The sequence below is a fragment of the Legionella feeleii genome (assembly GCF_001467625.1).
Classification (GTDB): Bacteria; Pseudomonadota; Gammaproteobacteria; order Legionellales; family Legionellaceae; genus Tatlockia; species Tatlockia feeleii.
Genome location: NZ_LNYB01000085.1, coordinates 331 through 54,424 on the forward strand (window position 1 = coordinate 331; position 54,094 = coordinate 54,424).

Below are 54,094 nucleotides of genomic sequence, written 5' to 3' on the forward strand. Positions count from 1 at the left end.
CCAAAGAAGTAGCTCGTGTGAATTGCGCACGAGAAATTGGATGAAACCGTGCTGTTTCATCCGGCTGGCTGGAGTCTCAGTTGGCTTGACTAAAGCACATGGCGTAAATAGTATGCTGGCGTAGCTCAGTTGGTAGAGCAACTGACTTGTAATCAGTAGGTCCCGGGTTCGATTCCTGGTGCCAGCACCATCTAGATGCTAGCCCTCGTGTACTACAAGGCTATTGACTTTAATCATATCATGAAAGAAAATGGCGTTCTTTTTGGAGGGGTTCCCGAGCGGCCAAAGGGATCAGACTGTAAATCTGACGGCTCTGCCTTCGAAGGTTCGAATCCTTCCCCCTCCACCAATATGAACAAAAGATGTGGTTGACAAGCGGGTGTAGTTCAATGGTAGAACTTCAGCCTTCCAAGCTGATAGCGTGGGTTCGATTCCCATCACCCGCTCCAAGTTTGTTAAGCGGCAGACTGCGAAGTCTGTAATTTAATGCCCACATAGCTCAGGCGGTAGAGCACTTCCTTGGTAAGGAAGAGGTCGTTGGTTCGAGTCCAGTTGTGGGCACCATACAGTTATAAACTTTTGAATGGGGAGATTTTCCGATGGCGAAGGAAAAATTTGAGCGTAAGAAGCCACACGTTAACGTTGGCACGATTGGTCACGTAGATCATGGTAAGACGACATTAACGGCGGCAATTACCACGATTATGGCAAAGAAATATGGTGGTACAGCGAAAGCGTACGATCAGATTGATGCGGCGCCAGAAGAGCGGGAGCGCGGAATTACGATATCAACAGCACACGTTGAGTACGAATCAGCAAACCGCCATTACGCTCACGTAGATTGCCCAGGTCATGCTGACTATGTTAAGAACATGATTACCGGAGCGGCTCAGATGGACGGAGCGATTCTGGTGGTATCAGCAGCAGATGGCCCAATGCCTCAGACAAGGGAACACATTCTGTTGTCACGTCAGGTTGGCGTGCCGTACATTGTAGTGTTTTTGAACAAGGCGGACATGGTTGATGATGCGGAGCTTCTCGAGCTGGTAGAGATGGAAGTACGCGATCTGTTGAGCAGCTATGAATTCCCTGGTGATGATATTCCAATTGTAGTTGGTTCTGCATTGAAAGCGTTGGAAGGCGACACGAGTGATATCGGTGTTCCAGCGATTGAGAAGCTTGTAGAGACAATGGATTCTTATATTCCAGAACCAGTACGAAACATTGACAAGAGCTTCTTGTTACCAATCGAAGACGTATTCTCAATATCTGGGCGTGGAACAGTAGTCACAGGCCGTATCGAGAGTGGTATCGTTAAAGTTGGTGAAGAAGTTGAGATTGTAGGAATACGAGATACCCAGAAGACGACCTGCACAGGGGTTGAGATGTTCCGCAAACTTCTTGATGAAGGGCGCGCTGGGGATAACGTTGGTGTACTGTTACGCGGCACGAAGCGTGATGAAGTTGAGCGAGGTCAAGTATTGGCGAAGCCAGGAACAATCAAGCCACATACAAAATTTGAAGCAGAAGTCTATGTGTTATCAAAAGATGAAGGTGGTCGTCATACACCATTCTTCAACGGCTACCGTCCACAGTTCTATTTCAGAACGACAGACGTGACCGGATCTTGCGATTTACCAGCAGGTGTAGAAATGGTAATGCCAGGTGACAACGTACAAATGATTGTTAACCTGCATTCGCCAATTGCTATGGACGAAGGGTTGCGTTTCGCAATTCGTGAAGGTGGCCGCACAGTTGGTGCCGGTGTAGTCGCTAAAATCATTGAGTAAGAATAATGAGTAACAATCAAAATATTAAAATACGTCTAAAATCTTTTGATCATCGGCTGATTGATTTATCAACTCGCGAAATCGTCGAGACAGCAAAACGTACAGGGGCACAAATTCGTGGCCCTATACCTCTGCCGATTAAGAAAGAGAAATTTACGGTATTGATCTCTCCGCACGTTAATAAAGACGCGCGCGATCAATATGAATTACGCACTCATAAACGCCTGGTTGTCATCGTACATCCTACTGAAAAAACAGTAGATGCACTGATGAAGTTGGATTTGGCTGCAGGGGTTGATGTGCAGATTAGCCTTGATGACGAATAGTCCTAACAGGCAAGGTTATTAATGAGGTGTTAGAATGACGATTGGGTTATTAGGCCGTAAAATCGGTATGACACGGGTCTTCACAGAGGAAGGCGTTTCAATTCCTGTCTCTGTTGTTGAGGTTGTACCTAACCGTGTGTCACAGATTAAAACCATCGAAAAAGATGGTTATACAGCTGTTCAGATAGCAGGTGGCGAGAAAAAGGCAAGCCATGTCAATAAGCCTTTAACAGGCCATTTTGCCAAGGCTGGAATTGATGCTGGCGATATGCTTTGTGAATTTCGTGTAGATGCAATTGATACTTTTACTGCGGGTCAAGTGATATCAGTAAACGAGATTTTCAATGCAGGACAACTGGTTGATGTATCAGCTCTTTCTAAAGGGAAAGGCTTTGCTGGTACTGTCAAGCGCTACAACTTTCGTACTCAGGATGCAACGCATGGTAACTCAAGATCACACCGTGTAGTTGGATCTATTGGTCAAAACCAAACTCCAGGCCGTGTATTTAAAGGCAAGAAAATGGCTGGCCATATGGGTAATGCAAGATGTACAACGCAAAGCCTTGAAGTGGTTCGCGTTGATCAAGAGCGTAATTTACTTTTAATTAAAGGCGCTATACCAGGCTGTCCGGGTGCAAGAGTTGAAGTAAGGCCCGCTGTTAAGAAGAATGTAAGGGGCAAATAATGGAACTGAAAACAAAAGATACCAACAGCCAATTAAAGGTGAATGAAGAAGTATTTGGATACAACTACAACGAAGGTCTAATACACCAAGCTGTTGTTACGTTCATGAATAACGCTCGTAGTGGTAATAGTGCACAAAAGACTCGCTCCGAAGTGAGTGGTGGTGGCAAGAAACCTTGGCGCCAAAAGGGCACTGGCAGAGCACGGGCTGGGACTATTCGTAGCCCAATCTGGCGCTCTGGTGGGGTAACCTTTGCCTCTAAAAAGAGAGATTATAGTCAAAAACTTAATAAAAAAATGTACAAACGCGCATTGCGTAGTATAATCTCCGAGCTTCATCGTGCTGGAAATCTGGTGGTGGTAAGTGATTTTCAATGTCAATCACATAAAACCAAAGATTTCATTAGTAAAATGAATGAATTAGAGTTGCCAAATGCGTTGATCGTTATGAATGAAGTAGGTGAGAATGAATACCTGGCTTCTCGTAATTTGATTCAATATGACATTTGTGATGTGAGTTCTTTAGATCCTGTCAGTCTGTTGCGCTTTGAAAAAGTGTTAATGACCAAAGATGCCATTAAAAGTTTAGAGGAGCAGTTACAATGAATGCTGAACGTTTGTTAATGATTCTTCGAGAACCGCATACCTCTGAAAAAACGACAGTGATGGCTGACAAGTTTAAGCAATTCACTTTTAAAGTGTTGAAAACAGCTACGAAGCAAGAGATTAAGCAAGCTGTTGAGCACATGTTTAATGTCAAGGTCAAGAATGTGTCAATTATAAATGTGAAGGGTAAGACAAAACGTTTTAAACAATTGAATGGTAAGCGTAGCGATTGGAAAAAAGCGTTTGTTTCTTTACACGATAATTATGACATCGACTTTAGCGTGACAGAATAAGGCAGATTAAGATGGCATTATTAAAATCTAAACCCACATCACCAGGTAAGCGTGGTGAAATTCGAGTTGTCCATCAGAATATTCACAAAGGACAGCCACACGCTGCCTTGGTTGAAAAATTAAATAAGACAGGTGGACGTAATAACCAGGGGCGAATAACAGTACGTCACATTGGTGGCGGCGTTCGCGCTAAGTATCGTTTGATTGACTTCAAAAGAGACAAAGACGGTATAGAAGCTAAAGTTGAGCGAATTGAATACGATCCCAATCGTTCTGCACTTATCGCTTTAGTCGTTTACAAAGATGGTGAACGACGATACATTATTGCACCTTCTAGTTTGAAAGCTGGTGACACTATTATAAGTGGTGAAGATTCAGCAATTAGCAATGGCAATTGTTTGCCATTGAGAAATATTCCAGTTGGTACAACAATTCACTGCGTAGAGCTCAAGCCTGGCAAAGGTGCGCAGATGTTACGAAGTGCTGGTTGCAGTGGGCAAATCGTTGCTAAAGAGGGTGTTTATGCCACACTGAAACTGCGATCTGGTGAAATGCGTAAAGTATTAGCTACTTGCCGTGCTGTTATTGGTGAAGTTAGTAATAGTGAGCATAGCTTGCGTGCACTAGGTAAAGCTGGTGCGAAACGCTGGCGTGGAATTCGGCCAACTGTGCGTGGTGTTGCAATGAACCCTGTCGACCATCCACATGGTGGTGGTGAGGGACGTACTTCAGGTGGTCGTCATCCTGTCACACCATGGGGTGTACCAACAAAAGGGTACAAAACTAGAAGTAATAAGCGTACTGACCGGTTTATCGTCAGAAGACGTAAGAAGAAATAATTAGCTAAGAGGATATCAAGGTGGCACGTTCTATTAGAAAGGGTCCTTTTATCGATCATCACTTGATGAGTAAAGTTGAAGCGGCGATCGAATCGAAGTCCAAAAAACCAATTAAAACTTGGTCCAGACGCTCAACAATTGTACCTGAGATGATTGATCTCACAATTGCAGTACACAATGGCAAAGATCATGTGCCGGTATATATTACTGATAACATGGTAGGCCATAAATTAGGTGAGTTTGCCATGACTCGTACATTCAAAGGCCATTCTGGTGACAGAAAAGCCAAAGGTAAGTAAGAGGCAATGATGGAAGTAACAGCAAAGTTAAGAAATGCACCGCTTTCTGCCCAAAAAGGCAGATTGATTGCAGATATGATTCGTAAGATGGACGTTTCTCGCGCAATTGATGTCCTGAAGTTTACCCCTAAAAAAGGTGCACAATTGATGTTGAAATTGTTGGAGTCTGCCATTGCTAATGCAGAAAACAACAACGGCGCAGATATTGACGAATTAAAAGTAGGTGTGGTTTTTGTAGATGAGGCAGCAACTTTAAAGAGAATTAGTCCTCGAGCTAAAGGTCGTGCTAATCGTATTTGCAAACGAACCTGCCACATCACAATTAAAGTGTCTGACGAGGAATAGCAATGGGACAGAAAGTAAACCCTATAGGTATACGCTTAGGTATAATTCGAGATTGGAATTCCAAATGGTTTGCAAGTAAAAACTATGCACAACTGCTGAATCAAGATATCAATCTACGCAAAGACCTGAAGAAAGAACTTATGGCGGCTGCGGTAAGTAGTATCCGTATTGAGCGTCCGGCGAATAATGCAGTGGTTACAATTCATACTGCCCGACCTGGCGTTATTATCGGTAAGAAAGGTGGCGGAATCGAAGCTTTGAGGGCTAAAATTGCGACGAAGCTTGGTGTTCCAGTTCATCTGAATATAGAGGAAGTACGTAAGCCTGAGTTAGATTCAACTCTTGTTGCTGAAGGTATTGCCCAGCAATTAGAGCAGCGAGTCATGTTTAGACGCGCGATGAAGAGAGCTGTAACTTCCGCAATGAAAGCTGGTGCCAAAGGAATCAAGATTTGTGTTAGTGGACGACTTGGTGGCGCTGAGATTGCACGTAGCGAATGGTACCGCGAAGGACGAGTTCCTCTACATACATTCCGTGCTGATGTTGATTATGGTACTGCTGAAGCAAAGACAACCTATGGAATCATAGGCGTAAAGGTCTGGATCTTCAAAGGAGAAATACTTCCACAGAAGAAGCGCAACGCTGAAAGCGGTAAGTGAGTGAGGAATAACAATCATGTTACAGCCAAAACGTACGAAATATCGTAAACAAATGAAAGGGCGAAACAGAGGTTTGGCCCAAAGAGGTAGCACAGTCAGCTTTGGTGAGTTTGGTCTTAAAGCGCTGGAGAGAGGTCGTTTGACTGCACGTCAAATCGAGGCCGCTCGACGGGCAATGACAAGGCACATTAAGCGTGGTGGAAAGATCTGGATCAGAGTATTTCCTGATAAGCCAATTACCCAAAAGCCTCTTGAAGTTCGACAAGGTAAGGGTAAAGGTAGCGTTGAATATTGGGTGGCACAAATCCAGCCTGGTAAAGTGCTATTTGAAATGGAAGGTGTAAGCAAAGAATTAGCAATGGAAGCTTTTGATCTTGCTAAAGCAAAACTACCTTTCAAGGTTATATTTGAAGAGCGCAAGGTGATGTAATGAAAGATATTAAAGAGTTAAGAAATTTAACCCCTGATGAATTGCAAGCCGAGCTCCTCTCATTACGTAAAGAGCAGTTTAATTTACGCATGAAAAAAGCTAGCGGCTCTCTAGATAAGACTCATCATATCACGAAGGTCCGAAAAGCTGTTGCTAGAGTTAAAACAATTATGACTGAAAAGGCGGGAAAGAGTCATGTCGACGAATAGTGAAACAAATGGCAGAACAATTGTAGGAAAGGTTGTTAGCGACAAGATGCAAAAAACCATCGTTGTAATGGTTGAGCGTACAGTTAAACATCCTAAATACGGTAAAATCATGAAGCGTAGAACTAAACTCCATGCGCATGATGAAGGCCAGATTGGTAAAATTGGGAATACTGTTAGAATACGCGAATCTCGACCACTCTCTAAGATGAAAAGTTGGGTGCTTGTTGAAGTAATTTCCTGATCTTCATGATTTACTTTTAAAATACCAAGAGGGCTGATATAATCAGCAGCCTTTTTCTGGTTGGATTTGAGCTGGAGAATAGAATGATACAAATGCAGACAGTGCTCGATGTTGCAGATAACAGCGGCGCACGCAAAGTGATGTGTATCAAAGTGCTTGGCGGATCACACAGACGTTATGCACGTGTTGGTGATGTCATTAAAGTAAGCATTAAAGATGCAATTCCACGTAGCAAGGTAAAAAAAGGCGCGGTAATGAAGGCTGTTGTTGTTAGAACCAGCCAGGGTGTGCGTCGTGATGATGGTTCACTTATACGTTTTGATGGTAATGCAGCAGTGCTTTTGAATAACCAAAATGAGCCTATAGGTACACGTATATTTGGTCCTGTAACTCGTGAGCTTAGAGAGCGGTTTATGAAAATCATTTCTCTAGCAGCTGAAGTATTGTGAGAAGGATTAGTTTATGAAGCGCATAAAATCAGGTGACACTGTTATTGTCATCGCAGGTAAGAGTAAAGGTCACATTGGCAAGGTGACCCGTGTGGTGGCTGACGGTGTTGTTGTTGAAGGTGCTAACCTTATTAAGAAGCATGTAAAGCCAAATCCACAATTGGAACAACGTGGCGGAATAATTACTCGAGAAGCCCCCTTAGATGTTTCCAATGTTGCTATTTATAATCCGGTATCGAAGAAAGCGGATAAAGTCGGCTTCAAATTTCTTGAAAAAGACGGTAACAAGAAAAAAGTTAGATATTTTAAATCTAACAATGAAGTTATTGACGCTGTCTAATTAGGTGACAAAAATGGCTAGATTGAAAGATTTGTATGAAAAAGAAATAGTCGAAATGATGATGAAGAAGTTCGGCTATAAAAGTGTTATGGAAGTGCCAAAGATTCTCAAGATTACTCTTAATATGGGTGTTGGCGAAGCTGTAGGCGATAAAAAAGTTATGAATCATGCTGTTGAAGATATGACTTTGATATCTGGTCAGAAACCTGTTGTGACCAAAGCAAAAAAATCTATCGCAGGTTTTAAGATCCGTGAAGAGTGGCCTATTGGCTGTAAAGTAACTTTACGCCGTAGTCGCATGTATGAGTTTTTGGATAGATTGATTACAATCACATTGCCGCGCGTAAGAGATTTCCGTGGTTTGAATCCAAAATCTTTTGATGGTACTGGAAACTACAGCATGGGTATCCATGAGCAAATCGTATTTCCTGAAATTGATTTCGATAAGATCGATACTATTCGTGGTATGGATATCTGCATCACCACGAGTGCAAAAACTAATGAAGAAGCGAAGGCTTTGTTGGAAGCATTCAACCTGCCTTTGAAAGACAGAGATAAACACTTAAAAGGGTAATGCCGTGGCTAAAAGATCAATGCTTGAACGCGAAAAGAAGAAAGCAAAACTTGTCGCGAAACACAGAGCGAAAAGAACTGAGTTAAAGATTTTAATTAAATCGTCTCAGGATTTTGACGAAATTATGGAAGCGCAAGCTAAACTTGCAAAACTTCCTTTAAATTCGAATCCTGTGCGACATAGTACGCGTTGCCAGCAGTGTGGTCGTCCACATGCCGTTTATCGCAAGTTTGGACTTTGCAGGATTTGCTTAAGACAACAACTGATGGCAGGTAATGTCACTGGTGGTCGCAAGTCCAGCTGGTAAATTTTATTCTATGGAGAACAACTGTGAGTATGCATGATCCTGTAGCTGACATGTTGACTAGAATTCGTAATGGTCAACAAGCTAAACATCAGAGCGTTACCCTGAATTCATCTAAATTGAAAGAAGAAATAGCTAGGGTGTTAAAAGAAGAAGGTTATATATTAGACTATAGTGTACAACCTCTTGAAAACAATCTTAAATCAATCACGTTGCAATTAAAGTACTATCACGGTAGGCCAGTAATTGTGCGTATTTTGCGTATTAGCCGCCCCGGTTTAAGAGTGTATAAATCTTCTAAAGATTTACCTTCAATCCCAGGTTTTGGTGTAGCAATTCTTTCCACCTCTCATGGTGTAATGACTCATGTTACAGCTAAAAAGAAAGGTGTTGGTGGTGAAGTTCTTTGTGAAGTGGCTTAATACTTGGGAGTAATAATATGTCAAGAGTCGCAAAAGCCCCCATTCAATTACCTGCTAATGTTGAACTCACAGTAGGGAAAGACACTTTAACAATTAAAGGTCCTAAGGGTTCGCTGGTTCAACACTATAACAAGCATGTAGATGTTAGTAAGTGTAAAGAAGACAATAATAAAATATTGTTTAAACCTGCTTCAAATGATCCTAATGCGTGGGCTCATGCTGGAACAGTCCGTGCATTAGTTAAAAATATGGTTGATGGTGTTACTAAAGGTTACGAGATGACCTTGGAACTGGTTGGTGTAGGCTATCGTGCACAAGCGAGCAGCAAAGCTTTAACTCTTTCTTTAGGGTTTTCTCATCCAGTTGAGTATGAGTTACCACAAGGAGTGACTGTAGAAACACCAAACAATACTACGATAATCATTCGTGGTATTGATAAGCAATTGTTAGGTCAAGTTGCTTCTGAAATTCGTGCTTTCAGACCGCCTGAGCCCTATAAAGGTAAGGGAGTCAAGTACGCTGGCGAAGTTATTGTTCGTAAAGAAGCCAAGAAGAAATAAGGTATAAATCATGAATAAACAGAAAGCCCGTACTCGACGTGGGTTAAAAGCGAAAGCAATCCTTCGCCATTCAAGCAGACCTCGATTGGTGGTGTATAGAAGTGGTGTTCATATCTACTCACAAATTGTTACACGTGGTGAGAAAGGTGATGTTGTTCTTGTTTCTTCATCCACACTTGACAAAGAGTTGAAGGCCGCTCTTAAAGGCACAAAAGTTGAGCGAGCTCAACAAGTTGGTAAGTTGCTTGGCCAACGCGCAAAAGCCAAGAAAATAATTGATGTTTCATTTGACCGTGCAGGTTATAAATATCATGGCCGAGTGAAAGCTCTGGCTGAAGGTGCGCGTGAAGCTGGGTTGAATTTTTAAGGAACAGTTATGGCACTTGATGAATCTCAAAAAACCGATGGATACCAAGAAAAATTAGTATCTGTAACACGTACAGCCAAGGTAGTCAAAGGTGGTCGTGTTTTTGGCTTTGCAGTATTGGTAGTTATTGGTGATGGAAAAGGCAAAGTAGGCTTTGGCCGTGGTAAGGCTAGAGAAGTACCTATCGCAATACAAAAGGCGATGGAACAAGCTAGAAAGAATATGACTTATATTCCTTTGGCTGGAAAAACTATCCATCACGAAATTACTTGGAACTATGGTGCTTCTAAAGTATTCATGAAGCCGGCAAGTGAAGGTACCGGGATTATTGCAGGTGGCGCAATGCGTGCGGTATTGGAAGTGCTTGGTGTACAAAATATTCTGGCAAAAAGTATAGGTTCAACTAATCCAAGTAACATTGTGCGGGCTACTATTGGCGCTCTTACTAATATTGGAACACCTGATTATGTTGCTGCTAAACGCGGAAAAACAGTAGCAGAAATAATGGCGGAACAAGCATGAGTAAAAAGAAATTAAAAATTACTTTGGTAAAAAGTACTATTGGTCGAAAACCAAAGCATGTTCAAATTGCGAAGCAACTGGGTTTAGGTAAGTTGAATAGTTCAGTAATTCAAAGTGATAACCCCTGTATCCGTGGTTTGATTAATTCAATTTATTACCTGGTACAAGTCGAGGAGTGTGCGTAATGAATTTAAATACACTATCTCCAGATCCTGGTTCAAAACCAAGTAAAAAACGCCTTGGTCGAGGTATAGGTTCTGGCTTGGGTAAAACAAGTGGTAAGGGTCACAAGGGACAAAAAGCCAGAGCTGGTGGTTTTCATAAAATCAACTTTGAAGGCGGGCAAATGCCTATTCAACGTCGTTTACCAAAAATGGGATTCAAATCCCGTGTTGGCAGAACGATTGACCAGGTGACTTTGACTGAGTTGGCTGCTGTGAGTGCAGAGCTTATTGATTTGGAAGCTTTAAAATCAGCCGGTTTGGTTAACAAAGCAATTCGAGAGGTGAAAGTTATTCTCTCTGGTGAAGTGAACATCCCCCTGAAGCTTAAAGGCTTACGTGTTACCAAAGGTGCACGTGCAGCAATAGAGCAGGCGGGTGGCAGCATTGAAGAGTAATTATGAATAACCAAAGGCAAACTGCTAGCCAATCCCGTGGTGGATTGGCAGAACTTAAATCACGATTGCTGTTTGTTGTAATTGGCATCTTGGTCTATAGACTGGGTGCTCATATACCTGTCCCTGGACTAGACCCCCAGAAGTTGGCAAATTTCTTCGGGGAGCAGCAAAATACGATATTTGGTTTGTTCAACATGTTTTCCGGTGGTGCATTATCCCGGGTAACTGTATTTGCTATTGGTATAATGCCTTATATCTCTGCCTCAATTATAATCCAGTTATTTTCAGTTGTTTCGCCTAAATTGGAACAATTGAAGAAGGAAGGCGAGACAGGCAAGAGAAAGATTAATCAGTACACACGTTACCTAACTTTGATTCTAGCCGTGTTTCAATCGCTGGGTATGGCTAGATGGTTAGCAGGTCAGCAAATTGCGTTACAGGCTGATTTACTCTTCTATTTTACCGCAGTCGTTACTTTAGTAACGGGAACAATGTTTTTGATGTGGTTAGGAGAGCAGATCACTGAAAAAGGTGTTGGTAACGGAATATCACTGATTATTTTTTCCGGTATTGTTTCAAGCATGCCGAACGCGATTGCTTCGGTATTACAACAAGTTAAAGAAGGGCAGATGCAAGCACTTACTTTAATCTTGGTTGCGGTTATTGTGGTTGCGGTAACTGGCTTTGTTGTTTTTGTGGAAAGGGCACAACGTCGTATTAGGGTTAATTATGCACAAAGGACTCATGGACGTAAGGTGTATGCTGCTCAAACAAGCCATTTACCATTGAAAATTAATATGTCAGGGGTTATTCCTCCCATATTTGCATCCAGTATTATTCTTTTACCTGCTACACTTGCGCAGTTTTTTGCGAAGGGAAAGGGAATGGATTGGCTGGCAGATATAGGTATGGCACTTTCACCTGGCCAACCGTTATATTTGATTGTTTATGCTGCAGCTATTTTGTTCTTTGCTTTCTTTTATGCTGCATTAGTATTCAATCCCAAGGATACAGCTGACAATTTGAAAAAATCGGGTGCCTACATCCCTGGAATTCGTCCAGGTGAACAGACAACCAGATATATTGATTCAGTGATGACGCGTTTGACTTTTGTTGGCGCACTATACTTGGTACTGGTTTGCTTATTGCCACAAATTTTAATGTATACCTGGCATGTGCCTTTTTATTTTGGTGGAACCTCACTGTTGATTATTGTTGTTGTAATTATGGATTTTGTTGCTCAAGTGCAAGCCCATCTTATGACTCAACAATATGATTCTTTGATGAAGAAAGCCAATTTTAAAGGGACCAAGTTGCCCGGTCTTTTATGATTATTATCGGAGTTATTAATGAAAGTTAGAGCATCAGTAAAGCGCCTCTGCCGCAACTGCAAAATCATTAAGCGTGAAGGTACAATCCGCGTTATATGTAAAGATGCAAGGCATAAGCAAAAGCAAGGTTAAAATCCTTGCTTGATTTTGGTTCATTATAATAGTATTCTTCTGTCCCTTCCTGACAGAGCAAAAAATAACGTTCGGAGAGATTAATGGCTCGTATTGCAGGTGTAAACATACCCGATCACAAACACATCGTGATTGCGCTTACGTCGATTTACGGAATTGGCAAAACTACATCAATGAATTTATGTAATGCAGTTGGCATTGAACCGTCAACAAAAGTATCTCAGTTAAGTGAAGAAAAACTCGAAGCTTTACGTACTGAAATTGCAAAGATGACGGTTGAAGGTGACCTACGTCGTGTTGTTACGATGAATATAAAGCGACTTATGGATCTGGGTTGTTACCGTGGACTTAGACACCGTCGTGGTTTGCCACTGCGTGGTCAGCGCACTAAAACAAATGCGCGTACTCGAAAAGGCCGACGTAAAGGTAGCAGTAACTAATTTATATGTAGGAAATGAAGATGGCTATAACTAAGGCAAAGCAACAAAAAGTAAGAAAGAAGGTAAAACGCGTCGTAAATGATGGTATAGTCCACGTCCATGCCTCTTTTAACAATACCATTGTGACTTTCACAGATCGTCAAGGTAATGCTTTATGCTGGGCAACTGCTGGTGGTTCAGGTTTCCGTGGATCCAGGAAAAGTACTCCTTATGCTGCTCAAATTGCTACTGAGAGAGCTTCACAGGTAGCAAAAGAATACGGCATGAAGTCTGTGGCTGTATTTGTGCATGGTCCTGGCCCTGGTCGCGAATCAACTATTCGTGAGTTGATATCCCAGGATTTTAAAATAGTAGAGATAACTGATGTGACTGGCATACCTCATAACGGATGTAAGCCACCTAAGAAACGTCGCGTATAAGATTCAGGAGTTTTTAATGGCTAGATACCTTGGTCCAAAATGTAGGTTGTCCCGTAGAGAGGGTACTGATTTATTTTTGAAAAGCGGTGTTCGTGATTTCAAAGCGAAGTGCAAATCAGAAAAGCAACCTGGTCAACATGCTGATAAACGTCCACGTTTAAGCGATTACGGTGTACAATTACGTGAAAAGCAAAAAATCAGACGCTTTTACGGTGTTTTGGAAAAGCAATTCCGTAATTACTACAAAAAAGCAGCCGGCCAGAAAGGTTCCACCGGTGAGAATTTGGTAGTATTACTGGAAAGACGCCTCGATAATGTTGTTTATCGCATGGGGTTTGCAAGTACACGTGCTGAAGCGAGACAATTAGTCGCGCATAAAGCAATTTTGGTTAATGAGAAAGCGGTGAATATACCTTCTTACTTGGTTAACCCTGGTGATGTAATTGCCGTTCGTCAGAAGGCAAAAGCGCAAGGGCGTATTCAGGCTGCTATCGCATTGTCTGAACAACGTGCTCCTTGTGATTGGTTAACTGTTGATTCAAGTGCTTGCAAAGGCACCTTTGCGACAGTGCCTACGCTAAATGACGTATCATCTCTTTATAACGTGAATTTAGTTGTAGAACTTTACTCTAAGTAAGCTCGGAGACCTAGCCGAATGATAAACGAAATGCTGACGCCATCTGTACTTAAAGTACTTGCTAATACGCCCTACCATGCTCGGATTGTGCTCGAGCCTTTGGAGCGTGGATATGGTCATACGCTTGGAAACGCTTTACGGCGCATCCTGCTGTCGTCAATGCCAGGTGCTGCCATTACTGAAGCTTCCATTGATGGTGTATTACACGAATACAGTACCATTGAAGGGGTGCAAGAGGACGTAGTTGATATTCTACTGAATCTGAAGCAAGTTGCTATTAAACTGACTACTGGTACCGAGGCCTACCTCACTCTAAGTAAGCAAGGCCCATGTCAAGTTACCGCCGGTGATATTCAGTTGACTCATGGCCAGGAAATCATTAATCCTGACTTGGTTATTGCCACTTTAAATGAGAATGGCAAGCTGAATATGACCTTGAAAGTTGAGCAAGGTGTTGGTTTTCATTCTACTGATTCATTTGTCAGAGCGTTTGACGAGGAAATGGAACAAAAATCAGTTGGCAAATTAAAGATTGATAATACCTTCTCACCGGTCAAAAAAGTGGCTTATTTTGTTGACAGTGCTCGTGTAGAGAATCGTACGGATCTTGATAAACTCACTATTGATTTGCAAACTAATGGCACTTTAGATCCTGAAGAAGCCATTCGTATCTCTGCTTCTATTTTGCAACGTCAACTGCATGCTTTTGTTGATATGAAGTTTGAAGAGTCACGTGCTGATAGTAAAGAGCGAAACGATTTTGATCCAGTATTATTGCGCCCAGTTGACGATCTGGAGCTGACAGTTCGTTCAGCAAATTGTCTGAAAGCCGAAAATATTTACTATATCGGTGATCTGGTGCAGAAAACTGAGAATGAATTATTAAAGACACCCAATTTAGGTAAGAAGTCCCTCACTGAGATTAAGGACGTATTAGCGTCACGTTCTTTGTCGTTGGGGATGAAACTAGAGAATTGGCCGCCAGCTAATCTTGGCGAGTAATATTAGGAGTTTTAGTCATGCGTCACCGTAATTCAGGCCGTGGATTTAGCCGCACAAGCAGTCATAGAAAAGCAATGTTTTCTAACATGTGTACTTCTCTAATTGAGCATGAGTTGATTAAAACAACTCTGCCAAAGGCTAAAGAGCTGCGTCGTTATATTGAACCTTTGATCACAGTTAGTAAGTCTGATTCTGTTGCATCACGTCGTTATGTCTTTGACAGACTGCGTTCTAAGAGTGCGGTAGGAAAGCTATTTACAACCTTAGGCCCACGTTATGTTGAGCGTCCTGGTGGATATGTACGCGTTTTAAAATGTGGTTTCCGCCCAGGTGATAATGCGCCAATGGCCATTGTTGAGCTTGTAGATCGTCCAGTAGCAGCTGAAGCCTCTGACGAGGAATAAATGCTGTAAGATTATGAAAAACCCGCTAAGGCGGGTTTTTTTATTGCTGGATGAATTATGATCCGGTAGTTCAGGTAAAAGCCGGAGCTGTAATCCGCGATTAAAAAATTCTTTAAACCTGTTGCGCTGTTTTTGCTAAATGGCCAACGTCCACACGGACAAAAACAGAGTCTCCAAGGGCTGTGAGTGTATCACCAGCATAAACCTCACATAGCACACGGCTTTTACGTTCAATTCTACCTTCAACTCGTGCCTTGAGAGTTAACAGAATACCCATTGGCGTTGGCTTGATGTATTTCACGCCAAGGGATCCCGTCACGCAATCGATACGCGGGAGTGTCCCTGCCTCGCGGCCTTCATTGCGGTAATGGTTTGCCATCGCTGTCCAGTTAGAATGGCAGTCGATGAGGCAGCTGAGCAACCCGCCATATACAAGCGCTGGCCAACCGGTGTAGCGCATATCTGGCATGTGCGTTGTTATAACGTGTAAATTGTCATTATCCCAATAGCTTTTGATCCTCAGGCCATGCAAGTTCTTTGAACCACAACCAAAACAAATGCCATCCGGGGCCGCAAGATCTTGCAAGGCATAACTCTTCTTTTCCATAATCTCATCTCAGGTGATGACGAATAATTAGTAAGCTAGTAGTACGGTTCCAATATTATTTCCATTGTGCATTTCCTGCAAGTCTATAGCAAAGTAACCTGAGTACTTGCTGTCTAGGTTGAAAAGAAAGTAATTTGTTTCTTTATCGCAAAAGAGGAATTAAGAATGATTTATCCAATTAGTTATGATGCAAATCCTAAATTTGAAGATATACAACGATTGAATGATGGCATTATGGAGCAGGCTAAGAAGAAGAAAGGTATGAAACAACTTGATTTCTTTGCATTTTTTATGCGTGACGAGGACGGCAATATTGTGGGTGGATGCGCTGGTGATAACATGTACGGTGGGTTATTTGTTGGCCAGCTGTGGGTACAAGAACAGTTAAGAGGTATGGGTTATGGTACCAAGTTGATGCATAGTGCAGAAGCGCTGGCAAGAAGAAGTTCATGTAATTTTATGGCAGTAAATACCTTCGATTGGGAGGCGCTTGGATTTTATAAGAAGCTTGGATTTTATGTGGAGTTCGAACGAAAAGGCTTTGATAAAAATTCGATATTTTATTTTCTTCGCAAGGAGTTAAGCTGACAGGGGGGCTAGAAGAGTGAGTGCGTATAGCCACACACTCTCCAATCATAAAGTTAGAATGGTATATCGTCGTCCAATTCATCAAAAGCATCTTGCGCTGCTTGAGCAGACTGAGCCGCTGGTTGTGGTTTACGCGCTGGACTACCTTGCTGCTGTTGGGCAGGCGGTGGTGACATCTCGTCATAATTGCCTGAGCTGCCTTTACTATCTAACATTTGAATATCAGTGGCTACGATTTCAGTCGTATAGCGATCTTGCCCTTGCTGATCTTGCCATTTGCGAGTACGCAGGCTGCCTTCAACATAGAGTTTAGAACCCTTACGGACATACTCACCAGCGATTTCGCCTAAGCGATTAAAACAGACGACACGATGCCATTCTGTACGCTCTTGCTTGTCACCTGTTTGCTTGTCTTTCCAGGTTTCACTGGTAGCTATGGATAAGGTTGTTACTGCGTTACCATTGGGCATGTATCTAACTTCAGGATCCAAACCAACGTTACCGACCAAGATGACTTTATTAATCCCACGGGCCATTTTTTCTCCTGCGTGCGAAAGTTGTTAGACCAGGAATTATACCTAATCTAGGAGGAATCTAATAGTAAACAAATAGGAATCTAATGGTAATCTAATAGCAATTAAATAGGAATCAAAGTTATCTAATAGGTTATCTAACCCTGTCGAATTAGCCTTGATCTATTTTGCTGCCGTTTGGAGCAGATTCAGGAGAATTCCTGTAATACTTTTTCAATGCTGCCACTTTGATAAATAGCTTTATCCAGGCGGCAGTAGAGTACTTTTTCTTCCGGAGCTAGCATGATTTCTTTAATGCCTGGGAGTTTTTTAAGGTGCTGTATGAGTTCATCCTCTCCTCTTTTCAGATTCGCGGGGTAATTCACAATGAGGGTTGATAAATAAGCATGGGGTTGCATAGAAAAAGAAATAAACAGCCACAGAAGCGCTAAAAGCCCATTGGTAAGAAAGATGCCTTTGTCACCTGCCCATTGGTAAAGTATTCCAGCTAGTGCCCCGCCGGCAAAGATACCTAAAAACTGACTGGAAGAATAAATTCCCATTGCAGTCCCTTTGCTATTGGCATCAGCTTGTTTGGACACCAGTGAGGGTAAACTTGCTTCGAGAATATTAAAGGCCAGAAAATAGGTAAACATTAACGCAAACAGGGAGAGCCAATATTGGTTGGAGAACGCGAGGAGAAACTGGGTTAGGCTGGTAACTAATACAGAGCCTATGAAAACAGGCTTCATTTGCCGTTTTTTCTCGGCAAGTAAAATAAAAGGAACCATAAAAATAAAAGCCAAGATCATTAATGGCAAATAGAAGTGCCATTGATGTGTCAAATGGCCTTGCTTGAGTTGCTCCTGGAGTATCATGGGAATGGCATAAAAAGTCGCAGTTAAAATAAAATGCTGGAAAAAAATTCCCATATTGAGGCGCTGTAAATGTTTGTTATGGATAACCGCTTTGAAGAGAGAGGGGTTGGCTTCGCTATCGATATGAAATCGTTCTTTCTTCGGTGTTGGTATGACTCCATGAAGCAAAAATAAACCCAAGAAAGCCAATCCAGTAGTGAGATAGAAAATACCTGGTAAGCCATAATGATGAGTAATTGCTGGGCTGATTACCATCGCCAGGCTAAATGACAAGCCGATGGTCATTCCAATAACGGCCATTGCTTTTGTACGCTGTTCATCGGGAGTCAAATCTGCGAGTAAGGCAATTAAAACACTGCCAATTGCTCCGGTTCCTTGTAAAGTACGGGCAAGTATCATCATATAAATTGAGTGACTCAAAGCACCAATGAGACTACCGCTGGCAAAGAGTAGCAACCCAATAGTTAATAGCGGTTTCCTCCCATAACGATCAGATAACATGCCGAAAGGCATTTGCAATAACCCTTGACTTAAACCATAGCTTCCTAGTGCCAAACCTATGAGAGCAGGTGTTGCTCCTTGAAGATGGGCGGCAAAAACGGTAAAAACAGGAATTAACATAAATAATCCCAGCATGCGGAATGAAAAAATAGCTGCTATAGGTAAAACACTGTTGAACCAGGAGGAATGCTTCATTGATAATTGTATGCCCATAATACGATGTGCTGATGGTACAAAGTTAACGCCTGAGAGACAAGAATATCATAGATCTTGTTAATTAATTCGCTAAAAATAGGGCAATGGCCGACTGCGATTGACAGACTATCTGATTCGCTGTAGTTTGAGGCATTTTTAAACGAGAGGAAATTGGAATGGCTTTGCAGTTCGCCAATAGAGTAGCTTTAATTACAGGCGGTGCACGTGGCATTGGAAAGGCTACCGCATTGAAATTAGCGCAAGCTGGATGTGATATCGCTATTGTTTATTATAACAGTTCTGATGAAGCGCAAGCCTTATTAACAGAACTACAAGGCTTAGGGCGCAAAGCCATCGCTATCCAAGCTAATGTTGCTGATCATCAATCAGTTAAAGAAATGTATACGAAATTCCGCGAACATTTTAACAGGCTCGATTTCTTGATTAGTAATGCAGCGAGTGGTGTTTTAAAACCCGCGTTGAAAATGTCGACTAAACATTGGCGTTGGTGCATGGAAACGAATGCCTTGGCCCTGAATCATTTAGTATCAGAAGGCCGGGAATTGATGTCAGAGGGAGGCCGTGTGGTGGCCTTATCAAGCCTGGGGGCTGAACGGGCTATTCCTAATTATGCCTTCATTGGCGCGTCTAAGGCGGCGCTGGAAGCACTGGTACGTTCTCTAGCGCTTGAGCTTGCCGAATATGGCATCACAGCGAATACGGTTTCAGCTGGGGTAGTTGATACGGACGCCTTAAAACATTTCCCTAACCGTGAGCAGCTGCTTGATGAATATCAAGCGCACTCCTTATCTGCGCGACCATTAACTCCCCAGGATGTAGCAAACGCGATTTATCTGCTCTGTTTACCTGAGGCTGCAATGATTAATGGGCATACTTTATTTGTTGATGCAGGATATAGCCGCGTAGGATAAATGCCAGACAGGCGTTATTGGTTACGCCTAAGGGACTTTACCGATACGCAGCAAACCTATTGTTTCATTAAAAGGTTTTTCGGCCAGAGTTACCAGGCGCTGATTTTGTTGGTCAATGATAGTCAATAGTGTGATTAAGCTATTCACACCGTGGCAAACAGCATCTGTACGTATGCTTTGGCTGATAAAATCACGCATAAAACCACCAATGGCCTGAGAAGGATTTCGGATGTCGTAACTATTCGCTTCCGTGTAAGCATTTTGCAATAGCCAGCGGGTAGTTAAGATAATTGCATCGCGGTATTGCTTGCAATTAGACAGGCCTTGGTTAAGACAAAATTGATGTAATTCACCCATCACTTCATTAATCCAGCCATTGCCGCTTGTGGCCATCGTGTCAAGGTAACGCCCATGGTTGTAAGCATCATTTGGATCGTAGATTTGCCTTGCCAAAATTGCTGACGCAGTTTTGTCTATTACTTCGCGATAGAGAGAGTCGTTATTGATTTTACTATAGTCGATTAATGCCATTAGAACCCAGCTGGTCGATATGGTATTGGGGGCACGGAAATCATCACCAACAAAATCACCTTGTTTATTTGCTGCAATAGTCATGTACTGTGCGATTTTAGTGGCCGCATCATAATAACGTTGATCGTTAGTGATTAAGTAAAGACGCGAAAGGGCGGAGAGCACTTGCCCGGAATAGAGGAAGGATTGCTTTTTGTTAAAACGCCAATTGTCTCCTTTGCAACGCACCCCAGATATCACTTGGCCATTATCCATTATCATCGTTAATAACCAATCTCCTGCTCGTTTAGCAGCACTGAGGTAAGCTTCCTCGTGATAAAAACGGTAAAGTTCCAAGAGCGTAAAAATCGTTTTGGACGTAGTGCCAACTGATAGAAAGCAAGTTTTTTCCTTGGTATTAATATCATAAGAATAATAAAAGCTACCTGCCTGTTTTCCTTGTGTGACTTGCATCCCGAGCAGGAAGGCAGCGATTGCCTTGAAGTGTTTTTCCAGCTGTGGATCTTTATTCAACCGGTAAATTTTCAAAAGGGTATATAAACTTGAGGCACTATAAATGGTGTGTAATTTGCTGCCGCGGTTGTCTTCTGCTACATCGTATTTTTTATAAAAGCCATGTAATTGCGGATGCATGTTGTTAAGTAGGTAATGTTGACTGGAATAAATCTGTTGTTTAATTAAATCGCCGTCTAAATAGCGTATTACTACCCGATTGCTTTGTAATTCCAATCCTTTTCCCTTGTCTTCAATGAAGGAATAATAACGGCGGGGTGGGTAGTCAAAAATAACCTGGAAGCGAAAGGCTGCTAATTCCTTCGTACCAATAGGCTTTAAGCGGCTTTGTTCCAAAGCACGCTCTGTTGCTTTTGCAATCGTTTTGGATAACGAGGCTTCATTTGCGGTCCCCACACCTAGTTGTTGCCCTTGAAAATAGGCGATTACACTCACATACCAGTATCTATGCGCATATTGTGTATCCCACCGTTTATCCAGTATTTGAGCGTTTGGTAGAGTGGTATTAAAGAGTTTAGAGGCTGCAATGGAGCGGACATACTGGATGACTGCGTCGCGAAACTCGTTATTTTGTTGGTTGGCTGAGGGGAGAGTCACTGCTGGGCTGGATGGTAAGGCTGCGGCGGGTAAACTCTGTGAGAAAGGCAGCAAAACCAGGCTTAATAAGCTTGTTGTTATTATTTTAAGCATTAATCAGAATCCTTTGGCGCTAAAAAAGCCGAGGGTTGCAAATAACAGTTCCCAATTATGCTTCATTCTCTCTTTATTTTCATGCTAACAAAAAAAATTCTTCTATAAACCTCATGTTTGTATAAATTGTATACATTTAATGTATATCGACGTAGCTGAGCGCTAAAAGTTTGTGATACAATCTGAAGTTTTTTGAACTAGCTGAGCTCTGAGGATAGAACATGAATGTAGATAGCGTATACCCCAAGGTGAGGGAAATTATCGCTGACGTACTGGTTATCGACGAAGAAGAAGTCTCTTTAAACAGTCGATTGATTGCCGATTTAGGTGCTGAATCTATCGATTTTCTCGATTTGGTTTTTCAGTTAGAAAAAGAATTCGCTATCAAAATACCACGGGGTCAATTAGAGAAAAATGCTCGTGGCGATTTGGCGGAAGATGAATTTGAGAAAGGTGGCGTATTAACCGCACAAGGGATGCAGGCACTTAAAAATTATTTAAGTGAAGTACCTGCTGAACATTTCAAGGCTAACATGAAGGTCAATGAAATTCCTATGCTGTTTACGGTAGAAACCTTTTGTAAGCTGGTTGTTGTCGCTGTCAGCGAGCAAAACGCTTGTGAAACTGTCGCCTAATGCGCTTTTTATTTGTTGATAGAATCCTGCAATTATCCCCCGGTGAAATGGTGCGGGGGATAAAGCACATTACGCAGGATGATACCTACCTTTGTCCAAGTGCTGAAGGCCCTCTCTGTTTTATGCCTTCTCTGATTGGCGAGACTTTGGGACAGTTAGCAGCCTGGAATACCATGTTTTGCAATGATTTCACGTCAAGACCTGTTGCCGGGGTTGTTGCAAGTGCCTGCTTGCACCGCCCTGCCTATGTCGGTGAAACGTTGTTGTTAGAGTCCTTTATCGAGCGTCTCGATGATGCTGCTGTACAGTACCATAGCGTAGCTCGTGTTGGTGACGAAGTGATTTTCAATATTGATGGTGCTTTAGGTCCTATGCTGCCTATGGCAGATTTTATTGATCAGGATGAGGTGCGTCGTCAATTTAATGAGGTAAATAGACCCGGTGAATGGCCGCCGCAGAGTTTTGTTGAGGGGGTTGTTACCGAAAAACCTGATCCCACTCTTATTACTGGCCTACCTAAATGTGCGGCTCCTATGTCGTTTGACCAGATTCTTACTTCAGAGTCAGGTGTAAGCTTGAGTGCGATAAAATCTATCACTCGGGCTGCCCCTTATTTTCCAGATCATTTCCCCAACAAACCCGTTTTACCCCTGACTATTTTATTGGAGTGTAAATTGAATTTGGCGCAAGAATTTGTGCGACGTGCCTCTTTCTCCAATGCCTATGAGGTCAGTGAGTTCCGTAAAATAAAAATGAATGAATTTGTTTACCCCGGCGATGTTCTAATCTGTTATGTCAAAGTCAAACAGCAAGATGAGCAACAGTTGGTGTTGAGCTATCGCAGTGAAGTAGCAGGTAAACGAGTATGTGTTTTAGATGTAGTGATGAAGGCGAAAGGTACGAAACATGAAAAATAGACGCGTGGCAGTTACTGGTCTGGGAGTTGTATCGCCCTTAGGCAATGATGTGCAATCTACTTGGACTAATCTGCTGGCAGGTCAATCAGGTATCGCTGAGATAAGACAATTTGATGCCAGTGCTTTTCCTACCTATATTGCAGCGGAAGTCAAAGGTTTTACATCTAATCTGGCTACTGGCGGGAAGCACAAGCGTTTTACCATGCCGTTTACCCAATATGCTCTGGATGCTGCGCAGCAAGCTTTTGCAGATGCGGGAATTCGACCTGAAAAACGGACTGCCAAGCGTTGGGGAGTGGTGACCGGAAGTGGAATGATGACCGCCGAATTTTCTTATCTGCAACGGTTTCAACAAACTTGCGCTACAACTGGTGAGATCGATTGGAGTCAATTGCAGGATAATACCCGGGATTTTTATAGGTTGGTTGATTTTGGAAAAACAACCTCAAACTCAGGTTTGTCTTCGCTTATTCAGGAATTTGGGATTGAAGGTTTTGCAACATCTGTGCATACCGCCTGCGCTTCTGGAGGACAGGCTTTAGGGTTAGCGATGCAAGTTATTCGCCGCGGTGAAGCTGATTTTATGTTGGCAGGCGGTTTTGATTCGATGATCAATCCTCTAGGCCTTTCCAGTTTCTGCTTGTTAGGCGCTTTATCTACGTATAATGAGACACCAACCACAGCAAGCAGACCGTTTGATGGTACTCGTAATGGTTTTGTCTTGGGTGAGGGCGCAGCTTTCCTAATATTGGAAGAGTGGAGCAAGGCAAGGGCTCGCGGCGCAAAAATCTATGCTGAATTGGCGGGGGAAGGCAACTCGTTAAGTTCTTATCGGATTACGGATTCCCATCCAAATGGCGATGGCGCTATCCAAGCGATTGAACGGGCTTTGCAAGATGCGGGTGTGCAAGCGAGTGATGTTGATTACATCAATGCCCACGGAACCTCAACTAAAATGAATGATCTAAGTGAAACGAATGCAATTAAAGCAGTTTTTGGGGAACAGGCCTATCAATTACCAGTCAGCTCTACAAAAAGCCAGACAGGTCATTTGATTGCGGCTGCTGGGGCATTGGAAGCTGTCTTGTCTGTCTTATCGATTCAACATGCACAAGTTCCCAAAACAGCCAATTTAACGGTAGCCGATCCTGATTGTAACCTGGATTATGTCGTTGATGGTCCACGCGAAAAATCATTAGGTGTGGTACTATCCAATTCTTTTGGGTTTGGCGGTTCAAATAGCTGTTTGCTATTCAAGCATCCCGAATTTGAAGGAGCTGGTAAATGAGTAACGCCAATCGTGTTTTTATTACGGGACTAAGTGCTTTAACTGCTTGTGGTGAAACGGCTGACAGTACCTGGGATGCACTCCTTGCCGGTCAAAGCGGTATCGGTGAAATCAGTCAATGGGATTTATCGACTTGGGACTACCGTTTGGGGGGGGAACTGAAGAATTTTCAACCCGCCAAGATGCTCCCGGATCGCAAACTAATAAAAGTTATTTCGCGCCAGGATGCTATGGGCATTAATGCGGCGATGCAAGCCATCAATCATAGCCAGCTTCTTCCTTACCGTGAAACGCTGGCTTCTACAGAATCGTTTAATGATCAAACTGCCGTGTATGTTGGCTCGCCCGGGAATAAATATTTTCAGCAATATGATTTTTTGCCTTTGCTCGCCAAAACAGGGAGTGATATGCAGCAGTTTGCTACACAGCTGTTTAATGAAGTGCATCCTATGTGGTTACTGCGCATTTTACCTAATAATGTTTTGGCTTATACCGGTATTAGCTATGGTTTTAAAGGGCCTAACCACAATATCACTAACCACGCAGTGAGTGGCACACAGGCTATTTTAGAGGCTTATCATGCGATTAGGCAGAGACAGGCTGAACGAGCAGTAGTCGTTGGCTACGATATAGGGATAGAACCCCAGGCACTCTTTTATTATGAAAAATTGGGAGTCATGAGTGCAAATCATTTAAAGCCCTTTGATAAAGAACATGATGGGACTGTCTTGGCCGAGGGGGCCGCTGCATTGATTCTTGAAAGTGAAGCAAGTGTACAAGCGCGTTCTGCGACTTGTTATGGAGAAATTGTCGGAGGTTTGTCTGCCAGTGAGGCATCCGGGCTTTTTTCTATTGAAGCAGAAGGCAACCATTTGGCTGACCTGATGTCGAATACCCTTGAAACTTACCAAGTTAATTCCTCCGAAGTAGGTATGTTAGTGGCTCATGGCAATGGCAATAGCAAATCAGATGACAGTGAGGCCATAGCGATTCAGCATGTTTTTGGTGATAACCCTATACCGGTTACTGCCTTTAAATGGGCCATGGGGCATACGCTTTGTGCTTCCGGTGTTTTGGATACGGTATTGACAACCTATGCTTTGCGTAACGATTGTGTTCCTGGTATCGCCAATTTCAATCAGGCTGCCTCTGTTTGCGAGCCATTGAATATAAGCGCTGATCATCGTTCATTACAAGGTAATAAACAGGCTGTCATGATCAATCGTGGGTTTGCCAGTATGAATGCCTGTTTGGTGATCAAAGCTTGTGACTGAATTAGCTGATAAGATTAATAGCTTGCCCTTATCATGGAGCGGGCGCTTCTTATACCGTTATCTACCTTATCGCCGTAAGGTAATTATGGCTAATATTGCACAAGTGTTTGGTCAGCACTTGACTATCGCGCAACAAACCCATCTTGCTAAAGCATTTTATTCGCATCTGGCTACCTCCATCAAAGAAGCAATTCAGTTGCGTTTTATGAGCGAACAGAAACTTAGCGAACGTGTGGAAGTACGCGGGTACGAGCGTTTGTTGGCGATTGCTGCCGAAAATAAAGGGGTGTTGGTATTAACGGGTCATTTTGGGAATTGGGAATTTGCACCGCTTGGCGGGATTCTCAATTTTAAGCAATTTCAAGGGCAATTTCATTTTATCCGCCGCACCTTGGGAAATAAAACCTTGGAGCGCATCTTGTTTGGCCGTTATTACCGGGCAGGGTTAAATGTGATTCCCAAGAAAAATTCACTGCAACAAGTTTGTGATGCATTGGATCAAAATCACGCTGTGGTTTTTGTTTTAGATCAACATGCGTCGATAGTGAATCGTGATGGTATTGCAGCCGAATTTTTTGGCAAGAAAGCTGGAACTTATCGCAGTCTGGCAAGCTTTGCGCGCCACACCGGGGTACCGGTAGTTCCTGCGGCAGGTTACCGGTTACCTGATGGACGTCATGTGCTTGAGTTTCATGAGCCGATCAAATGGCAAGACTATGGTAGTACGCAAGAATCGATTTATCGTAATACGCTTGCTTATAATCAGGCTTTGGAACGCATTATTTTAGCCCACCCAGAACAATGGTTGTGGTTACATAAGCGCTGGAAATTAAAAGAAAAATAACCTTTGCTTAGCGGTATAAATGGCCTTAGGCCGTAAGCCACGTTACTGCGGAATAAAAAACTCAAAATCGTAATTATAAATTCGTACAAAAGTGCCATCATTTAGAATTTGCTCCAGGACTTCATTTATTTGCTCTATTTGTTCTCTGTTGTCCATCGTTGTTGCAATAGCAATACCATCACCTAATGAAAATTTCTCTGGCAGTAGGCGTATATTGGTTGGATGTTGATGTATAAAAAACATAGCTGTGTAGGTGTTCATGAAAATGGCATCAATTGCATTCGAAGTAAGAGCCTGGATTAAATCCCTTGGCTGCTCAAAGGGAACTACCGTGAACTGGCCAACAAAATTTTGATTGAGATAATTGAAGTATTCCTTTCCTTTTAGGCAACCTACCTTTTTTCCTACTAAATCTGTTGCATGTCTAAATGGGGCTTGCTGCATGGTGACAAACCCGGCAGAGCTAGGCATGTAAGGAATGCTAAATAAATACTGTGATTGACTAGAGGGTGTAATAATGATTGCCCCCAGTAAAAAATCGACTTTGTTTGCTTGCAGCGCGGAAAATAACTCGTAATACGGCATGCCTATATATTGGCATTGCCAATGCAGACGTGCACAGATTATATTCATCAACTGAATATCGAACCCCCCAATTGGATAGGCAGGATTATTAACTACAAAAGGTGGGTCATAGATTGGCGTGCCAATTTTAACAGAGGCATCTACATTAAAAGATAAACAAAAAAATAACGCTACAACGACGCGAAGACAAGTCTTTGCCATAGACGTATCCCATAGTTATTTTTTTAAGTATAGAACGACTTTGGATCATCGATAAAACAGGTCTAATTCTCTCTAGACAGGACAAAACTTGAGAATCGAGTCTTTGCGATCATTTAGAGAAACAATCGAGCTTGATTCTGAACAAAAAGTGGTTTTTGTTCGTAACGACAATAAAAATTTTTGCCCCATACCAAGTCTGAATCTAAATAATGTTTGGAACATAATTACCGGGGTTGGTTTATATGTTACCATTGGCTCCTTTTCTTGGCCATGTGGCATTAATAAAAGGTGAGATTAGGCATGTTTTATCGGAAAATGTTGAAATCAAAAATTCATCGCGCTTGCATTACCCAAGCTGATTTGGACTATGAGGGGAGTATCACCCTGTCCCCAGAACTGCTTGCTGCGGCTAATATTTTACCCAATGAGGCAGTCCATGTGTGGAATGTGACCGCAGGAACACGATTTGAAACCTATGCGATAACTGGTGAAAAAGGGTCTACAGACGTCTGTGTCAATGGTGCCGCCGCTCATTTAGTCACGCCTGGCGACATTGTAATTATTGCAACCTTTATCCAGCTTCCTGAAGAGCATTGTCAGAACCATAATCCTAAGGTTGTCTTCGTTGACAGCAATAATCGTATAAAAGACATTCGCCCAGAGCTTGCAGAGAACAATAAGCAGGCGGCCAGTGTTAATAACGCTGCTTGTGAGGTATAGGAGAATGCCCGTATTGCATGCTGCTAATACGGGGGCGCCAGGTTAAGCGTAAGAGATTAGCTTTCTTGCCCGTTCTAATTCCGCATTCACATCATGAATACAGGATTGAAAGCTGGGACGTTGAAAATTCTGCCGCAGATAAGTGCTTAGATGGGGGCATTTGGCATGCTCCACGGGATAGCCTGACTGATACATGCTGAGAAAAATACTCGTGATGGCGATATCTGCTATCGTAAACTGCTCGTCCACCAGGTACCGTGTGCCACGCAACTGTTCCTCCAAATAGGCCGCAACCGGTGGAAAGTTTTCCGCAAGTGCCTCGTTAATTCCATGCTCAGCGGGTCTGCGGTTACGGTAGAGGGGAGCAGCAAGTACGGTTTGATAAATAGCAAGGAGCAATGGCCTGAAATAAGGCTGTATCGGCGTATTCTTCAAACCAGAGTGCTTTACCTAAAGCTTCCAGCAGTGGTGGGATAAAAAGAGGGGGAAGGGTATTGCTTTTCGAGATAGGCACAAATGGCCGATGAATCTGCTAATACGTAATCACCCTCCCTGAATGCGGGAGTTTTTCTTAGCGGGCTAATCGCTTCAAATTCTGCCGAAACGGCCAACATCGGATTAACTGGTTGGGTAATAAAGGAGGGACTCTTTTCTTACATCAGGATTTGCGGTTTGCGCACAAACACGGAGGCTGGTTCGCCATATAAGATTCTCGTCATGAGCTTTTATCCTGCAATGTTTAGCTAAGGATAAAGAGCAGCTAAAACAAAAGCAAGATAAAAGCAGCAAGCATTTAGAGCGGAAAAGGGGTATCTGTCACAGTAGGCTTTATAACTGGCGCGCTCACTGTGCCTGTTCCTCTCGAAAAGAAACCAGATAAGAGGCTGAAGTAACCAGCAGTTCTAGTGTCAACCACATCATTTACTGGTGATGATGATACCTGAGCCTGATCAAGCACCGGAGTTAATAGTTTCTGACGAATAGTCTCTGCTGCTTGACGCAGTTCTTGCGAAGAGCCTTTGCCTTGATAGACATTATAACGGTAACGCGTAGTTGCAGTATCAACAAGCGGATCGCGATTAAAAGGATTTGTTGCATCTCCTGAAACCCAACTCCAAAGCGTTTCTTTGTCACTTATTTTCGTATAAGCAGGGATTGCCTTCCAAACACCTGATTGAAGTTCTTGCTTAACTAACAGGATCGGGTTCTCTATAGCTGTGGCGACAATTAACTCATCATCCAGCTTACCTGTTTCAAGTTCATCCAGACGACTGTTAAGATTTGTATATTGTGTCAGAACGGTCGAGAGTTCGCTAATTTTTGCGGCGCTTTCCAGTTCAGCTGGTGTTAAGGGCTCGAACTTCGTACTTGTGGGGGCAATTTCTAAATCATTATACTCTTGTCGGGTAAGTTTAGCCTTCACATTGGGTTGTGGGTGGTAAAATGATCGCTGTAATGCTACCTGAAGGGAGTTGAATGATGAGTTAGGCAGCTCAAAAAAGTCCTGGTTAATTGCCCGGACACTCTCATTTTCTGCGCGCAAATAACTAAAAAAGCTAAAGGGAATCTTCCACCATTGTTTAGCAACCTGCACCAAGCCTTTGTTATAACCCTCGGTTAAACCATGAGGAACAGTATAGGCTAAGTCTTCAATTGCTTTGAGTACTAATCTTACGCTGCCGAGTACTAGTAGGGGGGGAAGGATTAGGCGACTAAGACCAAGCGCCATTACTGTAGTAAAAAGAGTCAGAGAAAAGCTATGAGTTACTTTATAAGCCCAGAATGCCGCGACTATTGGGACAGCAACTCGAACACATAAGGTAAATGCCAGGAAAGCAAGCGTCATAAGCAGGTTCAGAACGAGAGATGTAAGCGAGAATAAAGTAACCCCTGCAATAGCCCCGAAAACTTTATCGAGAAAATTGATCACGGCTTTTCCATTATGTTCTACTGAATCAAGTACGGGTTGAGCGTATCTCTTTATTGATCCTAGCATGGTTAATGTCCCCAAGTCATGTACTTCAAGCACAGCATTGTATAAAAAATTAGCTAAGAGTGCAAGTATTATTAATTCCCATTCCTTCTAGCGAACCCTATTTTACGTGAAGAAAATTAACGCAATATTAAATAATATATTTTTTTATGCAAAGTGTCCTCCACACAGGACGAAAAAGGGCTGCTCTTACTATACTTTAAATGGAATCGCTGATAGAGGGAGATAACCATGGACTTAACCCTTTTTTTAGCCCGAGTGATTGGCTGGTATTTTGTGATTATCAGTCTGTATATGTTGTGCTGCCAACAGGCACTAAAGGCAATTATCACCGATATTTTAGGACAGCGGGCGTTAATGTTCTTTATTGCACTATTAACGGTGATTTTGGGCTTGCTTTTGGTAATAAGTCATAATGTTTGGGTAATGGGTTGGCCCGTGATTATTACTCTAATAGCCTGGTTGGTTTTGATCGGGGGAGTTTACCGCCTGATTAATCCGGATTTATTAACAAAAGTAGCGCAATGGTGGTTACGTAACCCTGCTTACCTCATTATTGCAGCCATTCTTTATCTGATTATTGGTCTTTACCTTCTTTATAGGGCTTACTTCATTTAAGAAGAGCAAGCAAAAATGAGATGATTGCTATTTTTGCCAAAAATGAGGCGAAAAAAGGATAAGAAGAGAAAATATCTCCAAACGGCCTGCGATCATGGAAAAGATAAGCAGCCACTTGCTGGGGGCGCTAAGATCAGCAAAATTGTCATGGATACTACCTATTCCTGCACCCGCGTTAGATAGCGTTGCGGTAATGGCTGCGAATGAGGTGATCAAATCATTCCCTAAGGCCATAAATAAAAGTATAAAAGCCGCAAAGAGAGCAATAAACACTGATATAAAGCCCCACATGGATTGTAAAACAGGTTCTGGTAGAGTATGTCTACCAAATTTAATGGGGATGATGGCGTGGGGGTGTAGTAAACGCACCATTTCACGTTTACTTTGTTTATAGATCAACAGGGCACGTATGACTTTTACACCGCCGCTAGTTGAGGTTGCACAGCCGCCAACAATTGATAGCAGCATCAGTAAAAGGGGTACATAAGTCGGCCAGCTATTAAATGGAGCGGAAATAAAACCGGTTGTTGTGGCCATTGAAATCACATTAAATAAACTTTTTACCAGAGCGTGCGGATCAGCGGCAAAAAAACCGTACATGACGAGACTGAGCGTTACCAGGCAGCTGGCTGTGAATAAAAAAGCGACATAGAGACGAAATTCTTCATCTTGCCAATAATGGATGAAGCTGCGCTTTTTAAAAGCAATAAAATGCAGGGCAAAATTGGTGCCGCCCAATAACATGAAAAAACAGGCAATTAACTCGATGGCATCGTTTTGATAATAAGCAAAACTATTATCGTGCATCGAAAATCCGCCAGTAGAGACTGTCGTAAAGCTTTCGCCCAAGGCATCAAACCAATCCATCCCTGCAGCCCAATAGCTCAACATGCAAAGGAACGTTAATAGAACATAAATGAACCATAATGCTTTGGCGGTCTGGGCAATGCGAGGGGTTAATTTACTATCTTTCATTGGTCCTGGTGTCTCTGCCCTGAACAATTGCATGCCGCCCACGCCTAGCATAGGCAGGATGGCTACTGCCAAGACTACAATACCCATACCCCCTAAAAACTGTAATTGTTGGCGATAAAACAAAATGGCATGGGGTAGGCCGTCTAAATGTCTGATAATACTTGCCCCAGTCGTTGTAAATCCTGATACCGATTCAAACAGGGCGTCAGTTAAACCATGATTTTCATGGCGAAGAGCGAATATAAATGGTAGGGAAGCGAAAAAACAAAGGACAAACCAAAATAAGACGACAAGCAGAAAACCATCGCGGATTTTGAGTTCGTGGTGCTGGGTTCTAAAGCACAGCCAAAGTGTACTACCAGTAACAAACGTACAGGTGAAAGCCGCGACGAAAGGCAGCCAAAAATGTTCATTAAATATCGGATTAATGATGAGTGGTGTTAGCATACTGACGCTAAACATCATTAACAGCAAACCTAAAAGGCGCAGGATGGTTTTAATTTGCATTACTTATTTTAATCTTACCTTGGCCAAATAGAGTGGTTTTGGGCTGATAATCATAACACCAGGTTGAGGGCAGTGGTCAATAGAGGAATCAGAGACTTCTTTCAAACCTCTACTGCATTGGAGCATCGCTTCGTCGATCCGGTGCTCGAATCCTCATGTACTGACGTGTACACTGCGGTTCTGCGCGCCGTTTCTCCTTGCGCTGCTCTCACTGCAGCGAGTTTCGAAAGAAGTCTGGTGTTTCAACTGGTAAAGGCCAGGTTTACCTGAAATAGCGATTCTACCTGACGGACGTAGCGTTTTTTTAGCAACAGCAAGATGACATGATCATCCGATTCAACCACCAGTTGCGGATTTGCCATAAGTAATTTTTCACCTCTTACAACAGCGACAATAGAACAACTGGGAGGTAATTCAATTTCTGATAATTGACGTCCGACAACCTGGGAAGTTAACTCATCGCCGTGAGTAATCAATTCAATCGTTTCAGCTTCGTCATTTTGTAAACGATACACTTTGATCATGTTCCCACGACGTAATTTGGTGAGAATACTGCCGATAGTAATTAATTGCGGAGAAATGGCATGATCAATGGGACTGTCTTCAATAAGTTCCACATAGGCATTGCGATTAACCAAAGCAATGGCATGGCGTGCCCCCAGACGTTTTGCCTGCAAACAGGACATGATATTAGCTTCATCATCGTTGGTGACAGCGCAGAATACATCGGTAAATTCAATATTTTCACTAACGAGCAGATCGCGATCGGCAATATCACCTTGCAAAACAGTACCCTTATGCAATTGAGAGGCTAATTTACTGGCATGGGTCAAATTGCGATCAATCACCTTGATACGGTATTTTTTTTCCAATGCCTGGGCCAGTTTGGTCCCGATGTGTCCACCACCAGCAATCATAATGCGGCGATTGGGATGGGTATAACGTCCCAGGGCGATGAGAAGCTGTTGAATTGCCGGGGGCGAGGCCACGAAAAGGACATCATCATCAGCCATAATTTCGCAATCACCCTGTGGGGCAATAGCAATTTTATCGCGAAAAATCGCAACCACTCGTGTTTCAATGGGCTTTAAATGTTGATAAAGCTGCTCAACAGTTTTACCTACCATCACCCCGTCGGACTGGGGTTTAATAGTAACCAGTAAAACCTTTCCTTCAGCAAATTCGAGAACCTGGGTAACGCCCGGGTAGTCAATTAAATTTTCAATATGCTCGGTTACCAGTTTTTCTGGGCTAATACATACATCGACAGGTACATGTTCATTGCAAAATAGTTGTGGGTAATCGTAATAATAGCGCGAGCGGATGCGGGCAATTTTTGTGGGGGTGCGAAACAAGCTATAGGCAATTTGGCAGCCCATCATATTAATTTCATCACTATCGGTTACTGCAATTATCATGTCCGCCTGTTCTATACCCGCAGTAATGAGAATATTCGGGTGGGCAGCTGAACCCAGTACTGTTTTGATATCAAGCTTATGCTGTAATTCGCGCAAGCGATCCTCATTAAGATCGACCAGCGTGATATCATTATCTTCGCGAGCCAGATTACGTGCCAGTGTCCCTCCGACCTGCCCAGCCCCTAAAATAACTATACGCATGACATTAATACTCCTTCATAGACGAAGGTTGCAGGGCCTCTTAGATAGATAGGGCCGTTGATATCCGGCCAATCAACAATCAATTCCCCGCCAGGCAGCGTAATATGAATTTGAGGTGCAAGCTGGTGATAAAGTCTGCCGATTGCTGCAGCAGCGACCGCACCACTACCACAGGCTTGGGTTTCACCACAGCCACGTTCATAAACGCGTAAACGAATCTGATTGGTGCCAATCAGTTGCATGAAGCCAGCATTGCATTGCTCGGGAAACAAGGAATGCTCACTAATTTCTTTTCCAAGACGGTCTATTGCTATTTCAGCAAGATTGTTTACGACACTGACTGCGTGAGGGTTGCCTACACTTAAGGCATGTACTTGCCAGAGTGTACCGTCGTTGAGTGGTAACGAATATAAAGGGGCTTGCTGTTTTACTTGCAGAGGAATCGCGTCAGGCACAAGATTAGGTTGTCCCATATTAACGGTAACCGTTTGATCGTCATGCAGTTCCAGGTGCATTTTGGTCGTACAGGTTGCAACAGTTATTCTTTTTTTAGTGGTTAAACCATAATGAAAAACAAAACGAGCCAGACAACGGGCGCCATTACCACATTGCCCTACCTCCTGCCCATCCGCATTAAAAATGCGATAAAAAAAATCAATGCCTTTTTCTTTGCTGGTTTCAACGAGTAAACATTGGTCAAAACCGACTCCTGTATCACGTTTGGCAAGGAGGGCAATTTGTTTCGGAGATAAATCGATTTGCTGGCGAATGGCATCGATCACCATGAAGTCATTACCTAAACCGTGCATCTTGGTAAATTGAATAGTCATTTGGCGGCTCATTAATTAATTGGGGCAACTAGGATTTCTTTGCTGTTTGCGTATCAGTAGGCAGATAGAGAGGGCCTTTTTGCCCGCAAGCTGATAATACCAGAGATGTCCAAATAATAAGTATAATGGTAAGGAAGCGCATCATGCATAATCTGCAATAATAAATGACAGAGTATAGTGAATTCATGATGAAAGTGCTATCAGGGGCGGTTGACATTTCTACTATGCCGGCTGAAAAGCGTTGATTTCCTGTGCTTCGCTGCTACGTTACTCTCCTGTGAACGGTGCTGCGATAAACGAAAATCAACGCTTGTTGGCTCAAGCCAGCGAAATGTCGACAGACCCTGGTGTTTCGAAAGAGGTCTATTGCTATAGGGAAGCGCTTTGGTGATAATTTGAGTTTTTTGTTGGAGCTATGTTGAACGTTTATGTAAAAGAGCCAACACAGCAGGCGAAAGCTTGTATGATTTGGATGCACGGTTTAGGCGCTGATTCCTCGGATATGATGGGGTTAGTTGAACAATTGCCCCTTGGTGATGTAGCACTTCGCCATGTTTTTATTGATGCGCCAGTCCGGCCGGTTACTATCAATAATGGTATGTCGATGCGTGCTTGGTACAATATTCTTGGTATGCAACTGACCGATCGTGAAGATCAAGAAGGTATTTTGGCTTCGCAAAACTACATTCGCCAGATTGTTGATGCCCAGATTGACCAAGGCTTTTCGACCAATCAAATTATGTTGGCTGGCTTTTCTCAAGGTGGGGCAATGGCTTTATATACGGCCTTAAATCTGACAACACCGCTTGCTGGGGTTGTGGCTCTATCTGCTTATTTGCTATTGGCAACTCAGTGCAAACCCGTTCTTGCTAAAAATACACCACTGTTTCTTGCTGGCGGACAATATGATTCTGTTGTTTCACCTGTCTGGACTAAGCAAACAGCGGCCTGGTTAACCGCAACAGGGTATAAAAACTTAACCTTTAATGAATATCCAATTGATCATGCTATCTGTGCCGAGGAAATCGCTGATTTGGCTCGTTGGATCAGAACCCAAGTAAAAGGAGACTTTTGATGACTGTTGTAAAAAAATCCCGTGTGGTTCCTTTTACATGTGAGCAAATGTATGGCCTGGTTAATAATGTCGAGCAGTATGCCGAGTTTTTACCTTATTGCGCACAAAGCCTGGTACATCATCGCGATGAGGATGAAGTACAGGCAACCTTAGTTATTTCAGCGGCTGGAATGAGTAAATCATTTACTACTCGTAACCGTCTGCAGGCAAACAAGATGATTGAAATTCGTTTGGTCGATGGGCCCTTTAGCCATTTGGAAGGTTTTTGGCGTTTTGATGAAGTTCCGGAAGGTTGTAAAGTGTCATTTGATTTGGAATTTGAATTTGCCGGCCGTATGTTTTCAATGCTTTTAGGTCCAGTCTTTGAACAAGTTACCGACAAAATGGTAGATGCCTTTTGCGATCGCGCTGAGATGCTTTATGGTAAACGTTGAAATTGTTTATATAGCCGCTGATCAGGCAACCATACAATTAAAACTCGCTTTACAAGCGGGAGCAACGGTTGCGGATGCACTTAAGGAGTCAGGTATTTTTGAGACTCATCCAGAGGTGCAAACGTTGCCGATAGGGATTTTTACCAAACGTGTTGCGATGGATACGGTATTAAAACCAGGCGATCGCCTTGAAATTTACAGGCATTTAACTTTGGACCCAAAAGAGAAAAGAAGACAACGCGCCAAGGCAAAAGATTAACTCGATATCTAATACGCTTACGTGAGCGGAATCCAGTGCTGCCTTGGCCTTGGCCTTGGCAGCACTGGATACAATATTTATGGATGATGCTCAATACGCGATAACACGCCATGAGAAAAATATAAGCTTAAGTTGCGTACGCGCAGGGCATTGCCGCCTTTACGCCAGGTATAGGCGTAGTCCCAGCGCTCATTGTTAAAAGTGGGGCTTAGTAAACTTGTGCCCATGAGAATTGCAACGTCATGTTTACTCATACCTAGTCTTAAACGTTCAACTTTGCTTTGGGGTAATAAATTACCTTGTTGCACAATCCGTCTCGAAAAATCATAGTCCGCGCAGTGGGTAAGTGTTAAGGTTAACGCGATACTAATGAGAATGGTTCTAATTCGCATTTTTTTGCCTGTCGTGAAAAATTTCGCCATAATAGCATGCCATCCATAGAAAGACACCTGATCAAAGGTGTTGAATATCACGCAGAGGAGTGCTTGTGGAAGAGAGCCAGCAATTAAAAGACGCCGGATTAAAGATCACGATGCCCCGCTTGAAAGTATTACAGATTTTAGAGCAATCACGAGATCATCATTTAAGTGCAGAGAGTGTATACAAAGCGTTACTGGATATGGGGGAGGATGTTGGTTTGGCAACAGTTTATCGTGTGCTCACGCAGTTTGAAGCGGCTGGTTTGGTTGCCCGCCATAATTTTGAAGGTGGTCATTCGGTATTTGAACTCAGCCAAGGGGAGCATCATGACCATTTGGTTTGTGTAAAATGCGGCAGGGTAGAAGAATTTATTGATGAAACTATCGAACAACGGCAACGTATGATTGCAGAGAAAGCCAATTTTAAAATGACAGACCATGCTTTGAATATTTATGGGTTATGTCCAAATTGCCAGACGCTTTAGCGAGTTAATGAAAAATCATTAAGACAAATGTTTATATTTTAAGCTTTACTTAAGCTTTAGTATGTTATGCTGTGGCATTAAAAATAATCAACCGGTATCAAATTATGATCATTGGAACATTCTGGTCTCAAAAAGATAGCAAGTGGGTGCGTTTTGTACAGGAAGGTGGTGTAGTGCACGCAGAAAGTGCCCCTGCCCGCGAAGATAATCCTTCTTTGGCAGAAGCATGGGAACCAGAGGCTGATGGTATTTGGTCTGTCAATTATAGTCTGGAAGATGAACGGCCGCTTAGAAATGAATTTTATCGTATAAAAGACGGTATTCTTTACCATGACACGGGTATAACGAAGTATGGGGTTAGAATACTGGAACACTATCTTCCTTCTTCCGGATGGGGCCGATACCCTGAAAGCATGAAGGCAAAATTTAATCCTTTTTCAGATGTTCAAGGAGAAGAGGTCGCCTTATTACCTTATGCCCAACTGCCTTTAACAGTAGAAGTACAACTAGCAAGGCAAGAGGAAGTAGAACGGCTTGCTGAAGCGGCTCGGGAAGCAGCGCGTCAGAGGTGGGCTGAGATAAAAAAAGGTGATTTTTTGGGGCAATTTATCGATAGTGTAGGGAGTGAATTTACATCGGAGCAAAATGCTGCTCTGTACGATGAACTTTCAAAAGAGCTGCTTCCTTTCCCAATCAGTGTTTATGAAACGCCTGCTGATTTTGTAGAGCTATGGTCCCAGGAGCTAGAGGATGAAGAAGGTTCTATACGTAACGCGATAATTAGAGCCGCCTCCACAACTTTTTTCGATGAAGACTTTGCTCTGAATCCGGAAAGGGATAACGGGGTGCGTATAGGGCTATTTGAGCGCAAAAAAGCGTTTTATTTTGCTGTAATTAACGCGGGCATTCGATTCGTGCGCGATACTTTTGATCTGGCTGGGCCAGAGCAATTAGAGGAACAGATACCTTTGGATCTGCAAGTTCCTGTTTTGGATGCCCAGGTAAAGATTAGTGTTGGTCAAGCCATTTACAAATTTTTCTCTGGCTTGTTAGCTGGTATTACTCAATACGTTCCGAATATCTTTAACTGGTCGAAGCCTGCCAGTAGAGAGGAAATGGCAGGAGACAATGGACCTGAGCAGCGTGAGCATGAGCGTGTTGTCGTTATAGATGATAGTATGCAGGAAAAACGCGGTTTAGGCGCAGCTTCTTCTCAGGAAAGCTGGTTGTCTCGTAAAAAGGCAGGTGAGCTGGTTCAAGGTTCAATTAGTTATGTTAGTTCTCTGCGCTCTTTGTTTTGGTCAACGTCTCAACCCACTGATAATACTCAGAAGCATGACCCTAGCCTGGCTGGGGATGAGCCGCGACTCGAGCAGCGATTCTGACAACTCGGAGAAGGTGGATAAAAGAGCCTTTGCAATTAAAACAGAATTGTAAACCAATTGAATCTGCTGCAAAAATCTGAGTTATAATTAATGCATTATAGGTCAACAAGGATGTTGCTATGTACGATGATTTACGCAATCCCTATCAAGCAGGAGAGTTTCCTGCCTTGCAATTAGGCGGCATTCTTCTTAATGAACAATTGCTTGCTGACTCACCAGTCAATTTGGTGCTTAAATCCTTAAATCGCCATGGTCTGATTGCTGGCGCAACCGGTAGTGGTAAAACCAAAACTATTCAAGTGCTTAGTGAGCAACTTTCCCTCCAAGGGGTCCCGAGTTTAGTCATGGATATCAAAGGCGATATCTCTGGCCTGGCTCTACCAGGTGAAACGTCTGAGTTTTTATTATCACGTAGCAAATCGTTAAATCTTAGTTATGCACCACGTGCCTTTCCGGTTGAAATGCTCACTTTAAATGAGTCAACCCAGGAAGGTGTTCCTTTACGCTCAACCATTAGTGATTTTGGTGCTGTCCTGTTTTCCCGCATGCTTGATGTGAATGAAACACAAGCAGGCGTTATCACTGTTCTTTTTGAATATGCAAAAGATAATAAGTTACCCTTGATTGAACTGGCTGATTTTAAAGCGTTGTTACAATTTGCCCAAAGCGATGCCGGTAGCGCAAAAATTGAAGCTGCTTTTGGTTCTGTAGCCACGTCATCGGTGGGGACTATTGTTCGTAAAATTATTGAACTTGAGGCTCAGGGCGGTGACAAATTTTTTGGCGAGCCAGCATTTAACGTCATGGATTTGGTGCGTACTAATCCTCAAGGCCAGGGGATAATTTCAATCTTGCGTTTGTTGGATATGCAAGATAAACCAAAATTATTTTCTACGTTTATGCTGAAGTTATTATCTGATGTTTATCGAGTGATGCCCGAACTCGGTGATCCACCTAAGCCGAAGCTAATTCTCTTTATTGATGAAGCACATTTAATTTTCAGTAATGCCAGTAAAGCTTTATTAAGTTTATTGGAGACAATGGTTAAATTAATTCGTTCCAAGGGAGTGGGTTTAATTTTTTGTACGCAAACACCCAATGATATTCCCGATGCGGTATTGAGCCAGCTTGGTTTAAAAATACAACATGCCTTACGTGCTTTCACCGCTAAAGATCGCAAGGCGATGAAGCTGGTGGCACAAAATTTCCCACCTTCTACGTATTACAATACAGAGCAATTATTGACTGCTTTAGGAATTGGTGAAGCGTTGGTCAGCGGTTTGAATGCCAAAGGAGAACCGACACCGCTTGTTGAATGTTTGATACGTGCTCCGGAATCACGCATGGGGGTGCTCAACCAGCAAGAGTTAGCTGCCGTTGTGGCACAGTCAACGTTAATCGCTCGCTATGGACAGCGTATAGAACGCGAATCGGCTAAAGAAATATTGGCCAAGCAAGTGGCGAGTGCAACGCAAACAAGTACTACCGATGCTACAACCCAGAGAGGCACGGCAAGTTCTCAGGAGCCTGGCATGATAGAGCAAATAAGTAAAAACACCTTATTTCGTCAGGTGGTACGGCAAATTATGCGTGATCTAATGCGTTCTTTATTGACTGCCTTAGGCATAAAACGACGGTAGGTCTCTATTAAGAAGAGGCCTTACACATTTCAAGGCACGAATGCTAGTGCCAGACGCTATTAACTTAATGGTATACAGCTTGAGGCAGTTTTTTTGCCTGGATTATCCAAGATTCAACTTGCGATAAACTTGGCAGCTGGCGCACCAGTTTACTCTGTTCATTGGTTGCCTGGAGTGCTTGATGCAAATTGTCTGGGCGGCGCTGTGCCAATTCCAGGACTGAATCCACTCCACTGCGTTCTAATAATTCACTATATTCCTCACTGATACCTTTGATGCGTGCCAGATCAGCTTGATTAGTCCATTTCAGGATTAGCTTAGGACTGATACCCGTTTTTTCTGCAATGGTTTGTCGGCCATTGCGATCACCACAAACGTCTAGCAATTGAGTTTGGTTTTCAATGCCTGCCGTTTGCAGAAGTGCAGCATAGTGTTCACCAATTCCTTCAATCTCAATTAATTTATGCATGATCACTCCATGATTTGGTGAGTTACTCTAATAAAAGTATATACCAACATGAGAATGAGTTATGAGAACAGCCCGATGCGGCTGTTCCTTAAAAAAAATAAGCCAAGCGTCCAACAACCGAGTATAAAAAAGGAAAAAAGGTATTTACAGGGTTTAACTGCGACTCCCCATATCCAGCGGTATAATTTCCAGCGATTTCAGCCATGAGGTGTTCTCCCAGGGGCGTATTTAATCCGACACTGAAAGTTGGGCTCAGACGCCAGTCTTCCACCAGTAAATCATCTCGATGTACGCCTGCAACACCGGCACTGGAAAAAAGTCTAAGGGAAGTATTGTAGATAGGCAGCATAATTTTGCCGGTTAAATTGACTGTTTCCGTTTTAGTAGAAAATGTTGTCGATTCATTATTCTCGAAGCTGAATAAGCTCGAAGAATCAAATGAGATTTCCGCTTTAGGATAGTGCATATAACTAAATTCGATGGCGAAAGAAGGGGAAAATTCATGTCCAGCAAAAGCCCCCCAACCTCCACCGCCCTCTCTGGTATGAATTGGAGTGGACACATTTAGGGCTAAATTTTGATTTTCTTGGGAGGGGACCAAGCCGTGCCATGTCGTTGAAGCATAACCTCCAAGTGCACCAATATAAAAACGAGGATGAAAGGGAGATCCTCCCTCACCAGCATGACCACTCATTGAATACAAATACAAGGGTAACATCGTAGCCAGTAACAAATTTTTGACAATCACAATAAACACTCTCTCTCTTCTCCTAATTTCTTTCCTGAGAAATTAGGAGATAACTTAGCTAACAAAAATTATTGGCAGGCTTTACTACAAATCCGGCCTGGAGAATTAACCTTACCAAACAGATAGCAATTCCAGTTATCCATACAATCCTGAGAGGTCGTATATTTCTGGCGGTCACAAGCTGTTTGAAGTGAACCATATATAATTAACAATCGTGCGTAAAGCTTTCTCACATCTTGACACATCCCTGAGGGGAGTCCTGACGATGTGCAGTAACAGGCTGCCACTGATTTAAACGACGAGCAAAAGTTCGCATCGTTTGTAGGTACAGCCCTATCACATGCCATTGCAGTTTGAACAAACAGATAGGCAGTGATGACAATAAAAAACTTTCTTATCATCCTTGATCCTTGCTAATTTAATGATTTTCCTAAAGACTTTATCAGAATTCAGCTTAACCACAAAACATTGATTGATCTTTTGGATAATATTGTTTGGTATCCTCTTTCATAATTCGCAGGATTTCTTTGGCAAGCCTCTCACGAAAATCCGTAGTCAAATTGGCTGAAATAGCCATGTGGGGTCTGTTATCGGCCATACGCAGAAAGCAAATATCGAGAAAATTATCTACTTCCAATAAATCATATTGATAATTGTTTAGATTTTTCGCTTTTAATCCAAATAGCGAGGTATTCTCCTTTTCTGAGGTTAAAAAATCAGTATGCATATTGATATTGATGAGAAAATTATTACCTTTAAAAGAATTTAAACGTCCACAGCAGTTGAGGATTTTTCGGTTTAATTGAAGGTTAGGGAATAAACAACTATATAACCAGGTTAGTAGTTTGACACCATATTCTTTAATTTTTTTAGGCTCTCGGAAGGTGCCTATACTGGCGAGCTTTACTATATTAGAGCATTTTTGATAAGGGCTGGTAGCCATAATCGATGCATGAACCTCTCTGCAGACGGAGCTTAGGGTAGATTGCTTGTTAATCTGTGCCTTGATTAGCTCCAGCTCCAAGAAGCAACCGATGGTTTTATCATAGTTATGATCATCGCGAGTGGATTTAACTTTAGTCATACAGATGGAGGAATGTGCATTGAGCTTGTAGCCACAGCAATTACGCAGAGCTAACAAAATTACACTACTCAAACCATCATTAAGGCTTATATGATTATGTGCACAGAATAGACGTAGATTTTGCAGTGCCTCCTGAGAGATTTCTGTGTACGTTGAATAGGGAATTTGGCTTTTCTTCATATTGGCTACAACATATTCGGCGGGAAAGGTAAATAAAGAAGCATCCTCCAGATAGTCCTCCCAGAACATAAAGTCGCGATTGAAATAAGTTTGAGTATAGGCTTGTTCTTTGAATATATATTCTCGATAACGGGTATCTCTGTTCAACGATGGCGACTGAGCCGAGAGGTAAAAATTGGATAAGTCAGAGAACAAGATTGCAGGTGAAACATGATCAGAAATAATATGAGGCATACAAAGTTGGATTTCTGTGTTTCTGCCCTTTAAATAAAATAAACGAACCATTATCAGAGGTTGATTTTTAGGCCAGGGATAGAGTGCCCTCAACTCATTAAAGGAAGTCTCTAAAACAACCTCGCTTTCTTTCTCAGGCAGCGATGCGAGATTTTTTACTGCGATCTCAGGAGGAAGATTTTTCTGGAGAGACTGGACAGGACGAAAAGAGAATATTCGGTAGCATAAGGTTTCATGTTTTTTAATAATCAAAGCCAAGGCAGTCTTTAGTTTTTCTAAATCCAACATCCCTTGCACACGTTCTCGCGCACAGATATTTAATTTTTTGGCTTTGGATTCAAAGGTATTTGATAGCCATAAAGTGAATTGGAAATCACTCAATGGCAGCTGATTCTTATCCTTATAAGTCTCCGCATAACTATCTGTTTGCTGCCTTACTTCTTGTAATTGATCGAGCAAGCTGGCCACAGCTGCGATGGTTGGCTTCTGATAAAAATTTTGTAAACTGATTTCTTTTCCTAGAGCGTGATTAATGGTTGTAATAATTCTCGCTGCCGACAAAGAATGTCCTCCCAAATCAAAAAAATCATCATGAATACCAATTGGTTTTATACCTAATTCCTCCGACCAAATTTCAGCAAGTATTTTCTCCAGGGGGGTCTCGGGTGCCACCTGTCCTATGGTTGGAGTGAAGGAGGGCGCAGGCAAGGCGACGGTGTCTAGCTTGTCATTGGTATTGAGGGGAAAGGATTCTACGCTGACAAAGCAAGAAGGAATCATGAAATCAGGCAAGTACTGCTTTAAATATTGTCGCAGTTCATTGTCACTTACAGCCTGATTTTTATCTTTCAGAATGTAGTAGGCGACTAATATTTTCTCCTTGCGATATCCATCTGCAGTAATGACTGCTGCGGATTTGAGTTGGTGATGAGCAGCTAAACAGTGTTCAATCTCGGCTGGTTCTACACGAAAGCCTCGTATCTTTATCTGATGATCGATTCTTCCGATGCACTCAAGTTCCCCCTCAGGTAGTCGGCGACATAAATCTCCGGTTTTGTACAAGCGAGCATTGGGGGCATTGTTGAAGGGGTCTTTAATAAAGTATCGCTCTGTTAATGTCTTATTGTTTAGATATCCACGGGCCAGACAACAACCGCCTAGATAAAGTTCACCGATCTCTCCATCAGCAACAGGCAAGCCATTTTCATCAAGGAGATAAGATTGGCAATTAGGAACCAACCTACCAATAGGTACATTCGCTCCCAGACTGGAAATATTTGTAGAGTCAATTTGATATAGACAAACAGCAACAGTGGTTTCCGTAGGACCGTATTCATTAAACAAACGATGTTTGGGATAAAAACTCAACCAGGCTGCACAATCACTAGCGGCTAAATTTTCTCCTGCCAACATGACTTTTTTCAGATGATGAAGAGGCTTGCACTTAATTTTTAGCTGATGTAACAAGACTCTAAAATAACTGGGCGTTAATTTAATGAAATTGACTTTGCTGGTGACAAGATAATTCAGATACAGACCAGGATCTTTTTTAACTTTATCTTCACAAATCACAACGGTTAAGCCAATTGTCAAGGGCACAAGCGAGGTTGTTAGCGCAAAATCAAAAGACGGGTTGGAAGAAAAATCAACCAATTGTTGTGTGTTTAACGTGCAAGAATCAGCAAACCACTTCGCGTAATTGACAACACCCTCATGCTCAATGAGTACACCTTTAGGCTTACCAGTTGAACCAGACGTATAAATTATATAAGCCAGGTGATGAGGGGAAGTGACTGATTGAAGATTATCAAGTGATTGCTTGCACAGTTCCTCATCTTCATTAAAAAGGATGGTTTTTCCCTGGTAGCGAGTAAATTTTGTTTTCCATTCACTCGTCGTGATGAGAATGGAAGTTGATCCTTCATGTAGAATGAGTAATAACCGTTCTTCAGGAGATGAAGGATCTAAGGGAATATAGGCTCCCCCTGCCTTTAAAATTGCCATAATCGCAATAAGAAAATCGATGGAGCGATTCATGCAGAGGGCAACTTGCGTTTCTGCGGTCACTCCCAATGTCCGCAAATAATGGGCTAGCTGATTTGCCCTCTGATTTAATTGAGCGTAACTAATTGCTTGTCTTTCAAAAATAGCGGCAATTTTTTGCGGTCTTTGTTTAACTTGCAGCTCAAACATTTCATGCAGGGTATCGGCAGTTTTCCTTTTCAATTTTTCTTCCTTCCTATCAAAGTTAACCCATACTCCATTTTCTATAATTATAGTTTTGGCAAAATCTTATCTAGCCATTTGGGCAGGTACCAATTCCATTCTTTAAGCAATACCATAGTGGAGGGAACCAGGAGCGTTCGAATTAAAAAAGCATCCACAAAAATCGCCACCGCGATGCCAAGCCCAAAGGCTTTCACCATTAATACATCGGCAACTAAAAATGAACCGCAAATGAAGATAACGATGAGTGCGGCACTGGTAATAATGCGACTGCTCCGCTCAATGCCCGAAATAATACTTTTATTGTTATGATGGCCATTTTTTTCATAAGCCTCTTTTATTCGCGATAGGAGAAAAACCTCATAGTCCATCGAGAACCCAAAGAGGGCGCAAAAGATGATGACTAAAAGACTGATATCCAACATTCCCTGGGGTTCAAAATTAAGGTATTTCGCTAAATAACCATCCTGAAATACGAGCACAAGAGCACCATAGCAGGCACTCAGACTTAATAAATTCATGAGAATGGCTTTAATAGGAATAAATAAAGAACGTAATAGCAGAAGTAAAATGAGATAAGTGAAAACCATAATCCATAACAAAGCCCAAGGTAAAATCTGAGAAATACGGGTTAAAACATCAACGTTGAGGGCTGGTGTCCCAGTAATTTCCATAGTCAGTCCCGCAGACACTTTAGTGTTTCTTAGCGTTTTAACTAGTTGTATTGTTTGAGCGTCATTGCTTTCATAATTGCTACTAACATTTAATACCGCAAAAGAATAGCCTGTTGTTGTCGCTAATAATTTTTTTATATTAGCAGCCAAAAATTTCTTAGGTGTGGAATACAGGTTGATATATTGTTTCTTGGTTAATTTTCCATCAGACGAGACTACCCCGCTAATCCCATCAATAGAGGGATGGTCTTTTAGTTTTTGTACTAAAGTATAGATTTTGGAAAGACTATCTTGCGACAAAATATAATGATGGGGAGATTGAATTAATAACAAAATTGGGGTTAATGATTTGACATCAAATTCTTCTTCGTAGGTATTAAAAAACTGTCGGCTCTCAGATTCTTTAGGAGTAATGCGATAATCTGATACGCCAAATTTGGCCGACAAGAATGGATAACCAAGCAGGAGTAATAAAATAAGAATCGGAAAAAAAAAGTATAAAGGATGAGCAACAACTTTTTCTGCTAGCCAACGCCAGGCAGGCGAGTGATGGCCCTTATTTTTTCCGGGTAGATGGATCGAAAAAAGATTAATTTTGTTTTTGAGAACAGCAAGAAAAGCAGGGAGTACGATGACAGCCGTAATGACCGCAACCACCACAGCAACGATCCCGCCAACAGCCATAGAAAATAAAATATTAATAGGGAAAAGAAATAAAGCGCTGATACTGATAAGAACGGCCAGGCCACTGAAAAAAATAGCTTTTCCCGCGGTTTCTGCAGTAATGGCAATGGCTTCGCTTATATCGATGCCATTATGTAATTCTTCGCGAAAGCGACTGATGATAAATAGGGAATAATCCAGACTCAGGCAGAGACCCAGCAATAAAGCAATATTCAAGGTATAGACAGAGAGAGTCCACGATTCTCCTAAAATATAAAGGGCGGTAAGGATAATGAGCGCGCATCCGCCGCCCAAAAGAATAGGCAGCAACGCGGCAGTTAGGGAGCCAAAAACGACTAACAAGGTAATAATTGCCACCGGTGTTGCGATAAAATCGGCCTTATAGAGATCGTGCTGAGTCTCTTTATTGATCTCTCTAACAAAAATAGCCTGCCCTCCCATTTCAATAGTCATATTGGATGGTTTTTTTATTGCAGCTGTAAATTTGGCTAGCATGTCAGCATCAAGAGGTTCCTGGCTTTTAACAATTACGACTACATAGGCAGAATGCTTATCCTTGGAAATTTGATGTTTGTTGTCTGAGGGGAGGAAAATGTCATGTTTAATAGGGAAATTTTCCAAACCCGAAAGGGATTGCTTGATTTTCTTATTAAATAGGGATTGGTTAGCCCGAAGATGATTGCTCTGATAGATAATCAGAAATTTATTAGCGCTGTCGTAACCCAGTTTCTTATCGATATATTCCTGGGTCTTGGCACTTTGTGAATTCTCATCTTTAAAACCGGTTGTTTTAAAAGGAGCAACAATGTTGATGAGCAGAGGAACACAGGCCAGGATTATGACTACCCATAGGATAATGATATACCAGCGCAGCGGGTAGATTTTACTCCCTAATTTGTAAAATAAGTGTTTTTTCATCATCCTTCAAGCGCCCCAGTCAGCACTTGGTCTAAAATGGTCTAATTCAACCGCAGCTATAGACTTTTTTGTAATAAATTGCGTTGGGTTACCCAAAAATCTCTCTTTATAGTGAGGGGGTTGGGGATGTTGTTTTGGACAGCTTTTCTCTAACTCCATGTTTTTATTCCATTAGTGGAGAGACATATAAATTTAGTGTAGTTAAATGGCTCTGTTTGTCAAAATTAAATTCATTTTGTTGCGATAAGCCTAAGCTTTCGAATGAAGTTGCTTGCCAAATTTTCTTTGCTGATTAAAATTTGCCTTTTTTGAATTACGAATAAATTGCTATGCAAAAGACAGAAGAAAAACACTGGTCCAAAATAGAATATTTACATCAGCATGTTAAAAATCCCAATATCCATATCAAAGGAACGCATAGCTATTACAGTGATGCATGGACAGGGAGTTTTGAGGAAACCGTAGTTCGATATCTTTACGGAGATGAATACAGTTTAAAAAATTGGCAGCCGCAATGGCCCATTGACCAGCTTTATGTTGGTAATTATGTTTGTATTGCTGCCGAGGTCATTATTATGTTGGGCGGAAATCATAATCACCGGACAGACTGGTTTTGTCTTTATCCTTTTGCAGACAGGTATCTTGACGCCTATGAAGGGAAGGGGGATACCGTTATTAAGGATGGTGTTTGGCTCGGAATGCGTTCAATAATTATGCCGGGTGTCACTATTGGAGAAGGGGCGATAATAGCTGCAAATACCATTGTGACTAAAGATATTGAACCTTATAGCATCGTGGCCGGGAGTCCTGGCAAAATAATAAAAAAACGCTTCACGCAAGACATTATCGAACGAATCCTAAAGTTAGACATTTATTCCTGGCAGGAGGATAAATTCAATCTCTTAAAAGACTATATTTGTAGCGATGACATAACAGCATTGGAGCAAGCGAGCAGGGAGTATGATGCTCGACTGGTCTAGTTGCTATTGATTTAAGTGAAAACGATTAAAGCAGCAAGCCAGGATTAGTATAGAGGTTTCTCCCCTGCCTGATTGGGAATGAGAATTCATAAAATTGCAAATTAGCCTTATTAGCCGGGTCGTATTGGCTTTTTTGGGCAAATTTTGCTCTCTACGCATATAATTAAATTATTCATGAAGTGAGATATTATGATGCCTGGAGAAGAGCCTGCAATTATAGATGATGATCCCTATGCTTATTCTTACGCAAAATATGAGCCAGTATTATCACCACAAAATGTCGTGAATATTGGTCCTGAAGATGGAAATGGTGTTTTTACCTCTGGTATGACGGACTGTGTAGCTTTGTGCTTTCGGATCAAAGATGAGGCTGGGGATATTGTTCGCCTCTCAATGATTCATTTGCCAGGAGGAATTAATGCCGCTCAATTAGAGAGTGATGAAGGAAAACAAGTCATCGAGCAAATGTTAAAACATGCCCCCGAAGGCGCGCAAGTTGAAGTAGTGATTGCCTGGAATAAACAACACTATGATGAGCAACGTGACTATGCGTGGGAAACACGAGGCGGTACCCTGCTTGATAGGCCTTTATTTGATGCCCTGCAAAGCCAGATCGATGATGATGAAAAAAATATTAGGCTTACAGACATGACCACTTTTTCTGGTGCACGGCATAATTTAGATGAAAGTGCTTTTAGTTTTTCCCTTAATTTCTATGGGGAGGAAGGGGAATTTAAAAATTGCCATGGAACAAGAGCGTTAGCACAGGATGTTCATGTAAAGTATGATGCGCCGCCTACAAATGGAAGCCGAGCAGTTTACCTGCTCAATTGGGCAATGGGGTTAGGAGACAAAAAAAGATGGGACGAAATTCAAAGCGATATACGAGATTCTACCGATCCAAATTTTGATAAAGCGAAGACAATGGAATTTGAATTTCCTTTGCAGGACCCTGTTCGGCTAAAAGAGATGATGCTCAAGGCTCGAGCAACCAATAACGCCACTCTATGGAGGCAGATAAAAGATGCACTCGTTGATGATATTAAAAATAGCTCCAATAAAGCAGAAGCAGTTGCTGCACACAAGGAACTATTGCAACTGCATTTTAAAAAAGATGATAAAGGTCAATACAATGGCAGCATCTTTTGTCGAATGTTTCAAAATGGTGAATCGACTCACTGGCGTCAAATTAAACAGTGGGATAGGCCTGATAATCAGCAAATTTCAAGCTCAACAGCTGCAACCAAAAACTACAAACAGGATTTAAGAGAGACTCAACAACTACTTGCTGCGGATGACGAGGTTGATAAAACAGAACAACGCGTCTCAAAAAACTCTTAGCATTTCATTTTTGATGGTTTTACATCGTTATTGTGTGTAGTTCGCTTCTTCATTATCAAAGGCATGCAATTACTTTCTCCTTGTTGCCCATACTGGTTAATAAGCCAATTTCTATTAATGAGTAGTATCAATATTCGTGCTGGGCGGGTTATAGGGGTTAGTCTTACTGCCAGGGGTTAGCTGGGGATTCGGAATTGTAGTACCTGGCAGTGGGTTAACGATGCCCGGTGTAGTGGGCATGTTGCCTCGTTGATGGCTTATTCCTGTTTTGGGGGCATTATTCTTTGTAGCATTCGATCCTGAATTACTGGTGGTATTTGAGTACGCCGCACTTCCTAAAGAAAACGAGGTCAACAAGATTAGAAGAGTCCGTTTCATTACTTCCTCCTCAAGGTGGTTTAATTAAATTATAGTACGTCGCTATTTAAGCTTTAGGCACCGCCCCCATTAAAAGCGGCGGTTAAAAGTTCTTGGTGTAATATTATTAAATCCGGGATTATTGTGCGGTCCAAAATTACTCTGCGGCCCGAAGTTATTTAGTCCAGGATTATTATGCGGTCCAAAATTACTCTGTGGCCCGAAGTTATTTAGCCCAGGATTATTGTGCGGTCCAAAATTACTCTGCGGCCCGAAGTTATTTAGCCCAGGATTATTATGCGGTCCAAAATTACTCTGTGGCCCGAAGTTATTTAGCCCAGTATTATTATGCGGTCCAAAATTACTCTGCGGCCCGAAGTTATTTAATCCAGGGTTAATAGTCGCGTTAGCATAGGTTGTAATTAAAGAAAGCAAGGTAAAAAGCAGTACCAGAGTCCTTTTCATAAGTTTCTCCTTAAAGTATTGCACTAATTATAGTACTTGAGCGAGGGGCCAATTCAGGGAGGGGTAGGCTTGCGTCCTGGACTTAAAAGCCCTAGATTAAGCCTATGAGGCTACTGTTAGAGGAAATAATTGGTCCATATTCTTCTCTCCAATAAAAATAGTAATTCCAAGTGCCGTAGCATTATTTTTAATACCGATACCCATTTATTTCTGCTTGCTGATAATCAGCAACTTAAAAAAAATGAATTAATAAATATCGAATTTGAACATCCATTACTTGTCCAGCCTGGAATCCAGCCATTTAATGGGATCTATGATTATCAGTATGAAGATATGGAGGGCTTATTTGAATCAGCTATTTATGTCTATTCAGTTCTGTTGCAAGCGAGTGAGCCATCGAATTGTAGATTTAATATTCATCCATCACCAAGTTTCATTGACTCAAATGCTCAAGAACAAATTTATTGCTCTATAAAAGCTAACCAACGCGCTAATGAAGCAGTCAATATAGAGAATTTTGAAGATTTAATTAGTGAATTAAGTGGTTATCGCTTCAAATTTTTAAATCATATTTTGATAAAGAATAGTTTTAGCACAAAGGATCTCCCAAATTCTATTGATGGGGATTTACTTTTTGAAACAAAAACAGAGCTTGTTAATTTATTAAAGCAGCCCTGTAATTTGGACAGATTTGAATTACGTTACATTGATCCTGTTGTGAGGTTTGGCCTATTTGCCAGAGATTTCATCCAAAAAGATGAGATTCTATTTTCTTATTGTGGGGAAAAAAGGATTTTTGATTCTAAACACAAAGGTTATGCCTTTGAATGTCGGGCAGATTGCCTGAATATGCATATCGATGCTTCCCAATATGGGAATATTGCACGCTTTGTTAATCATGCGCCTGAACCAGGTAAAGACCAGGTTGAACCGCAGTTACTTGAGGCTAACTTAAAAACAATTAGTCACAATTTGAACGGTATAGAGGTTATATTTTTTAAAGCGACCAGAAAGATTTTAATAGGCGAACAACTACTTGTTAATTACGGAGAAAAGTCCTTTAAAACACAGCGCATGACCCGCTTTACAAGCAAGGGGAAAGCTATCTATAAGGACAAACCGGGGTTATGGAAAAGATCGCAAAATAAAATCACTCATTTAAAAATAATGGCTAATCATGGATTGAAAAAGGCGCAACATTATATCTTGCTAAGGCTACTTTTAATAAGCGTCGTATTGTTACTTATAGTAAGTAGCGTGTAGGTATCGATGCTGACCGTAGTTGCTCCTGTAGCTATTCCAAATTGGGATATTGCTTTTCCAAATATTCTTTTTAAATTCTCCACTCCTTGTGCTCAAATAAATTCCATTGAGTTTGCTGCAAGGTCAATGTGAAACTATTTTTACGAGGGTATCTATGAGAGAAAAGCAGGAAGGAAAGTTATCTTTAGGGGAAAGGAAAATAATAATAGCCGGAAGGATGGGAGAAAATGATGCACGTAGAGGCAAGCCCAGAAAAGATTTCTCTATGACGAATAAATCTCAGGAGTATATTAGCAGCTACAATGCAGGCTATGACAAGATTGCCTTAGAGCGGATACAGACAAAGAAAAAGCAAATGCCTTCTAGCGCTCTACCAACTAATATGAAGCGAGCTAGAATCGCTATAGAGGCACCCGTAGGCCAGACAGATGCAGATAGATCTGAAACACCCTGCAAAAAAACGGATACCTCAGGCCAGAGGATTAGAAATATGCCTTCCTATCAGAGAGTTACTGTGGCAGGGCGTACTATCACTGTTGATGCTTTTCTTAAACGTCATTATGTTTTTCAAGATACAAAAGAAGAAGTGAGCCGCCATGCATTATATCAAGCTGTACTGTTTGAAGATGGAACAATCACTGTCAATGGAAGGCTAATTGAATGGGATACTAAGCTAAAGAAAGGTATATCCGGACTAATAAAGATTGGAAAAGAAAATCCTATTACAAAATCTGGTTTTCTAAAACGAACTTATGTGTTTAAAGACACCGGAGAAGTGGTAAGTAAAGAAGCCCAGAGAGCAGCACAAATTCATGAAGATGGAACAGTTTCTGTCAATGGAAAGCTAATTGAGTGGAGGAAAAAGTGCAAGATTAGGGACAGGAGTATTGGCGAAGAAGAGACCGATGAAATTCAGGGAGATGTAATACATGATGGCAGTGAGAAAGAAATTGGCGTGAAGGAAGAAGATTTTTCTTTATCTTCAGGGGATTATGAGGCCCCTGCGGGTCTTGAATTTGATGTGCTGTGGAAAATGCTGATACCGGACTATATAGGTCAGGGGGTTAACCCAGGAACACAAGGAAATGATAAGGAAGAAAACGCCGCTTTATCTTCAGCATTGAGTGATGTGGCAGGTAGCCCAGGATTTGATGAATTTAAGAAAGAGCTTATGGCTGATATTCTAAGGGTAAATCCTGAAGGCCGAGGGCAGTCACTGGCAGCAAACCCTTTCGAACGTGGAGAAGCTGGGGCTGAGGGGGGAAGCGAATTAAGTCCCCAGGCTCGAAAACCTTATTCTCCTCAATTTTTCTCTTATCGAGGGAGTTCGGAGCAAGTTGCTGCTCCTCGACAAGTTTTCGACACTAGCATGAGCTCCGATGGTGGGAAAGAACCTGATCGAGACAGAACTGGGCCTCATTGGCAGCCTGCTTATTTTACACAACAGTTCGTCAAAGAGGAAAAGGCCGACGAGGTGAATAATTGCATTTTATGTTAGATTTTTGAAACAAGAGCTGGACGAAGATTGTGCGCAAGGAAGCGTGCGCAGAAGTATCCTCGCCAAGTGGAGGCTGGCGGTTTTATTCAGTACAATAATTATCGATTGTTGGAGCATGTACCTGTCTGTTGAAGTTCTGGCATAATGTATTACATACTTCAGTCCTGAATCGATGAACTGTTAATTGCTATGAATAAGCTAAAGAAAATCGCCTGCCCTACCTGCGGTAAAAAAAATACCTGGTACCCTGAAAACGCCTTCAAACCGTTTTGTTGCGAGCGCTGTAAACTGATTGATTTAGGCGAATGGGCTCGTGAAACCAGAAAAATTCCTGGCGATTCGGTTGATCCAACTAGTCCATCTGCAGATATCAATGGCTCTCGCGATACCAATGAAGATTTTTAAACAGCTGAGATGAGAAACCTCAATACCAATGACCTCCTACCATAAACGTTGGTTATGTTCCTAATATTCCCTTAATCCGCTCACGATAAGATGCTCACCGATAAATATTAATTGTTAATGAGACCTAATGGGAGCATGGTGAATCTAAGTCAGAAACATCTTAATGAGCAAGTCAATAAATGGCTCACACAAAAAAATAGTACCCTCCAGATTGATTCTAGTGGGGATTGTCTACGAAGAACACTGATATGGTTATTGCACGCGAAGCAGCGCGATTTAACAAATTTATATGCAAACTATGAGAAAATTTCCGGTTGGGATGGGATTAGTACGACCACTGTATTAGAGGATGAAGCCTTTGAACTGTTTTTGGCGTTTAACGATACCATGCAGCGACCAGGCAATATTGCCTACCACATTCAACCCGATAAGCTTAACCGCCATAAGAAAAAAGAGCTAACTGTCCCAAATCTTAAAAGCAGCAGCGTGAAATCGTTAATTTGGGAGTTGGCTGAATTAATAAATTTTTTAGAAAAAGAGGCACAGGAAGGGGAGATGTTGTTACTCAATTCTCAAAACCATGCCTTTGGACTCATCTGTTTGTCAGATACTTATTTTTTCTACGATCCCAATAATCCTGAGGGTCATGTACCTTGCAAAGATATTTACGTGGTT

General features: G+C 42.1%; 70 protein-coding genes and 4 tRNA genes (1 of these 74 cut by a window edge). 54 read left to right on the top strand and 20 right to left on the bottom strand.

Annotation, left to right across the window (positions count from 1 at the left end):
* Positions 1-114 precede the first annotated feature (114 nt).
* The 33 genes from Lfee_RS12140 to rplQ all read left to right on the top strand — a co-directional run bounded on the left by Lfee_RS12140 (position 115) and on the right by rplQ (position 15,243).
* A tRNA-Thr gene (locus Lfee_RS12140) sits at positions 115-190 on the top strand.
* A gap of 74 nt (positions 191-264) precedes the next feature.
* Positions 265-349, top strand: a tRNA-Tyr gene (locus Lfee_RS12145).
* Positions 350-375: 26 nt separating this feature from the next.
* A tRNA-Gly gene (locus Lfee_RS12150) sits at positions 376-449 on the top strand.
* A 39-nt stretch (positions 450-488) separates the two neighbouring features.
* Positions 489-564: transfer RNA gene (locus Lfee_RS12155), tRNA-Thr, on the top strand.
* A 35-nt stretch (positions 565-599) separates the two neighbouring features.
* A complete protein-coding gene (tuf, locus tag Lfee_RS12160; RefSeq protein WP_058447221.1) occupies positions 600-1,790 on the top strand; it encodes an elongation factor Tu in 1,191 nt (396 codons plus the stop codon).
* A 5-nt stretch (positions 1,791-1,795) separates the two neighbouring features.
* Positions 1,796-2,116, top strand: a complete 321-nt coding sequence (rpsJ, locus tag Lfee_RS12165) for a 30S ribosomal protein S10 (protein WP_058447223.1) — start codon at positions 1,796-1,798, stop codon at positions 2,114-2,116.
* Positions 2,117-2,150: 34 nt separating this feature from the next.
* Positions 2,151-2,801 carry a 50S ribosomal protein L3 gene (gene rplC, locus Lfee_RS12170; protein ID WP_058447224.1) on the top strand — a complete coding sequence of 217 codons (651 nt, stop codon included), beginning with the start codon at positions 2,151-2,153 and terminating at the stop codon, positions 2,799-2,801.
* Positions 2,801-3,406 carry a 50S ribosomal protein L4 gene (gene rplD / locus Lfee_RS12175; protein WP_058447226.1) on the top strand — a complete coding sequence of 202 codons (606 nt, stop codon included), beginning with the start codon at positions 2,801-2,803 and terminating at the stop codon, positions 3,404-3,406. Before rplC ends, rplD begins: the two co-directional genes overlap by 1 nt.
* The gene (gene rplW, locus Lfee_RS12180) at positions 3,403-3,699 is read left to right on the top strand and encodes a 50S ribosomal protein L23 (RefSeq protein ID WP_058447228.1); all 297 of its coding nucleotides are present in this window, start codon (positions 3,403-3,405) and stop codon (positions 3,697-3,699) included. Before rplD ends, rplW begins: the two co-directional genes overlap by 4 nt.
* A gap of 11 nt (positions 3,700-3,710) precedes the next feature.
* Positions 3,711-4,538, top strand: a complete 828-nt coding sequence (gene rplB / locus Lfee_RS12185) for a 50S ribosomal protein L2 (RefSeq protein ID WP_058447230.1) — start codon at positions 3,711-3,713, stop codon at positions 4,536-4,538.
* A gap of 20 nt (positions 4,539-4,558) precedes the next feature.
* Complete coding sequence (gene rpsS, locus Lfee_RS12190; protein ID WP_058447232.1) at positions 4,559-4,837, top strand: 30S ribosomal protein S19; 279 nt, start codon at positions 4,559-4,561, stop codon at positions 4,835-4,837.
* A gap of 9 nt (positions 4,838-4,846) precedes the next feature.
* A complete protein-coding gene (gene rplV / locus Lfee_RS12195) occupies positions 4,847-5,182 on the top strand; it encodes a 50S ribosomal protein L22 (protein WP_058447234.1) in 336 nt (111 codons plus the stop codon).
* Positions 5,183-5,184: 2 nt separating this feature from the next.
* Entirely contained in the window at positions 5,185-5,841 is a 657-nt protein-coding gene (gene rpsC / locus Lfee_RS12200; RefSeq protein ID WP_058447236.1) for a 30S ribosomal protein S3, read from the top strand.
* A 16-nt stretch (positions 5,842-5,857) separates the two neighbouring features.
* Positions 5,858-6,271 (top strand): 50S ribosomal protein L16, encoded by a 414-nt coding sequence (gene rplP, locus Lfee_RS12205; RefSeq protein ID WP_019217916.1) that lies wholly within the window; start codon positions 5,858-5,860, stop codon positions 6,269-6,271.
* Positions 6,271-6,480 (top strand): 50S ribosomal protein L29, encoded by a 210-nt coding sequence (rpmC, locus tag Lfee_RS12210; RefSeq protein ID WP_058447238.1) that lies wholly within the window; start codon positions 6,271-6,273, stop codon positions 6,478-6,480. The genes rplP and rpmC overlap by 1 nt, the downstream gene beginning before the upstream one ends.
* On the top strand, positions 6,467-6,721 hold the full coding sequence (rpsQ, locus tag Lfee_RS12215) for a 30S ribosomal protein S17 (protein ID WP_058447239.1): 255 nt from the start codon (positions 6,467-6,469) through the stop codon (positions 6,719-6,721). Before rpmC ends, rpsQ begins: the two co-directional genes overlap by 14 nt.
* An 83-nt stretch (positions 6,722-6,804) precedes the next feature.
* Positions 6,805-7,170, top strand: a complete 366-nt coding sequence (rplN, locus tag Lfee_RS12220; protein WP_028388517.1) for a 50S ribosomal protein L14 — start codon at positions 6,805-6,807, stop codon at positions 7,168-7,170.
* Positions 7,171-7,183: 13 nt separating this feature from the next.
* Positions 7,184-7,510 (top strand): 50S ribosomal protein L24, encoded by a 327-nt coding sequence (gene rplX, locus Lfee_RS12225; protein ID WP_058447240.1) that lies wholly within the window; start codon positions 7,184-7,186, stop codon positions 7,508-7,510.
* A 13-nt stretch (positions 7,511-7,523) separates the two neighbouring features.
* The gene (gene rplE, locus Lfee_RS12230; protein ID WP_058447241.1) at positions 7,524-8,084 is read left to right on the top strand and encodes a 50S ribosomal protein L5; all 561 of its coding nucleotides are present in this window, start codon (positions 7,524-7,526) and stop codon (positions 8,082-8,084) included.
* 4 nt (positions 8,085-8,088) lie between these two features.
* Positions 8,089-8,391, top strand: coding sequence for a 30S ribosomal protein S14 (gene rpsN / locus Lfee_RS12235; RefSeq protein ID WP_058447243.1), 303 nt, complete (start codon positions 8,089-8,091; stop codon positions 8,389-8,391).
* Positions 8,392-8,420: 29 nt separating this feature from the next.
* Positions 8,421-8,810, top strand: coding sequence for a 30S ribosomal protein S8 (rpsH, locus tag Lfee_RS12240; protein WP_202972498.1), 390 nt, complete (start codon positions 8,421-8,423; stop codon positions 8,808-8,810).
* Between the two features lie 17 nt (positions 8,811-8,827).
* A complete protein-coding gene (rplF, locus tag Lfee_RS12245) occupies positions 8,828-9,370 on the top strand; it encodes a 50S ribosomal protein L6 (RefSeq protein WP_058447247.1) in 543 nt (180 codons plus the stop codon).
* Between the two features lie 10 nt (positions 9,371-9,380).
* Positions 9,381-9,737, top strand: a complete 357-nt coding sequence (gene rplR, locus Lfee_RS12250; protein ID WP_058447249.1) for a 50S ribosomal protein L18 — start codon at positions 9,381-9,383, stop codon at positions 9,735-9,737.
* 9 nt (positions 9,738-9,746) lie between these two features.
* On the top strand, positions 9,747-10,259 hold the full coding sequence (gene rpsE / locus Lfee_RS12255) for a 30S ribosomal protein S5 (RefSeq protein ID WP_058447252.1): 513 nt from the start codon (positions 9,747-9,749) through the stop codon (positions 10,257-10,259).
* Complete coding sequence (rpmD, locus tag Lfee_RS12260; protein WP_058447254.1) at positions 10,256-10,444, top strand: 50S ribosomal protein L30; 189 nt, start codon at positions 10,256-10,258, stop codon at positions 10,442-10,444. Before rpsE ends, rpmD begins: the two co-directional genes overlap by 4 nt.
* Complete coding sequence (rplO, locus tag Lfee_RS12265; RefSeq protein ID WP_058447256.1) at positions 10,444-10,878, top strand: 50S ribosomal protein L15; 435 nt, start codon at positions 10,444-10,446, stop codon at positions 10,876-10,878. Before rpmD ends, rplO begins: the two co-directional genes overlap by 1 nt.
* 2 nt (positions 10,879-10,880) lie before the next feature.
* Entirely contained in the window at positions 10,881-12,209 is a 1,329-nt protein-coding gene (gene secY, locus Lfee_RS12270; protein WP_058447262.1) for a preprotein translocase subunit SecY, read from the top strand.
* Between the two features lie 18 nt (positions 12,210-12,227).
* Entirely contained in the window at positions 12,228-12,341 is a 114-nt protein-coding gene (gene rpmJ / locus Lfee_RS16775; protein WP_082646647.1) for a 50S ribosomal protein L36, read from the top strand.
* 83 nt (positions 12,342-12,424) lie between these two features.
* Positions 12,425-12,781: a 30S ribosomal protein S13 gene (gene rpsM, locus Lfee_RS12275; RefSeq protein ID WP_058447264.1), complete on the top strand. Its 357-nt coding sequence runs from the start codon at positions 12,425-12,427 to the stop codon at positions 12,779-12,781.
* Between the two features lie 20 nt (positions 12,782-12,801).
* Positions 12,802-13,200 carry a 30S ribosomal protein S11 gene (gene rpsK / locus Lfee_RS12280; protein ID WP_019217901.1) on the top strand — a complete coding sequence of 133 codons (399 nt, stop codon included), beginning with the start codon at positions 12,802-12,804 and terminating at the stop codon, positions 13,198-13,200.
* A 16-nt stretch (positions 13,201-13,216) separates the two neighbouring features.
* Positions 13,217-13,837 carry a 30S ribosomal protein S4 gene (gene rpsD, locus Lfee_RS12285; protein WP_058447266.1) on the top strand — a complete coding sequence of 207 codons (621 nt, stop codon included), beginning with the start codon at positions 13,217-13,219 and terminating at the stop codon, positions 13,835-13,837.
* Between the two features lie 18 nt (positions 13,838-13,855).
* Positions 13,856-14,839: a DNA-directed RNA polymerase subunit alpha gene (locus Lfee_RS12290; RefSeq protein ID WP_040916731.1), complete on the top strand. Its 984-nt coding sequence runs from the start codon at positions 13,856-13,858 to the stop codon at positions 14,837-14,839.
* Between the two features lie 17 nt (positions 14,840-14,856).
* A complete protein-coding gene (gene rplQ, locus Lfee_RS12295; protein ID WP_058447268.1) occupies positions 14,857-15,243 on the top strand; it encodes a 50S ribosomal protein L17 in 387 nt (128 codons plus the stop codon).
* A gap of 112 nt (positions 15,244-15,355) precedes the next feature.
* On the opposite strand, the gene Lfee_RS12300 is transcribed toward rplQ, so the two are convergent.
* The gene (locus tag Lfee_RS12300; RefSeq protein ID WP_058447270.1) at positions 15,356-15,850 is read right to left on the bottom strand and encodes a PaaI family thioesterase; all 495 of its coding nucleotides are present in this window, start codon (positions 15,848-15,850) and stop codon (positions 15,356-15,358) included.
* Positions 15,851-16,015: 165 nt separating this feature from the next.
* On the opposite strand from Lfee_RS12300, the gene Lfee_RS12305 reads away from it, so the two are divergent.
* Positions 16,016-16,438, top strand: coding sequence for a GNAT family N-acetyltransferase (locus Lfee_RS12305; protein WP_058447272.1), 423 nt, complete (start codon positions 16,016-16,018; stop codon positions 16,436-16,438).
* A 53-nt stretch (positions 16,439-16,491) separates the two neighbouring features.
* Here Lfee_RS12305 and ssb read toward each other — a convergent pair whose 3' ends face one another.
* Positions 16,492-16,974, bottom strand: coding sequence for a single-stranded DNA-binding protein (gene ssb / locus Lfee_RS12310; RefSeq protein ID WP_058447274.1), 483 nt, complete (start codon positions 16,972-16,974; stop codon positions 16,492-16,494).
* 185 nt (positions 16,975-17,159) lie between these two features.
* Positions 17,160-18,524 carry an MFS transporter gene (locus Lfee_RS12315; protein WP_058448016.1) on the bottom strand — a complete coding sequence of 455 codons (1,365 nt, stop codon included), beginning with the start codon at positions 18,522-18,524 and terminating at the stop codon, positions 17,160-17,162.
* A 176-nt stretch (positions 18,525-18,700) separates the two neighbouring features.
* On the opposite strand from Lfee_RS12315, the gene fabL reads away from it, so the two are divergent.
* Positions 18,701-19,456, top strand: a complete 756-nt coding sequence (gene fabL / locus Lfee_RS12320; RefSeq protein ID WP_058447276.1) for an enoyl-[acyl-carrier-protein] reductase FabL — start codon at positions 18,701-18,703, stop codon at positions 19,454-19,456.
* A gap of 27 nt (positions 19,457-19,483) precedes the next feature.
* On the opposite strand, the gene Lfee_RS17700 is transcribed toward fabL, so the two are convergent.
* Entirely contained in the window at positions 19,484-21,190 is a 1,707-nt protein-coding gene (locus Lfee_RS17700; protein ID WP_058447278.1) for a glycoside hydrolase family 76 protein, read from the bottom strand.
* Positions 21,191-21,411: 221 nt separating this feature from the next.
* Here Lfee_RS17700 and Lfee_RS12330 point away from each other — a divergent pair, with 221 nt between their 5' ends.
* The 5 genes from Lfee_RS12330 to Lfee_RS12350 are packed head-to-tail and all read left to right on the top strand — an operon-like array spanning position 21,412 to position 26,148.
* Positions 21,412-21,825: an acyl carrier protein gene (locus Lfee_RS12330; protein WP_058447280.1), complete on the top strand. Its 414-nt coding sequence runs from the start codon at positions 21,412-21,414 to the stop codon at positions 21,823-21,825.
* Entirely contained in the window at positions 21,825-22,742 is a 918-nt protein-coding gene (locus Lfee_RS12335) for a hotdog family protein (RefSeq protein WP_058447282.1), read from the top strand. The genes Lfee_RS12330 and Lfee_RS12335 overlap by 1 nt, the downstream gene beginning before the upstream one ends.
* On the top strand, positions 22,732-24,030 hold the full coding sequence (locus tag Lfee_RS12340) for a beta-ketoacyl-[acyl-carrier-protein] synthase family protein (protein ID WP_058447283.1): 1,299 nt from the start codon (positions 22,732-22,734) through the stop codon (positions 24,028-24,030). Before Lfee_RS12335 ends, Lfee_RS12340 begins: the two co-directional genes overlap by 11 nt.
* Positions 24,027-25,304 (top strand): beta-ketoacyl-[acyl-carrier-protein] synthase family protein, encoded by a 1,278-nt coding sequence (locus tag Lfee_RS12345; RefSeq protein WP_058447285.1) that lies wholly within the window; start codon positions 24,027-24,029, stop codon positions 25,302-25,304. Before Lfee_RS12340 ends, Lfee_RS12345 begins: the two co-directional genes overlap by 4 nt.
* Positions 25,297-26,148, top strand: a complete 852-nt coding sequence (locus Lfee_RS12350; protein WP_058447287.1) for a lysophospholipid acyltransferase family protein — start codon at positions 25,297-25,299, stop codon at positions 26,146-26,148. The genes Lfee_RS12345 and Lfee_RS12350 overlap by 8 nt, the downstream gene beginning before the upstream one ends.
* Before the next feature lie 42 nt (positions 26,149-26,190).
* On the opposite strand, the gene Lfee_RS12355 is transcribed toward Lfee_RS12350, so the two are convergent.
* Positions 26,191-26,934, bottom strand: coding sequence for a transporter substrate-binding domain-containing protein (locus tag Lfee_RS12355; protein WP_058447289.1), 744 nt, complete (start codon positions 26,932-26,934; stop codon positions 26,191-26,193).
* 300 nt (positions 26,935-27,234) lie between these two features.
* On the opposite strand from Lfee_RS12355, the gene panD reads away from it, so the two are divergent.
* Entirely contained in the window at positions 27,235-27,654 is a 420-nt protein-coding gene (gene panD / locus Lfee_RS12360; protein ID WP_058447292.1) for an aspartate 1-decarboxylase, read from the top strand.
* 42 nt (positions 27,655-27,696) lie between these two features.
* Here panD and Lfee_RS12365 read toward each other — a convergent pair whose 3' ends face one another.
* The 3 genes from Lfee_RS12365 to Lfee_RS12370 all read right to left on the bottom strand — a co-directional run bounded on the left by Lfee_RS12365 (position 27,697) and on the right by Lfee_RS12370 (position 29,650).
* Positions 27,697-28,089, bottom strand: coding sequence for a glutathione binding-like protein (locus Lfee_RS12365; RefSeq protein WP_058447294.1), 393 nt, complete (start codon positions 28,087-28,089; stop codon positions 27,697-27,699).
* Between the two features lie 11 nt (positions 28,090-28,100).
* Positions 28,101-28,289, bottom strand: a complete 189-nt coding sequence (locus Lfee_RS17915; RefSeq protein WP_414092965.1) for a glutathione S-transferase family protein — start codon at positions 28,287-28,289, stop codon at positions 28,101-28,103.
* Between the two features lie 158 nt (positions 28,290-28,447).
* Positions 28,448-29,650, bottom strand: a complete 1,203-nt coding sequence (locus Lfee_RS12370) for a hypothetical protein (protein ID WP_131753169.1) — start codon at positions 29,648-29,650, stop codon at positions 28,448-28,450.
* Between the two features lie 228 nt (positions 29,651-29,878).
* On the opposite strand from Lfee_RS12370, the gene Lfee_RS12375 reads away from it, so the two are divergent.
* Complete coding sequence (locus tag Lfee_RS12375) at positions 29,879-30,265, top strand: hypothetical protein (protein ID WP_058447296.1); 387 nt, start codon at positions 29,879-29,881, stop codon at positions 30,263-30,265.
* Between the two features lie 27 nt (positions 30,266-30,292).
* Here Lfee_RS12375 and Lfee_RS12380 read toward each other — a convergent pair whose 3' ends face one another.
* The 4 genes from Lfee_RS12380 to lptM form a co-directional block, all read right to left on the bottom strand.
* Positions 30,293-31,747, bottom strand: coding sequence for a TrkH family potassium uptake protein (locus Lfee_RS12380; RefSeq protein WP_058447297.1), 1,455 nt, complete (start codon positions 31,745-31,747; stop codon positions 30,293-30,295).
* Between the two features lie 242 nt (positions 31,748-31,989).
* Complete coding sequence (trkA, locus tag Lfee_RS12385) at positions 31,990-33,366, bottom strand: Trk system potassium transporter TrkA (RefSeq protein WP_058447298.1); 1,377 nt, start codon at positions 33,364-33,366, stop codon at positions 31,990-31,992.
* Positions 33,357-34,196, bottom strand: coding sequence for a diaminopimelate epimerase (dapF, locus tag Lfee_RS12390; protein WP_058447301.1), 840 nt, complete (start codon positions 34,194-34,196; stop codon positions 33,357-33,359). Before dapF ends, trkA begins: the two co-directional genes overlap by 10 nt.
* Positions 34,197-34,224: 28 nt before the next feature.
* Complete coding sequence (lptM, locus tag Lfee_RS16795; protein WP_082646650.1) at positions 34,225-34,341, bottom strand: LPS translocon maturation chaperone LptM; 117 nt, start codon at positions 34,339-34,341, stop codon at positions 34,225-34,227.
* Between the two features lie 270 nt (positions 34,342-34,611).
* Here lptM and Lfee_RS12395 point away from each other — a divergent pair, with 270 nt between their 5' ends.
* The 3 genes from Lfee_RS12395 to Lfee_RS12405 are packed head-to-tail and all read left to right on the top strand — an operon-like array spanning position 34,612 to position 35,964.
* Positions 34,612-35,271: an alpha/beta hydrolase gene (locus Lfee_RS12395; RefSeq protein ID WP_082646651.1), complete on the top strand. Its 660-nt coding sequence runs from the start codon at positions 34,612-34,614 to the stop codon at positions 35,269-35,271.
* Positions 35,271-35,705: a type II toxin-antitoxin system RatA family toxin gene (locus Lfee_RS12400; RefSeq protein WP_058447302.1), complete on the top strand. Its 435-nt coding sequence runs from the start codon at positions 35,271-35,273 to the stop codon at positions 35,703-35,705. Before Lfee_RS12395 ends, Lfee_RS12400 begins: the two co-directional genes overlap by 1 nt.
* Positions 35,692-35,964 carry an RnfH family protein gene (locus Lfee_RS12405; RefSeq protein WP_058447304.1) on the top strand — a complete coding sequence of 91 codons (273 nt, stop codon included), beginning with the start codon at positions 35,692-35,694 and terminating at the stop codon, positions 35,962-35,964. The genes Lfee_RS12400 and Lfee_RS12405 overlap by 14 nt, the downstream gene beginning before the upstream one ends.
* Positions 35,965-36,041: 77 nt before the next feature.
* Here Lfee_RS12405 and Lfee_RS12410 read toward each other — a convergent pair whose 3' ends face one another.
* Positions 36,042-36,386, bottom strand: coding sequence for an outer membrane protein assembly factor BamE (locus Lfee_RS12410; protein WP_058447306.1), 345 nt, complete (start codon positions 36,384-36,386; stop codon positions 36,042-36,044).
* Positions 36,387-36,451: 65 nt separating this feature from the next.
* On the opposite strand from Lfee_RS12410, the gene fur reads away from it, so the two are divergent.
* The 3 genes from fur (at position 36,452) to Lfee_RS12425 (ending at position 39,893) form a co-directional block, all read left to right on the top strand.
* Complete coding sequence (gene fur / locus Lfee_RS12415; RefSeq protein WP_058447308.1) at positions 36,452-36,868, top strand: ferric iron uptake transcriptional regulator; 417 nt, start codon at positions 36,452-36,454, stop codon at positions 36,866-36,868.
* A 104-nt stretch (positions 36,869-36,972) separates the two neighbouring features.
* A complete protein-coding gene (locus Lfee_RS12420) occupies positions 36,973-38,253 on the top strand; it encodes a hypothetical protein (RefSeq protein WP_058447312.1) in 1,281 nt (426 codons plus the stop codon).
* 119 nt (positions 38,254-38,372) lie between these two features.
* Entirely contained in the window at positions 38,373-39,893 is a 1,521-nt protein-coding gene (locus Lfee_RS12425) for a helicase HerA-like domain-containing protein (protein ID WP_058447313.1), read from the top strand.
* Between the two features lie 64 nt (positions 39,894-39,957).
* Here the strand turns inward: Lfee_RS12425 and Lfee_RS12430 are convergent, their stop codons facing one another.
* The 5 genes from Lfee_RS12430 to Lfee_RS12445 form a co-directional block, all read right to left on the bottom strand.
* Positions 39,958-40,362, bottom strand: coding sequence for a DUF4332 domain-containing protein (locus tag Lfee_RS12430; RefSeq protein WP_058447314.1), 405 nt, complete (start codon positions 40,360-40,362; stop codon positions 39,958-39,960).
* Between the two features lie 88 nt (positions 40,363-40,450).
* Entirely contained in the window at positions 40,451-41,119 is a 669-nt protein-coding gene (locus Lfee_RS12435; RefSeq protein WP_238584932.1) for a hypothetical protein, read from the bottom strand.
* A 59-nt stretch (positions 41,120-41,178) separates the two neighbouring features.
* Positions 41,179-41,511: a hypothetical protein gene (locus tag Lfee_RS16800; RefSeq protein ID WP_082646652.1), complete on the bottom strand. Its 333-nt coding sequence runs from the start codon at positions 41,509-41,511 to the stop codon at positions 41,179-41,181.
* Positions 41,512-41,564: 53 nt separating this feature from the next.
* Positions 41,565-44,834 (bottom strand): amino acid adenylation domain-containing protein, encoded by a 3,270-nt coding sequence (locus Lfee_RS12440; RefSeq protein ID WP_058447315.1) that lies wholly within the window; start codon positions 44,832-44,834, stop codon positions 41,565-41,567.
* A gap of 47 nt (positions 44,835-44,881) precedes the next feature.
* Entirely contained in the window at positions 44,882-47,113 is a 2,232-nt protein-coding gene (locus Lfee_RS12445) for an MMPL family transporter (protein WP_058447316.1), read from the bottom strand.
* A 326-nt stretch (positions 47,114-47,439) separates the two neighbouring features.
* On the opposite strand from Lfee_RS12445, the gene Lfee_RS12450 reads away from it, so the two are divergent.
* Together Lfee_RS12450 and Lfee_RS12455 are read left to right on the top strand one after the other, a co-directional pair.
* The gene (locus Lfee_RS12450; protein ID WP_058447317.1) at positions 47,440-48,090 is read left to right on the top strand and encodes a CatB-related O-acetyltransferase; all 651 of its coding nucleotides are present in this window, start codon (positions 47,440-47,442) and stop codon (positions 48,088-48,090) included.
* Positions 48,091-48,279: 189 nt separating this feature from the next.
* Positions 48,280-49,431: a hypothetical protein gene (locus Lfee_RS12455; protein WP_058447319.1), complete on the top strand. Its 1,152-nt coding sequence runs from the start codon at positions 48,280-48,282 to the stop codon at positions 49,429-49,431.
* Positions 49,432-49,545: 114 nt separating this feature from the next.
* Here the strand turns inward: Lfee_RS12455 and Lfee_RS17065 are convergent, their stop codons facing one another.
* Positions 49,546-49,809, bottom strand: coding sequence for a hypothetical protein (locus Lfee_RS17065; RefSeq protein WP_131753170.1), 264 nt, complete (start codon positions 49,807-49,809; stop codon positions 49,546-49,548).
* 69 nt (positions 49,810-49,878) lie between these two features.
* Positions 49,879-50,253 carry a hypothetical protein gene (locus Lfee_RS12460; RefSeq protein WP_058447321.1) on the bottom strand — a complete coding sequence of 125 codons (375 nt, stop codon included), beginning with the start codon at positions 50,251-50,253 and terminating at the stop codon, positions 49,879-49,881.
* A gap of 333 nt (positions 50,254-50,586) precedes the next feature.
* Here Lfee_RS12460 and Lfee_RS12465 point away from each other — a divergent pair, with 333 nt between their 5' ends.
* From Lfee_RS12465 to Lfee_RS12480, 4 genes are all read left to right on the top strand, one after another.
* Positions 50,587-51,516 carry an SET domain-containing protein-lysine N-methyltransferase gene (locus tag Lfee_RS12465; protein ID WP_131753171.1) on the top strand — a complete coding sequence of 310 codons (930 nt, stop codon included), beginning with the start codon at positions 50,587-50,589 and terminating at the stop codon, positions 51,514-51,516.
* Between the two features lie 265 nt (positions 51,517-51,781).
* Positions 51,782-53,014, top strand: a complete 1,233-nt coding sequence (locus tag Lfee_RS12470) for a hypothetical protein (RefSeq protein WP_156413392.1) — start codon at positions 51,782-51,784, stop codon at positions 53,012-53,014.
* Between the two features lie 189 nt (positions 53,015-53,203).
* Positions 53,204-53,419: a DNA gyrase inhibitor YacG gene (locus tag Lfee_RS12475; RefSeq protein ID WP_058447327.1), complete on the top strand. Its 216-nt coding sequence runs from the start codon at positions 53,204-53,206 to the stop codon at positions 53,417-53,419.
* Positions 53,420-53,554: 135 nt separating this feature from the next.
* On the top strand, positions 53,555-54,094 hold the 5' portion of the coding sequence (locus Lfee_RS12480) for an ankyrin repeat domain-containing protein (RefSeq protein ID WP_058447329.1). The gene runs 1,110 nt beyond the window's last position; the window shows 540 of its 1,650 coding nt (coding positions 1-540); the start codon lies at positions 53,555-53,557; its stop codon lies beyond the right edge, outside the window.

What these genes read in the sequence shown, in the direction of transcription:
- tuf (WP_058447221.1), top strand. Translation starts at nt 600, where the DNA reads ATGGCGAAGGAAAAATTTGAGCGTAAGAAGCCACACGTTAACGTTGGC.
- rpsJ (WP_058447223.1), top strand. Translation starts at nt 1,796, where the DNA reads ATGAGTAACAATCAAAATATTAAAATACGTCTAAAATCTTTTGATCAT.
- rplC (WP_058447224.1), top strand. Translation starts at nt 2,151, where the DNA reads ATGACGATTGGGTTATTAGGCCGTAAAATCGGTATGACACGGGTCTTC.
- rplD (WP_058447226.1), top strand. Translation starts at nt 2,801, where the DNA reads ATGGAACTGAAAACAAAAGATACCAACAGCCAATTAAAGGTGAATGAA.
- rplW (WP_058447228.1), top strand. Translation starts at nt 3,403, where the DNA reads ATGAATGCTGAACGTTTGTTAATGATTCTTCGAGAACCGCATACCTCT.
- rplB (WP_058447230.1), top strand. Translation starts at nt 3,711, where the DNA reads ATGGCATTATTAAAATCTAAACCCACATCACCAGGTAAGCGTGGTGAA.
- rplV (WP_058447234.1), top strand. Translation starts at nt 4,847, where the DNA reads ATGGAAGTAACAGCAAAGTTAAGAAATGCACCGCTTTCTGCCCAAAAA.
- rpsC (WP_058447236.1), top strand. Translation starts at nt 5,185, where the DNA reads ATGGGACAGAAAGTAAACCCTATAGGTATACGCTTAGGTATAATTCGA.
- rplP (WP_019217916.1), top strand. Translation starts at nt 5,858, where the DNA reads ATGTTACAGCCAAAACGTACGAAATATCGTAAACAAATGAAAGGGCGA.
- rpmC (WP_058447238.1), top strand. Translation starts at nt 6,271, where the DNA reads ATGAAAGATATTAAAGAGTTAAGAAATTTAACCCCTGATGAATTGCAA.
- rpsQ (WP_058447239.1), top strand. Translation starts at nt 6,467, where the DNA reads ATGTCGACGAATAGTGAAACAAATGGCAGAACAATTGTAGGAAAGGTT.
- rplN (WP_028388517.1), top strand. Translation starts at nt 6,805, where the DNA reads ATGATACAAATGCAGACAGTGCTCGATGTTGCAGATAACAGCGGCGCA.
- rplX (WP_058447240.1), top strand. Translation starts at nt 7,184, where the DNA reads ATGAAGCGCATAAAATCAGGTGACACTGTTATTGTCATCGCAGGTAAG.
- rplE (WP_058447241.1), top strand. Translation starts at nt 7,524, where the DNA reads ATGGCTAGATTGAAAGATTTGTATGAAAAAGAAATAGTCGAAATGATG.
- rpsH (WP_202972498.1), top strand. Translation starts at nt 8,421, where the DNA reads ATGCATGATCCTGTAGCTGACATGTTGACTAGAATTCGTAATGGTCAA.
- rplF (WP_058447247.1), top strand. Translation starts at nt 8,828, where the DNA reads ATGTCAAGAGTCGCAAAAGCCCCCATTCAATTACCTGCTAATGTTGAA.
- rplR (WP_058447249.1), top strand. Translation starts at nt 9,381, where the DNA reads ATGAATAAACAGAAAGCCCGTACTCGACGTGGGTTAAAAGCGAAAGCA.
- rpsE (WP_058447252.1), top strand. Translation starts at nt 9,747, where the DNA reads ATGGCACTTGATGAATCTCAAAAAACCGATGGATACCAAGAAAAATTA.
- rpmD (WP_058447254.1), top strand. Translation starts at nt 10,256, where the DNA reads ATGAGTAAAAAGAAATTAAAAATTACTTTGGTAAAAAGTACTATTGGT.
- rplO (WP_058447256.1), top strand. Translation starts at nt 10,444, where the DNA reads ATGAATTTAAATACACTATCTCCAGATCCTGGTTCAAAACCAAGTAAA.
- secY (WP_058447262.1), top strand. Translation starts at nt 10,881, where the DNA reads ATGAATAACCAAAGGCAAACTGCTAGCCAATCCCGTGGTGGATTGGCA.
- rpmJ (WP_082646647.1), top strand. Translation starts at nt 12,228, where the DNA reads ATGAAAGTTAGAGCATCAGTAAAGCGCCTCTGCCGCAACTGCAAAATC.
- rpsM (WP_058447264.1), top strand. Translation starts at nt 12,425, where the DNA reads ATGGCTCGTATTGCAGGTGTAAACATACCCGATCACAAACACATCGTG.
- rpsK (WP_019217901.1), top strand. Translation starts at nt 12,802, where the DNA reads ATGGCTATAACTAAGGCAAAGCAACAAAAAGTAAGAAAGAAGGTAAAA.
- rpsD (WP_058447266.1), top strand. Translation starts at nt 13,217, where the DNA reads ATGGCTAGATACCTTGGTCCAAAATGTAGGTTGTCCCGTAGAGAGGGT.
- Lfee_RS12290 (WP_040916731.1), top strand. Translation starts at nt 13,856, where the DNA reads ATGATAAACGAAATGCTGACGCCATCTGTACTTAAAGTACTTGCTAAT.
- rplQ (WP_058447268.1), top strand. Translation starts at nt 14,857, where the DNA reads ATGCGTCACCGTAATTCAGGCCGTGGATTTAGCCGCACAAGCAGTCAT.
- Lfee_RS12300 (WP_058447270.1), bottom strand. Translation starts at nt 15,850, where the DNA reads ATGGAAAAGAAGAGTTATGCCTTGCAAGATCTTGCGGCCCCGGATGGC.
- Lfee_RS12305 (WP_058447272.1), top strand. Translation starts at nt 16,016, where the DNA reads ATGATTTATCCAATTAGTTATGATGCAAATCCTAAATTTGAAGATATA.
- ssb (WP_058447274.1), bottom strand. Translation starts at nt 16,974, where the DNA reads ATGGCCCGTGGGATTAATAAAGTCATCTTGGTCGGTAACGTTGGTTTG.
- Lfee_RS12315 (WP_058448016.1), bottom strand. Translation starts at nt 18,524, where the DNA reads ATGAAGCATTCCTCCTGGTTCAACAGTGTTTTACCTATAGCAGCTATT.
- fabL (WP_058447276.1), top strand. Translation starts at nt 18,701, where the DNA reads ATGGCTTTGCAGTTCGCCAATAGAGTAGCTTTAATTACAGGCGGTGCA.
- Lfee_RS17700 (WP_058447278.1), bottom strand. Translation starts at nt 21,190, where the DNA reads ATGCTTAAAATAATAACAACAAGCTTATTAAGCCTGGTTTTGCTGCCT.
- Lfee_RS12330 (WP_058447280.1), top strand. Translation starts at nt 21,412, where the DNA reads ATGAATGTAGATAGCGTATACCCCAAGGTGAGGGAAATTATCGCTGAC.
- Lfee_RS12335 (WP_058447282.1), top strand. Translation starts at nt 21,825, where the DNA reads ATGCGCTTTTTATTTGTTGATAGAATCCTGCAATTATCCCCCGGTGAA.
- Lfee_RS12340 (WP_058447283.1), top strand. Translation starts at nt 22,732, where the DNA reads ATGAAAAATAGACGCGTGGCAGTTACTGGTCTGGGAGTTGTATCGCCC.
- Lfee_RS12345 (WP_058447285.1), top strand. Translation starts at nt 24,027, where the DNA reads ATGAGTAACGCCAATCGTGTTTTTATTACGGGACTAAGTGCTTTAACT.
- Lfee_RS12355 (WP_058447289.1), bottom strand. Translation starts at nt 26,934, where the DNA reads ATGGCAAAGACTTGTCTTCGCGTCGTTGTAGCGTTATTTTTTTGTTTA.
- panD (WP_058447292.1), top strand. Translation starts at nt 27,235, where the DNA reads ATGTTTTATCGGAAAATGTTGAAATCAAAAATTCATCGCGCTTGCATT.
- Lfee_RS12370 (WP_131753169.1), bottom strand. Translation starts at nt 29,650, where the DNA reads ATGCTAGGATCAATAAAGAGATACGCTCAACCCGTACTTGATTCAGTA.
- Lfee_RS12375 (WP_058447296.1), top strand. Translation starts at nt 29,879, where the DNA reads ATGGACTTAACCCTTTTTTTAGCCCGAGTGATTGGCTGGTATTTTGTG.
- Lfee_RS12380 (WP_058447297.1), bottom strand. Translation starts at nt 31,747, where the DNA reads ATGCAAATTAAAACCATCCTGCGCCTTTTAGGTTTGCTGTTAATGATG.
- trkA (WP_058447298.1), bottom strand. Translation starts at nt 33,366, where the DNA reads ATGCGTATAGTTATTTTAGGGGCTGGGCAGGTCGGAGGGACACTGGCA.
- dapF (WP_058447301.1), bottom strand. Translation starts at nt 34,196, where the DNA reads ATGACTATTCAATTTACCAAGATGCACGGTTTAGGTAATGACTTCATG.
- lptM (WP_082646650.1), bottom strand. Translation starts at nt 34,341, where the DNA reads ATGATGCGCTTCCTTACCATTATACTTATTATTTGGACATCTCTGGTA.
- Lfee_RS12395 (WP_082646651.1), top strand. Translation starts at nt 34,612, where the DNA reads ATGTTGAACGTTTATGTAAAAGAGCCAACACAGCAGGCGAAAGCTTGT.
- Lfee_RS12400 (WP_058447302.1), top strand. Translation starts at nt 35,271, where the DNA reads ATGACTGTTGTAAAAAAATCCCGTGTGGTTCCTTTTACATGTGAGCAA.
- Lfee_RS12405 (WP_058447304.1), top strand. Translation starts at nt 35,692, where the DNA reads ATGGTAAACGTTGAAATTGTTTATATAGCCGCTGATCAGGCAACCATA.
- Lfee_RS12410 (WP_058447306.1), bottom strand. Translation starts at nt 36,386, where the DNA reads ATGGCGAAATTTTTCACGACAGGCAAAAAAATGCGAATTAGAACCATT.
- Lfee_RS12420 (WP_058447312.1), top strand. Translation starts at nt 36,973, where the DNA reads ATGATCATTGGAACATTCTGGTCTCAAAAAGATAGCAAGTGGGTGCGT.
- Lfee_RS12425 (WP_058447313.1), top strand. Translation starts at nt 38,373, where the DNA reads ATGTACGATGATTTACGCAATCCCTATCAAGCAGGAGAGTTTCCTGCC.
- Lfee_RS12430 (WP_058447314.1), bottom strand. Translation starts at nt 40,362, where the DNA reads ATGCATAAATTAATTGAGATTGAAGGAATTGGTGAACACTATGCTGCA.
- Lfee_RS16800 (WP_082646652.1), bottom strand. Translation starts at nt 41,511, where the DNA reads ATGATAAGAAAGTTTTTTATTGTCATCACTGCCTATCTGTTTGTTCAA.
- Lfee_RS12445 (WP_058447316.1), bottom strand. Translation starts at nt 47,113, where the DNA reads ATGATGAAAAAACACTTATTTTACAAATTAGGGAGTAAAATCTACCCG.
- Lfee_RS12450 (WP_058447317.1), top strand. Translation starts at nt 47,440, where the DNA reads ATGCAAAAGACAGAAGAAAAACACTGGTCCAAAATAGAATATTTACAT.
- Lfee_RS12455 (WP_058447319.1), top strand. Translation starts at nt 48,280, where the DNA reads ATGATGCCTGGAGAAGAGCCTGCAATTATAGATGATGATCCCTATGCT.
- Lfee_RS17065 (WP_131753170.1), bottom strand. Translation starts at nt 49,809, where the DNA reads ATGAAACGGACTCTTCTAATCTTGTTGACCTCGTTTTCTTTAGGAAGT.
- Lfee_RS12460 (WP_058447321.1), bottom strand. Translation starts at nt 50,253, where the DNA reads ATGAAAAGGACTCTGGTACTGCTTTTTACCTTGCTTTCTTTAATTACA.
- Lfee_RS12465 (WP_131753171.1), top strand. Translation starts at nt 50,587, where the DNA reads ATGGAGGGCTTATTTGAATCAGCTATTTATGTCTATTCAGTTCTGTTG.
- Lfee_RS12470 (WP_156413392.1), top strand. Translation starts at nt 51,782, where the DNA reads ATGACGAATAAATCTCAGGAGTATATTAGCAGCTACAATGCAGGCTAT.
- Lfee_RS12475 (WP_058447327.1), top strand. Translation starts at nt 53,204, where the DNA reads ATGAATAAGCTAAAGAAAATCGCCTGCCCTACCTGCGGTAAAAAAAAT.